The organism is Streptomyces sp. NPDC054863 (assembly GCF_053610825.1).
In genome coordinates this window covers 1-56,698 of the sequence record NZ_JBSGZD010000020.1, presented here as the reverse complement: position 1 = coordinate 56,698, position 56,698 = coordinate 1, and the positions used below count along the sequence as shown (strand labels likewise).

Sequence of the window (56,698 nt, the reverse complement as noted above, 5' to 3'; positions counted from 1 at the left end):
GCTCCGCCTCGTAACACGTGGGAGAAGCCCCCGGCCACCACTGCGCCTGCGTTCCGGTGGTGGCCGGGGGCTTCGCGCGCTCCGGTCAGGAGTAGCGGGTCACCAGGCCCTTGCGGCGGAAGGTGCGGATCATCCGGCGCAGGGCCAGCAGGCTCAGCAGCATCAGCACGGCGGTGCCTCCGGCCGCGAGGGCGAGCTCGCCCCACGGCATGGGCTCGCCCGATGCCAGGGTGCGGCCGACCGCGAAGACGTGGGTGGTGGGCAGCACCTGGGCCACGGGCTGGAGCACGGTGGGCAGCGTGGTGATCGGGTAGAAGACGCCGGAGAGCGGCATCACCACCGAGAGCGCGCCCCACACCAGGGCCTCGGCCCCGCTGCCGTAGCGCAGCACCAGGCCGACGACCAGGAGCGCCACCGCCCATCCCGAGGCGAGCAGCAGGGCGGCCACCGGGATCAGGCCGAGGCCGAGGCGGGTGACGTCGAAGGCGTACGCGGCGAAGGCGAGCGCGGCGACCGCGACGGTGCTGGCCGCCGTACGCACCAGGGCGAAGAGACCGACGCCCGCGAGGTACTCCCAGTCGCGCATCGGAGTGGCCAGCAGGCTCAGGACGTTGCGCGACCAGGTCTCCTCCAGGAAGCCGGTGGCCAGCGAGATCTGGGTCTGGTGGACGAGGTGCCACAGGACGGTGCCGCTGAGCAGGTAGACGGCCACCGCGGTGGTGGCGGTGGGGCTCTCGCCTGCGGCCTCGGCGGCGAACAGGCCGATGGAGCCGTAGAGGAGGGTGTCCACGAGCGGCCAGACCAGCACGTCGAAGAAGCGGTGCGGGCTGCGTTTGAGGACCAGCCAGTGGCGGCGGGCCACGGCCCGGACGCGGTGGGCGGAGGCGGCGGCCGGGGTACGGAGGGCGGGACCCTCGATGTCGGGGAGCGCGGGCACGGTCGGGGTGGGGCTGCTCATGCGGTGGCCGCCCTTTCGCGGTCGCGGTCCTTGTCGTGCTCATGGCCCTTGCCGCGCTCACGTTCCTTGGCACGCTCGCGGTCCTTGTCGCGCTCGGCCGCGAGGTGGAGGAAGACGCCTTCCAGGTCGCTGCGGCCGAAGGTGCGGGCCACGTCGGCGGGTGTGCCGTCGGCGGCGATGCGCCCGGCGTGCAGGAAGACGACGCGTTCGCAGAGGCGTTCCACCTCGGTCATGTCGTGGCTGGTGACCAGGAGGGCGGTGCCGCGTTCGGCGGACAGGGCGAGCAGGGCGGTACGCACCCGCAGCGCGATGTCCGGGTCCAGGGATGCGGTGGGTTCGTCCAGGATCATCAGGCGGGGGCGGTGCAGGGCGGCCTTGGCGATGCCGACCAGGGTGCGCTGGCCGCTGGAGAGCTGGGTGCCGATGGCGGCGGCGAGGTGGCCGATGCCGAACCGTCCCAGGGCTTCGTCGACCGCCGCGCGCGGGTCGCGCAGCCCGTACAGATCGGCGTACAGGTGCAGGTACTCCACCACTCTGACCCGGTCCGGCAGCGGCAGGTAGCCCGCGACGAATCCGACGCCCTGCATGGCGCGGGCCCGGTCGGCCGGCAGCCGGTGGCCGAGGATCTCGACGCTTCCCGCATCGGGTTCGACGGCGCCGAGGGCCATCAGGAGGGTGGTGGTCTTGCCCGCGCCGTTGGGGCCGAGCAGCCCGAGGCGCTCGCCCGGGCGGACGGTGAGGGTGACGCCGTCGACGGCCCGGCCGCGTGCGTACTCCTTGACCAGGTCGCGGGCCACGAGAACCGGGGGGCGGGGGTCGTCGGCGACCGGGGGCGGACCGTACTCCGGGGTCAGCACGTGGGTTCCGGGGACGTACGGGGCTCCAGGGACCAGACCAGTTCGGCGCGCAAGGGGCCGGTGCGGGCGAGGAAGTTGCCGTGGTCGGCGGCGAGGGGCGCGAGCTGGGAGCCGTAGCACTGGACGGCCTCGCGCTTGGCCGCCCACCGGTCGTCGCTCAGGACGAGGTGGTGCAGAGCCGTGGTGCGGTGGGTGCGCAGCAGTTCCTGGTAGGCGAGACCGCACATCGAGCTCTGTGCGAGGGCCTTGCTCGCCACGTCGGTGCCCCACTCCGGAAGGTGCCCGGTGTACGGCAGGTCGGCGTAGACCCGGGGCAGGGGCGCGCCGAGTGCGGCGAGGACGCGGGTGGCGCGCAGCCGGACGGTCTCGTGGTCGGGCTGGTTGGAACCGAGCGGGACCCAGATGTCGGTCCCCGCGGGAAGCCGCTCCAAGAAGGCGTCCAGGCCGGTGAGTTCGGCACCGTCGGCGTACGGTCCGTCCGGGTGGTCGAGCACGACCTGCTCGACGCCGAGCCGGGCACAGGCCGCGGCGTCCTCGGCGACGCGGGCACGGTGTGCCTCGTGCGCGGTGGAGAAGCCGCAGACGCCGTCCCACCAGGAGACGGGTGCATCGGCGGCGGGTGCGCCGCCGTGCACGGTGACGACGGCGGTCGGTCCCGGCAGGGTGGCGAGGAGTCCGGCGAGGGAGAAGACGGCGTCGTCGAAGTGCGGGGAGATGACGACGGTGTGCCAGGGGCGGGTCGGGGAGTCGGGGCCGTGCGGGGCGTACGGGGCGTCAGGGCCGGGCGGGGCGTGCGGGAAGTCAGGGCCGTGCGGGGCGTCGGGCATGGGGTGTCCCTCCGGGGGCGGTGGAGTGGGGAGTGCGTGAGGCGGGGTGCCTGGGTCAGGGCGTGGTGGTGGGCCAGAGCGTGTGCGGGTCCAGTGCGGCGAAGGCGCGGTCCCAGGCCTCGTCCGACCCCTCCCAGCGCCCCGGTACCTCGGGGACGGTGTCCCAGGCGACGCCGGGCGGCAGGGCCGTCACGCTCTCGGGCGGGGTGCGGCGCAGCCAGAGGACCGCGAACCGGTGGTCCGGGTGGCGGTGGGCCAGCTGCTTGCGCAGCCGCCCGAGATCGGAGTCCGTGAGCTCGTCGAAGGCGTCGTGGTGGACGTACAGGACTCGCGCCGACGACCGGTTCAGGGTGCGCCAGCGCTCGGCGAGGTGCAGGAACTTGGCACGTACGGACGGGAGTTGGGCATCGATGTCGGCCCGGGTCAGCGGTTCCCCCTCGGCCGGACGGAACTCGTGGAAGAAGCGGATGCCGGTGCCACGGTCGTGTGCGCACTGCCCGTCGCTGAAGGGTTCGGAGAGGCCGGGCAGGAGTACGTTCCGGAAGTCGGTGTCCAGGAGGCCCAGCACCGACTCGAAGTCGAGATCGAGCCAGTCGAAGAAGTGGGCGCGTGCGTCGCCGGTGATGCGGCGGATCTGGTGGGTGGATTCGCAGTGGTATCCGAGGCCGACGCAGACGTCGTAGAGGGTCGGGGGGTGGGGCGCGGGGTTCTCCGGGGTCACACGGCTCTCCTGGCTCCGGCGGGGCGGGGGGGTTGGGGCGGGGTTGTCCGTACGTACGTACGGCCGCGCTCAGGTGCGCAGCGGCCCGCTCCAGCGGCTGCCGGTGAGCAGTTCCGCCGCCGCCATGGCGTTGGCGAGTCCGGCGCCCCGGGTCAGGAGGGTCGGGGCGTCCGGCGGCGGGACGGGCGTCAGGCCCATCTCGACCGCGACCAGTCCCGGCCGCAGCGTGCGCAGGGCGGCCAGCGTCTCCTGCTGCCAGGGGTCGCGGGCGGCGTCCCGGACGACCACGACGAGCGGGGCGCCCCCGGTCGCCCCGGCTTCGGGCAGCGGTACGCGGCCGGGGTCGGTGCCCGGCTCGACCTCGGCGGCCGAGGCGAGCCGGCCCAGCCGGTCCAGGCACTGCGAGATCCCCCAAGGGGCCTCCCCCACCGCCATGTTGGTACCGGCGGCCAGGCGCAGGGTGTGCACGGGGCCGGACAGCGGAAGTGCGGGCAGCGCCACACCGGCCAGGGCCCGCCGGGCGGCGGCGAGACCGATGCCGGTGGCAGTGGCGGGCCGGGCGGGCGGGCCCGCAGCCGGAACAGGGGCCGCCCAGGCACGCAGTGCCGCGATCCGGGCGGCGGCCTCCTCCAGCCGCTCGACCGACAACTCCCCTTCCCGCAGCGCACGTTCGACGGCTTCGTACACCTCGGGGAGGATCTTCTCCCCGTCGGTCGCGCCGAGCAGGACCAGGTCGACGCCCGCCGACCAGGCGAGTACGGCGGCCCCGCCGAAACCCCAGCGGTCGAGGATCGGCGCCATCTCCAGTGCGTCGCTGATGACGACGCCTTCGTAACCGAGCTCCTCGCGCAGCAGTCCGGTGACCACGCGGCGGCTCAGGGTGGCGGGCAGGTCGTCGACCTGCGGCAGCCGGATGTGGCCGGTCATCACGGCCTTGGCGCCCGCCGCGAACCCCTCGGCGAACGGCGGCAGTTCGAGTGCGCGCAGCGCGTCGAGGGAGCGGGGGATGTCCGGCAGCCAGGAGTGCGAGTCGGTGCCGGTGTCGCCGTGGCCGGGGAAGTGCTTGAGGGTGGCGGCCACGCCTCGCCCCTGGAGACCGGCCACGAAGGCGCTGGTGTGCCGGGCGACCAGGTCGGGGGTCGCGCCGAAGGAACGTACGCCGATGATCGGGTTGGCGGGCCGGGAGTTGACGTCCGCGCACGGGCCGAGGCAGAGGTTGATGCCGGTGTCCAGCAGGTCGTCGGCGACGGCCTCGGCCACGCGCCGGGTCAGGGCGGTGTCGTCGACGGCGCCGAGGGCGTGGTTGCCCGGGTAGACGCTGCCCCGGTGGTAGTCGAGCCGGGTGACGTCACCGCCCTCCTCGTCCAGGGCGATCAACGCGTCGGGCCGCACCGCGCGCAGCGGATCGACGATGTCCTCCCGGAGCGGGCCACCGGGCGGCAGCAGATTGGTACCGAAGAGCCCGACCCCGGCGAGGCCCTCGTCGAGAGCGCGTTTGACCCAGTCGGGCGGCGTCCGCCCGTCGTAAGCGGGCATCAGGCAGGCGTTCACCAAGGACACGAGAGAACTCATCGCAGGTCACCTTCGGGAGTGGGGTGGTCTGACGGCACGGGCGCGGGCCGTACGGGGTACGGGGCGGGCGGGGCACGGGACCCGTGCACGCACGGATTCGGCTCCAGTTGCGGGTACGCGTACGGGCAGGCAGGACGCGAAGCGCGCGCGGAACACGGCACGGCCGGGTGTCAGGAGCACGGCGGCGGGGGCGGTAGTGACGGACGGGCGGGGTGCAGCCCCTCGGCCGGAGGCCGGGGCCGGCGACCGAGGGGCTGACTGCTGAGGGCTGGGAGGCCGGGGTCGGCTGCTGGGGGCCGGCGACCGGGGGGTGCTAGTTGGGGTCGCCGGCCGGAGGCTGGGGCCGACGGCCGAGGGCCGGGGTCGGCGGCCGGGGGTCGGCGGCCGGGGGTCGGCGGCCGGGGGCCAGGGGTCGGCAGCCGGGGGCCAGGGGTCGGTTCGACCCGCTCGGCAGGCTCCGCCCCGCTCGTCCCGCCGACAGGCACCCGCCAGGTTCCGGCCCGGACTCTGGTTCCAGCAGCGCCGCCGCCCCTCCCCCGTCAGGCGGCGACTACCGGCCGAACCGCCGGGCCCTGCGAGTCGGGCGGCCCCGGCTCGGTCGGCGGGGTGCGCCGGACCAGGGCGGACCCCCTTCACCGCTCAGCCCCCCCACACCCTCACGCAGTGGATCTGCGCAGGGCGATCCCCGTGCTGCCGCGTTTGCTCAGGTAGGCGCGGCCTCCGCACACCGGTTCCAGGGCGGGGGCGACCAGCACGGTCTCGTCCACCTGCGTCCAGCAGGACGTCCCCGCCAGCCACGGGCGGACCCGTTCGGCCAGTGCGGCGGGTTCCAGGGCGAGGAGTACGAGATCGGTGGGGAGGTCGTCGAGGAGGTCCAGGTCCTGGCCGTAGTAGAGCATTTCGACGAGGAGGTACGCCGAGCCCGGCAGTCGGCGCGACTGCGCGAGCGCTTCGAGGGCGTCCGCGTGGACGCGTACCCCTTCGAAGCCCGTCCCGACGGTCCCGGCGAGCCGGTCCCGGAAGAGCGTGTTGGGTTCCGTGGCGTCGACCTCGTACCCCTTGGCGGCGAGCCGCACGGTGAGCGCGCCCTCGCAGGCGCCCGCCTCGACGAGCGGCCCCTCTTCGGGCGCCCGGTGCCGGGCCACCCAGGTGGTGGTGGCGTCCAGTCTGGCCCCCTCGTAGGCGGACGTCTCGAACTCCCACGGGTCGGCGACCGTGGCCGCCTCCTCGCCGAGGCTCGCCAACAGGGCGTACAGGCCCTCGCGTTCGCGCGGTCCGTCCGTGGTGAAGAAGCGTTCGGCGGCCGGGACGCGTGCGGTGTAGATCATGGATTCGGGCACTTCGGTGCTCAGGAGCGGCCCGCAGTACCGGTTGACGAAGTCGAGTTTGGCGGCGACCCCGGCCCGGTCCAGCGGGTGGTCCTCGTCGCTGACGAACTGGAGGAACGGGGAGTAGCCGACGGCGTGGCGCACGGGCAGCCCGTGGTCGCCCGCCGCGACGTCGCGGCCGACCCGCCCCCGGCCGCGGCGGTTGTCCGCGGGCGAATGGGTCCAGACCCGGGCGGGGCGTCCGGCGGCGGCCTCCCTGAGGAGACCGGACAGCCGGTCGGCCCCGGGCGGGGCACCCAGGTCCTCCGGCGCCCGTATGTGCGGGGCGAGGGCGGCGAGCCGGTCCGGCAGGGAGCCGTCGGGCGGCAGGTCCACCCACTGCCCGGTGTCGCAGCACAGCACGCGGATCTCCCGCGGAACGGAGCCGCCGGACGGCGAAGCGGAACCACTGAGTACGGAGAGGAAGTCGAGGGCCGCATCCTCAGCCCGCAGCACCACCACTAGGTCGAGCACGTCATGCACGGTCTTTCCCATCGGCAGGCAGAGCACAGCAGAAAAGGGCAGGCGGGGGTAGAAAAGGGCAGGTGAGAGCCGTTTCGCCCGTCGGAGACGCACGATCTTGAGGCGAGCCTAAGGGCTACCGAGCGGTATGGTCCAGACCAATTTTCCAGCCGGAAAAGGGAACCGAAGGGCTCCAAATTCCGTACGGGGCAGGCGAGTCGGAATCCGCTCAGGGCCACGTCACGATCCGCTCAGGGCCACGTCACGGCCGACCGCCGCAGCCCGCCGCCGGGTACGCACCGGCGACTTTCCGCCACCCGGGACGCCCTCGGGGCCACCCGCGCCGAATGTGACCTTCACCGCTCCGGCCGTGAGGGGTGGGCAGCTTGGTTACTCGTAAGTAGCATGGGTCTGTGCGGTGCGCCCACCTCGGCGTACCCGTACGGCAGCAGCGCCACCCCGCACCCTGGAGGAGAGCCAATCGTGCCTCGTACCGTCAGGGACGTCGTCTTCGTCGACGGCGTCCGCACCCCGTTCGGCAAGGCGGGCCCGAAGGGCATCTACCACGAGACCCGGGCCGACGATCTCGTCGTGAAGGCGATCCGGGAGCTGCTGCGCCGCAACCCGGACCTCGACCCCGCACTCGTGGACGAGGTCGCGATCGCCGCGACCACCCAGATCGGCGACCAGGGCCTGACCCTGGGCCGTACCGCCGGAATCCTCGCGGGTCTGCCGACCTCCGTGCCCGGCTTCTCGATCGACCGCATGTGCGCCGGCGCGATGACCGCCGTGACGTCCGTCGCGGGCGGCGTGGCCTTCGGTGCGTACGACATCGCCCTCGCGGGCGGCGTCGAGCACATGGGCCGCCACCCCATGGGCGAGGGCGTGGACCCCAACCCGCGCTTCGTCTCCGACAAGCTGGTCGACGAGTCCGCCCTCTTCATGGGCATGACCGCCGAGAACCTGCACGACCGCTTCCCCGGCATCTCCAAGGAGCGCGCGGACGCCTACGCCGTGCGCTCGCAGGAGAAGGCCGCGAAGGCGTACGCGAACGGCAAGATCCAGGCCGACCTGGTGCCGGTTTCGGTGCGCCGCACCAACGCCGAAGCGGGCGAGACCGGTTGGGGCCTGGCCACCACCGACGAGCCGATGCGCCCGAGCACGACGATGGAGTCCCTCGCGGGCCTCAAGACGCCGTTCCGCCCGCACGGCCGGGTGACCGCCGGTAACGCGGCCGGTCTGAACGACGGCGCCACCGCCTCCCTGATCGCCGCCGAGGACGTCGCGCGCGAGCTCGGCCTCCCCGTCAAGATGCGCCTGGTCTCGTACGCCTACATCGGCGTCGAGCCCGAGGTCATGGGCATCGGACCGGTCCCGGCGACCGAGAAGGCCCTCGCCAAGGCGGGCCTGACCATCGACGACATCGGCCTGTTCGAGATCAACGAGGCCTTCGCCGTCCAGGTGCTGGCCATGCTCGACCACTTCGGCATCGCCGAGGACGACCCGCGCGTGAACCAGTACGGCGGCGCCATCGCCTTCGGTCACCCCCTCGCCTCCTCCGGCGTACGCCTGATGACGCAGCTGGCCCGCCAGTTCGAGGAGCAGCCGCACGTCCGCTACGGCCTGACGAGCATGTGCGTCGGCTTCGGCATGGGCGGCACGGTCATCTGGGAGAACCCGCACTTCAACGGAGGCGACGACAAGTGAGCACCACCACCACCGATCTCCTGAAGGGCGCGGCCGAGCTGTTCCCGGACGAGGTCGTCACGCAGGCGCACGTACGCCACCTGCAACTCCCGGGCGGCGCAGGCAACTTCGCACTCATCACGCTCGACAACGGCCTGGACCACACCAAGCCGACCACCTTCGGCCCCCAGTCGCTGGCGAATCTGAACGCCGCCGTCGACCAGGTCGAGAAGGAGGCCTCCGAGGGCTCCATCGTCGGCATCGGCATCACCGGCAAGCCGTTCATCTTCGCGGTCGGCGCCGACCTCAAGGGCGTCGAGCTGCTGGGCCGCCACGAGGACGCGCTCGCCATCGGCAAGGGCGGCCACGACGTCTTCCGCCGTCTTTCGGGCCTCGCGGTCCCGACCTTCGCGTACTACAACGGTGCGGCGATGGGCGGCGGCGTCGAGGTCGGTCTGCACTGCTCGTACCGCACGGTCTCGACCTCCATCGCGGCCTTCTCGCTCCCCGAGGTCTTCCTCGGCCTGGTCCCGGGCTGGGGCGGCTGTGCGCTGCTCCCGAACCTGATCGGCGCCGACAAGGCCGTCTCGGTCATCATCGAGAACTCGCTCAACCAGAACCGACAGCTCAAGGGCAAGCAGGTCTTCGAGCTCGGCATCGCCGACGCGATCTTCGAGGGTGCGGACTTCCTGGAGCAGTCGCTGATCTGGACCTCCTCGGTCCTGCGCGGCGAGCTGGAGGTCGTACGTCCGGAGATCGACCGGGGCGAGGGCTGGGACGCCGCCGTCGCACGCGGCCGTTTCGTCGCCGACTCGAAGGTGCACGGCGCGGCCCCGGCCGCCTACCGCGCGCTGGACATCATCGAGGCCGCCAAGTCCGGCGACCTGTCGGCCGGTTTCGACGCCGAGGACCAGGCGCTCGCCGACCTGATCATGGGCGGCGAACTGCGCAGCGGCATCTACGCGTTCAACCTGGTCCAGAAGCGTGCCAAGCGCCCGGCCGGTGCCCCGGACAAGAACCTGGCCCGCCCGGTCACCAAGGTCGGTGTGGTGGGCGCGGGTCTGATGGCCTCGCAGCTCGCCCTGCTCTTCCTGCGCCGTCTGGAGGTGCCGGTCGTCCTGACCGACATCGACCAGGAGCGGATCGACAAGGGCGTGGGCTACGTCCACACCGAGATCGAGAAGCTGCGCGGCAAGGGCCGCATCAACCAGGACAAGGCCAACCGCCTCAAGGCCCTGGTCTCCGGCGTCCTGAACAAGGCCGACGGCTTCGCCGACGCCGACTTCATCATCGAAGCGGTCTTCGAGGAGATGTCGGTCAAGCAGCAGGTGTTCGCGGAGGTCGAGGCGGTCGCCCCCGCCCACGCGATCCTCGCCACCAACACCTCGTCGCTCTCCATCACAGAGATGGCGTCGAAGCTGAAGAACCCCGAGCGGGTCGTGGGCTTCCACTTCTTCAACCCGGTCGCGATCCTCCCGCTCCTGGAGATCGTCCGCGGCGAGAAGACGGACGACGCGTCGCTGGCCACGGCCTTCGGTGTCGCCCGCAAGCTGAAGAAGACGGCCGTGCTGGTGAAGGACGCCCCGGCGTTCGTCGTCAACCGCATCCTGACCCGCTTCATGGGCGAGATCCAGAACGTCATCGACGAGGGCACCCCGGTCGCCGTCGCCGAGAAGGGCGTCGAGCCGCTCGGTCTGCCGATGTCTCCGCTCGTCCTCCTTGAGCTGGTCGGCCCGGCCATCGGCCTGCACGTCTCGGAGACCCTGAACCGGGCCTTCCCGGACCGCTTCACGGTCTCGCCGAACCTGGCCGCCGTGGTCAAGGCCGGCAAGCGCGGCTTCTACGTCTACGACTCCGGCAAGCCGGAGCTGGACCCCGAGGTCGCGGCGCTCCTCAAGCAGGGCGACACCGTCCTGACCGAGGAGCAGGTCCGCACCCGCGTCATGGACGCGGTCGCGCAGGAGATCGGTCTGATGCTCGACGAGGGTGTCGTGGCCGAGGCGCAGGACATCGACCTGTGCCTGATCACGGGCGCGGGCTGGCCCTTCCACCTGGGCGGCATCACGCCGTACCTGGACCGTGAGGGCTTCTCCGAGCGGGCGACGGGCAAGAAGTTCCTGGCGCAGGGCGTGGCGAGCGTTCCGGCGTAACGCTGCTGCCGCTTCTGACGCTTCTGCCGTCCGAATGAGCGAGGGCCGCACCGGGACTTCCCGGTGCGGCCCTCGCGCTTTGTACGGCTTGCGCGGCTCGTACGGCTCTCTCACGCGGCTCGTACGGCCCGCACGGCTACTCATGGCTCGTACGGTCCGCACGGCTCTCATGCGGCTACGTAGGCCCGTACGGCTCTCATGCGGCCCGTACGGCCCGCACGGCTCATGCGGCGGCTCGTACGGGCAGGTCGGGTCAGATGCCCTGCCAGGCCGCCAGCGCCAGGCCCTTCTCGTCCGTCCGCTGCCGGGCCACGTGCAGTGCGCCGTCCGTGCCGATCACTGCCATGACCACCCGGTCCGCCGCGTCCAGCGCGAGCGCCGGTGCGCCCACGCACTCCGGTCCTGTCTCCGCCCACCACACGCCCTCGTGCTCGGCCAGCGTCCGGCAGGCGGCCAGGGCGGGGCGGCCGGTGGCGGCGCGGTGGGCCAGGATCGTGCAGTCGTGGCCGTCCATCGTCGCGCGCAGGGCCGCCGTGCGGGCGGGGGGTGCGGCGGCGGGCGTACCGCCGAGGGGGGTGGACACCAGGGACGTGACCACGGCGGGGTCGGATTCCGCGCCGTCCGGCCGCTCCTCGACGGGAGCCGGGCGGAATGCGGTGATCTGCCCGCCGACCGGGGCGGCGTCCGGGTCCGCGCCGGCGTCCGCTTCGCCGGCCGTGCCTTCGCTCCGTACGTCCCCGTAGTACGTGAGGCCGTCCTCCGAGGTCTCCAGCGCGGTCACCGTGCCCGCGGTGACCGTGAACGGGATGACGGTCACCCGCCCGAAGGCCGCTCCCTGCTTGTCCTGCGTCCAGCGCAGCACCGTGCCGTCCTTCTTCACCGCCAGCAGCTCGATCAGGCCCGATGCCTTGGCCGTCGGAACCAGGGCCTCCTCGGCGCGCGAACCGATCAGGTCCTGCCAGCCGCCCCACTTCCCGCTCGCGGCCTGGCAGCGCATGAGCACGCCGCCGTGGGCGTTCCGCAGGAAGACGTGGACCGCGCCCGCCGCGCCGACCGCGACCGCGGGGAGGCCGAGCTTGGCGTTCTTCTCCGGCTCCGGGTAGCGGTAGCTGCCCAGGGAGTGCCAGGAGCCGAACGGGCGGCCGGACTGGTACTGCGTCGCGTGCACGTAGTCCGGCCCGCCGTCCTTGGCCGTGCCGCGTCCCACGACGTGCACGAAGCCGTCCGGGCCCTGCGCCACAGCCAGCCCCTCGACCGAGGCCGCCCCGAAGAACTCGGGGCCCTCCCAGTCGGGCCCGCCGGGGCGCGTCTCGGTCCAGCGCAGCAGACCGCCGTCGGCGGTCGCGTACGCACTGAGCCTGCCGTCCTTGCCGCGCAGCAGCCAGCTTTCGCCCGACAGCGGGGCAATGGCCCTTTTCCTGGTCACACCCGCGGTACCGAGCCCCATGACGCGACAGCCGCCTTTCCGTTGTACTCGCTTGTACTCGCTCACTGGTTCGACTCAAGAATAGGCGGCTGGTCGGACATCCGGGACGTGGGACGCTGGCCCCATGACATCCACCACGCCCCTGCCGGCCCTCGTGGTCGTCGATGCCGCCAACGTCGTCGGATCCGTGCCCGACGGCTGGTGGAAGGACCGGCGCGGGGCCGCCGAGCGGCTGCGCGACCGGCTTCCCGCGTACGCCGCCGAGGGCGTCGCCGGGCGGCCGGGACCCGTCGAACTCGTGCTCGTCGTGGAGGGGGCGGCCCGGGGCGTGGAGTCCGTGCCGGGGGTGCGGGTGGTGGCCGCTTCCGGGAGCGGCGACGACCGCATCGTGGCGGTCGTCGCCGAGCGGGACGCGGACAGGGCTTGTCTGGTCGTCACCGCCGACCGCGAGCTGCGGCGGCGGGTGGAGGCGCTCGGGGCGGAGTGCGCGGGCCCGCGTTCCGTACGGGACTAGGTCCCTGCGGCCTACGGCTCGTCCGGCGCGCGTACGTAGAGGACGGCGCCGTCGATCGTCGCCGCCCGTACGTAGTGCTCCGCCAGCACCTTCCGGAGCGTCGGCATCCGGTCCGGGGCGTACGGCTTGCCGCGTGAGTCGTCGACGATCACGACAGGGCGGTGCCGGGCGAGCTCGGCGCGGAAGAGCGGCCCGCTGCCCTCCACCCCGTGCTCCTCGCCCACCTGGGAGCCGGTCCGCCCGCCGCTGAAGTTCGTCAGCAGGCCCGCGGTGAGGTAGCGGCTCGCCGGGGTGCGGTCGGCCAGCCAGTACGTCTCGGGGTGCATGCCCCAGATCAGCACGCGGTCGGTGGGTGCGGTGCGGGTACGGATCGCTTCCGCGAGGCGCTGTGCGTGCGCGAGTTCGGGGCGGGGGGCGAGGAAGCCCCAGGTCAGGAAGGCCGCACAGGTGCAGGCGGTGAGGGCGAGAGCGGCCGGTGTCCAGCGCCTGGGCAGTGCCTGGAGGGCCGCCGTGCCGAGCAGGGCGAGCGGCGGCATGAGCTGCAGGTAGTAGTGGCCGAAGAAGTGGAATCCGGTGATGACGGCGACGGCGGATGCCGCCAGCCAGAGCCACAGGTCCGCGCCGGGCACCTTCAGCCGTCGTACGAGGGGAATCAGCAGGCCGAGGCAGGCGCCCGCGAGGATCAGCGCGTTTCCGAAGCCGCGGCCGAGCGCGTGCAGGCCCGAGCCGGTGAGGTCCGCGTACGAACCGGAACCCGTGACCACCCAGAAGAGGAAGCCGCCGGGACCGGTGATCACTGCGGTGGCCGCCACGGGTACGGCGAATCCCGCCCCGGTACGGAGCAGGGCCCGGCCCCGTCCCCCGGAAGCGGTGGTCCAGGCGAGCCACAGCACCGGAACGAGCACCGCGCCACCGGTCTGCTTCGTCAGGAACGCCCCCGCGACCGCGGCCCCCGCCCAGGTCCAGGCCCTGCGGTCGGCGCACCACACCGCGAGCGCAGTGAACGGCAGCATGAAGAGCCCGAAGCCGGCCGCCTGGGTGTCCTCCGGGTGCAGCCCCACGGAAATCAGCAGAAAGGCAACGCCCGCCACCGCTCCCGAGCGGTCGCCCCACCTGCGCCGGGCGAGCGAGGCGAGGAGGGCCGCCGTCGCGAAGAGTGCGAGGACCGCGAGGATCTTGACGGGGACGAGGGAGTCGTCCCCGAAGACGGCGAAGACACCCTCGTACAGCCAGGGGACGAACGGCGGCTTCCGGTCCACGACCGTGTCGTAGAGCACTCCCCCGGCGGCGAGCTGACGCGCCTGCACGGCGAGGAAGCCCTCGTCGGGGTTCCAGAGGGGGTGGGCGAAGGAGGGCAGCCGGGTGGCAGCCGCCAGCAGCAGGAGGCCGGGGAGGAGACGCCGCCAGTAGCGCCCGCGGGCGGAAGAGGGCACGGGGCGCACGGCGGCGGGCTGCTCGGCGGACATGCGGCCAAAGTTATCGGGCCCCCCACAGACCCAAGGCGCCGGGCCACGCCCACGTACCGGGCCGGGACGCGGGGACCAGCCACAACACCAAGGACCGGACCGGGCCGGGCCCGGGGCGGGGCACCCGGGCGAAGGGCCGGGTTCGTGGGTGGCCGGGGTGGCCCGTGTTCTATCCCTCCAGCTTGCCCAGCTTGCTGTTCTTCTTGCCGTACACGAAGTACACGACCACGCCGACGAGCATCCACACCCCGAACCGCAGCCACGTCTCCGCCGGCAGGTTCAGCATCAGCCACAGGGACGCCAGTACGGACAGCGCCGGGACCAGCGGGACCAGCGGGGTCCTGAAGGAGCGCGGCAGGTCCGGGCGCTTGCGGCGCAGGATGACGACGCCGACGGCGACCACGACGAAGGCGAAGAGGGTGCCGATGTTGACCAGTTCGGCGAGCTCGTCGATCGAGGTGAAGCCCGCGACGACGGCGACGATCACGCCGAGCAGGATCGTCGAGCGGTAGGGGGTCCCGAAGCGCGGGTGGACGTGCGAGAACGTCCTCGGGAGCAGGCCGTCGCGGCTCATCGCGAAGAAGACCCGGGACTGGCCGAGGAGGAGGATCATGCAGACCGAGGTGAGGCCCACGGCTGCGCCGAAGCTGATCAGGCCCGCCCAGAAGGGGTGGCCGACCGATTTGAAGGCGTCGGCGAGCGGCGCGTTCGTCGACAGGTCGCTGTACTTCTGCATGCCGGTGACGACGACCGACACGGCCACGTAGAGGAGCGTGCAGATGATGAGCGAGCCGAGGATTCCGCGCGGCACGTCGCGCTGCGGGTTGCGGGTCTCCTCGGCTGCGGTGGCGACGATGTCGAAGCCGATGAACGCGAAGAAGACGACCGCCGCGGCCGTGAAGATGCCCATCACGCCGAAGCTGGTCGGGGTGAAGCCGAAGATCAGCTGGACCAGGGGCGCGGTGAGGCCCGCGCCGCCCTCCGTGTCCTGGGACGGCGGGATGAAGGGCTTGTAGTTCGAGCCGGTGATGAAGAAGGCGCCGACGAAGATGACCAGCAGGACCACCGTCACCTTGATGGCGACGATGATGCTCGTCACCCGGGAGGAGAGCTTCATCCCGGCGACCAGGATCACGGTGATGACCAGCACCAGGATGCAGGCCAGCAGGTCGAAGCCGAACTTCCCGTCGTGGGTGCCGGAGAGGAAGTCCGGGAGGTGGACGCCCGCCGTGTCGAGCAGCGAGCGCATGTACCCGGACCAGCCGACGGCCACCACCGCACAGCCGAGCGCCAGCTCCAGGACGAGGTCCCAGCCGATGATCCAGGCGGGCAGCTCGCCCAGCGAGGCGTACGAGAAGGTGTAGGCGGACCCGGCGACCGGGACCGTCGACGCGAACTCGGCGTAGCAGAGGGCCGCGAGGCCGCAGACGACGCCCGCGGCGACGAAGGCCAGGGCCACCGAGGGCCCGGCCGTCTCCTTGGCGATCTTGCCGGTCAGGACGAAGATGCCGGTGCCGATGATGACGCCGACGCCGAAGACCGTCAGGTCGAGCGCGGAGAGGGACTTCTTGAGCGCGTGCTCCGGCTCCTCGGTGTCCCTGATCGACTGCTCGACCGTCTTGGTACGGAGAACTCCCGCACGGGTCCTGCTCGCGCCGCTGTCCGGGTCTCCGGCCGGACCACCGCCCGTGGATCCCTGGTGTTCTGTACTCACCGAAGCACCTCCGCCTGTCGGCCGTCGCCCACGTTCCGGGTGTGTGTGAGGGGACGGTTTTCCGCAATCATCGTGATCATTCGTCCCGGTTCGCGAGTGTGGGGAGGGGGTTTCACTCGATGGGACGAATGTACGAAAAGGTCCGGGCCGAAGGTTTCCCTCCGACCCGGACACTTAATGCGGCGGCGCCGCCACAGGGGCTGCGGTGCGTCAGTCGCGGGCGACCTCTGCCGCCGTCCGGTCCAGCCGTCCGTCGATCTTCGCGACGAGGCCGGTGACCTGGCGGGCGATGTCCGGGGCGGTCAGCCCGATCTCGGCCATGACCTCCTTGCGGGAGGCATGGTCCAGGAACCGCGGCGGGATGCCGAAGTCGCGCAGCGGTACGTCGACGTCCGCGTCGCGCAGCGCCTGGGCGACGGCGGAACCGACGCCGCCGGCACGGGAGTTGTCCTCGACGGTGACGACGACCCGGTGCTGCTCGGCGAGCGGGGCCATCGCCTCGTCGACCGGCTTGACCCAGCGGGGGTCGACGACCGTGGAGGAGATGCCCTGCGCGTCGAGGAGTTCCGCGATCTCCAGGCACATGGGGGCGAGGGCGCCGACGGAGACCAGGAGGACGTCCGGGCGGGCCACGTCGGTGGCGGGCCTGCGCAGGATGTCCATGCCGCCCGCCCGGCCGACGGCCTTGACCGCCGGGCCGACCGCTCCCTTGGAGAAGCGGACGACGGTCGGTGCGTCCTCGACCTGGACGGCCTCGCGCAGCTGGGCGCGGACCTGGTCGGCGTCGCGCGGGGCGGCGATCCGCAGGGTCGGCACGCACTGGAGGATCGACATGTCCCACATGCCGTTGTGCGAGGCGCCGTCGGTGCCGGTGACGCCCGCCCGGTCCAGTACGAACGTCACACCGCACTTGTGGAGGGCGACGTCCATCAGGACCTGGTCGAAGGCACGATTGAGGAATGTCGCATACACGGCGAAGACGGGGTGCAGGCCGCCCGTGGCGAGACCCGCCGCGGAAACGGCGGCGTGCTGCTCGGCGATGCCCACGTCGTAGACCCGGTCCGGGAACGCCTTGGCGAACTTGTCCAGGCCGACCGGCTGGAGCATGGCCGCGGTGATCGCGACGATGTCCCCCCGCTCCTTGCCGAGCTTGACCATCTCCTCGCCGAAGACCGAGGTCCAGTCGACGCCGGAGGAGGCGATCGGGAGGCCGGTGTCCGGGTGGATCTTGCCGACGGCGTGGAAGCGGTCGGCCTCGTCGGCGAGGGCGGGCTGGTAGCCGCGGCCCTTCTCGGTGAGGCAGTGCACGATGACCGGGCCGCCGAAGCGCTTGGCGCGCTGGAGGGCGGATTCGAGGGCTTCGATGTCGTGACCGTCGATCGGGCCGACGTACTTGATGCCGAGGTCCTCGAACATGCCCTGCGGGGCGATGAAGTCCTTGAGGCCCTTCTTCGCGCCGTGCAGCGTCTCGTACAGCGGCCGGCCGACGACCGGGGTGCGCTCCAGCAGGTCCTTGCCCTTGGCGAGGAAGCGCTCGTAGCCGTCCGTGGTGCGCAGGGTGGCCAGGTGGTTGGCGAGGCCGCCGATGGTGGGTGCGTAGGAGCGCTCGTTGTCGTTGACGACGATGACCAGCGGGCGGTCCTTGGCGACGGCGATGTTGTTCAGCGCCTCCCAGGCCATGCCGCCGGTCAGGGCGCCGTCACCGATGACGGCGACGACCGCGTCGTCCTTGCCGAGCACCTCGTTGGCCTTCGCGAGGCCGTCGGCCCAGCCGAGGACGGTGGAGGCGTGGCTGTTCTCGATGACGTCGTGCTCGGACTCGGCACGCGCCGGGTAGCCGGAGAGGCCGCCCTTCATCTTCAGCCGGGTGAAGTCCTGCCGGCCGGTGAGCAGCTTGTGCACGTAGCTCTGGTGGCCTGTGTCCCAGAGGACCCTGTCCTTCGGCGACTCGAAGACCCGGTGCAGGGCGATGGTCAGCTCGACCACGCCCAGGTTGGGGCCCAGGTGGCCGCCGGTCTTGGACACCTCGTCGACGAGGAAGGTCCGGATCTCCGCCGCGAGCCGGTCGAGCTGCTCCGGGGACAGCCGGTCCAGGTCGCGCGGTCCCTTGATACGGGTCAGCAGAGCCACCCGTGCCTCCTTGCGGTTGAACTGGCTTACTTGCACATCAAGTGCTTGGACGTTCGTGCCGATCTGCCGAGTCTAATGTTCCGCGCGCGGCGGCGATCGGCGGGTTGTGCGACCTGTATCACTCGAATGGGTCACCCGTGCACAGATGTGCCCGGCACCGGGTGTGTCGGTGCCGGGCACGTGAAGGTTGGGCTGTTAGTGACTTTCCGGGCAGACCCTAGGCGCGGCCTGCGCTCTTCTGGGTGCGGCGGGACAGCGAGTCGATGACCACGGCGGCGAGGAGGACCGCGCCGGTGATCATGTACTGGATCTCGCTCGCCATGCCGAGCATGTTCAGGCCCTGCTGGATGGCCTGGATCACGATCATGCCGAGCAGTGCGGACCAGACCTTGCCCCGGCCGCCGAAGAGGCTGGTGCCTCCGATGACGGCGGCTGCGATGACGAGCATCAGGGTGTTGTTCGCGCCGAGGCTCTTGGTGGCGCCGCCCGAGAGGCTGGCCAGGAAGAGTCCGCCGAAGGCGGCGAGCAGACCGGAGATGCCGAAGACGGTGATCCGGATCCGGTCGACGCTGATGCCCGCACGGCGGGCGGCCTCGGCGTTGCCGCCGACCGCGAAGACCTGACGGCCGAAGGTGGTGCGGCGGGCCACGAAGTCCGCGACCAGCAGCACCGCCAGGAAGAGGACCAGGGCGAGCGGCAGACCGCGGGCGCCGACCGGCTCGTTCAGGAAGTACGCGACGAGCAGGCACAGCACCGCGACGACGACCGTGCGGAGCGCGATCTCGCTGGTCGGACGGGCGGGCAGGGCGGCGGCCCGGCGGCGCTTGCTGTCCAGGAACATCGAGAGGGCGTAGAGCACGATCGCGACGGCGGCCAGGCCGTAGGCCGCGAACTTGTCCTCGAAGTAGTAGTTGGTCAGGTTCTCGACCACGCTGCCGGTCGGGGTGTTGATCGAGCCTTCCTTGCCCATCAGCCAGATCTGGAGGCCGCTCCAGCCGAGGAACCCGGCCAGGGTGACGACGAAGGCCGGGACGCCGATCTTGGCGAAGAAGAAGCCGTGCAGGAGACCCAGGGCGAGGCCGGAGAGCAGGGCCACGCCGATGGCGAGCCAGCCGTTCATGCCGTTGGAGACCTGGAGCACCGCCCATATCGCCGCGCCGACGCCCGCGACCGAGCCGACCGAGAGGTCGATCTCGCCGAGCAGCAGGACGAAGACGATGCCGACCGCCATGATGCCCATGCCGGAGCTGTAGACGGCGATGTTGGCGAGGGAGCTGGCGGAGAGGAAGTTGCTGTTCTGCAGCTGGAAGACGACCGCGATGACGATCAGGCCGACGACGACGGGCAGCGAGCCGAGTTCACCGCCGCGCACCTTGCGGCCGAATTCGCTCAGGTAGCCCTTGAAGCCCTCTTCGCGGACGAGGAGGCGGGGGTCGACGGCGGGGGCCGCCGGGCCTGCCGCGGCGTCCGCTGCGGGAACCGCCGGCTTCCCGGCGGACTGCTTCCCGGCGGACTGCTTCTCCGAGGGCTGCTTTCCGGCGGGCTTCTTCCCGGGGGTCTTGTTCTCGGGGGTCTTGGCGAGGTCGCTCACTTCGCGTCCTCCTTCGTGGCCGCGGCCGTACGCGCCTTGCGGCGGGTCACGGCGTTGTCCGTGGCGCCGGTGATGGCGGAGATGATCACTTCGTGGGAGGTCGTCTTCACGTCGAAGACGCCGTTGTTGCGGCCCAGGCGCAGTACCGCCACCTTGTCCGCGACGGCGCGCACGTCCTCCATGTTGTGGCTGATGAGGATGACGCCGTGACCACGCTCGCGCAGCCGCTCGACCAGGTCGAGGACCTGCGCGGTCTGCTCGACGCCGAGGGCGGCGGTCGGCTCGTCGAGGATGACCACCTTCGGGTCGCCGACCAGGGCGCGCGCGATGGCGACGACCTGGCGCTGACCGCCGGAGAGCGAGGCGACCGGGATGCGGACGCTCGGGATCCGGATGGACAGGGTGTCCAGGAGCTCCTTGGCGCGCTTCTCCATCGCGATCTCGTTGAGCACCGAGCCGCGGCGGATCTCGCTGCCGAGGAAGAGGTTGGCGACGACATCGAGGTTGTCGCAGAGCGCCAGGTCCTGGTAGACGGTGGCGACTCCGAGGTTCTGGGCGTCCTGCGGCCGGTTGACGTGCACCGGCTTGCCGTCCCACTCGATGGTGCCCTCGTCGATCGGGTGGACTCCCGAGATCGTCTTGACGAGGGTGGACTTTCCGGCGCCGTTGTCGCCGACGAGGGCGACCACCTCGCCGGGCTGAATCTCCAGGTCTACGTCGGTGAGCGCCTGGACGGCGCCGAACCGCTTGGAGACTCCGCGCAACGCCAGCACGGGCGTAGCGGACACGTGAATCATCTCCTTCGCCGCCTGACCGGCGGGGATGGTGGTGCGTGGTGCACAAGGACTTGCGGGGGGCGGGGACCTGCGGAGGGCGGGGCCGGCGCCCGGCCCGTGCGGGGGCGGGGCGCCGGCCCGACTGCGTACGGGTCGGTCCGGGCCGGGGGCCCGTCAACTTCCGTACCAGGAAAGCGAGTTACTTGATACCCGCCGCGTCGCAGGCCTTCTTGAAGTCGGCCGTGCAGATCTCGGAGGCCTTGTAGACCTTGTCCTTGATGACCGTGCTCGCGATGTTGTCCTTGGTCACGACCTGCGCGTCGTACAGCTTGGACGGGGTGCCCTTGAACTCCCCGGAGATGCTGTCGACCTTGGTCGGAGCCAGGTCGTCGAACTTCTCGCCCTTGAGGATCCGCACCGCGATCTCGGCGGTGGTCTCGGCCTCCGGCTTGATCTGCTTGTAGATCGAGAAGGCCTGGTCACCCGTGAGGATGCGCTGGAGACCGGCGAGCTCGGAGTCCTGGCCGCCGACCGGGACCTTGACGTTCTGCTTCTTCAGGGCGGTGATGATGCCGCCCGCCATGCCGTCGTTGGCCGAGTAGACGCCCTGGAAGCCGTCCTTGCCGAGCGAGTCGATGGCGGCACCCATCTTCTTGTTCGCCTCGTCCGGGGACCAGTCCGGGATGTCCTGGGAGTAGACGATCTTCTTCGTCTCCTTCTTCAGGACGGTCTCCGCGCCCTTCTTGAAGAAGCCGGCGTTCGGATCGGTCGGAGACCCGTTGATCATGACGACGTTGGAGTCCTTGGCCTTGTCGCCCAGGGCCTTGACCAGGGCCTCGCCCTGGAGGGTGCCGATCTTCTCGTTGTCGTACGAGACGTACGCCGAGATCGGGCCCTCGGTGAGGCGGTCGTACGCGACGACCTTGACGCCCTGCTTCGCGGCCTGGGTGATCCAGGCCTTGGGGGCCTTGAAGTCGACCGCGTCAAAGATGATCACCTTGACGCCCTGCGTGACGAGCGCGTCGAACTGCTTCTTCTGCTGCTCGATGTCCTGCGCGGCGTTGTTGTACTTGACTTCGCAGTCCGAGCACAGCGCCTTGATCTTCGCTTCCATGATCGGGCGGTCGAAGGTCTCGTAGCGCGTGGTCTTGTTCTCCGGCAGCAGCAGACCGATGGTCTTGCCGAGGTCGCCGCTGCCCTTCGAGGAACCGCCGCCGGCCTTGTCGCCCTCGCCCGCCTTGCCGCAGGCGGAGAGCGAGACGGCCATGGAGACCGCGGCCGTGGCTATGACGACGCGGCGCGTCATTGCGTTCATGTGGAATGCCTCCCTGACGAGGCCGCGTCGTTGCGGCCGAGGTGTCTGGAAGTCAACTCGCGCGTCGCCATAGCGTCAAGGAGTAAACCCTTAACGAGATGACAACGGTGCCATTCGTTATCTAAGTGAAGGCGGGGGTGGAACTCTGGTCCACACCAAGGGAATTGGCTGTCCGAGCGGTGTCCAACAGGGTCGAATCGCCCATTTCGTTCAGTACGAGCGCCAGGGCGCCCAGCACTTCCGCCCGGCCTCCCAGCGCACCCGGCAGCACGCTCAGGTGCCGCGCCGCGCTGGGGATCGCGTACCGCGACACGGAGTCGCGGATCGGGCCGAGCACCAGCTCGCCCGACTCCGCGAGATCGCCGCCGAGGACGACCCTGCTGGGGTTGAGGAGGTTGCACAGGTTCGCGACGCCGCTGCCGATGTGGCGGCCCACGTCCGCGATCACCCTGCGGCAGCCGGGGTCGCCCTCCCGGGCGAGCTGGACGACGCGCTCCATGGTCAGGTCGGGGCCGTGCCCCGGCATCAGCAGCGGCAGTACGTACCGCGCGGCGGTGAAGGTCTCCAGGCAGCCGCGGTTGCCGCAGCGGCAGACCGGGCCCGACTCGTCGAGCGTGATGTGGCCGATCTCGCCGGCCGTGCCGCCGGGGCCCCGGTAGACGCGGCCGTCTATCACCAGACCTGCGCCGACACCGCTGGCGACCTTGATGTAGGCGAGGTCGCGCACGCCGCGTCCGGCGCCCCAGACCAGTTCGCCGAGCGCCCCGAGGTTGGCGTCGTTGTCGACGTACACCGGGACTCCGAGCCTCCCCGACAGCTCCTCGCTCGGGTTGATGCCCTGCCACCCCGGCAGGATCGCGGTGGAGCCGAGCAGGCCCGATTCGACGTCGATCGGTCCCGGGACGCCCAGGCCGACGCCGATGACCTTGTCCTGGCCGATGCCGGTGACCGCGATCAGGCGTTTGACCAGCTGCTCGGCGCGGTCGAAGCCCTGGGCGGCCGAGGCGTCGACGTCGAGGGGCTCGGACTCCTCGGCGAGGACCTGGTGGGCCAGGTTGCCGACCGCGACGCGCAGGTGCGTATGGCCGAAGTCGACGCCGATGACGACGCCCGCGTCACCGCTGAGCGAGACGCTGCGCGCCCTGCGTCCGCCCGCCGACGTGGGGGTGACCTCGACGGTCCCGCCGTCCTTCAGCTCGCGGACGATGTTGGAGACCGTGGCGGCGGAGAGCCCGGTGCTTCTCGCGATCTCGGCCTGGGTCAGCGAGCCCGCCATGCGCACCGCGCGCACGACCCGCTCAAGGTTGGCCCGGTGCAGAGACGTCTGCGACCCCGGAGTCTCCATCGACTCATCCACTCCCGTTACCGGCGGGCGGCGCGACGGCCGCCCGCTCCGGGGCCACGCCTGTGGGGCCCCGCCGTTCTTCCAACATGTGAACCCTAAGCAGAGTCTTTGCGCCCTACTCCCGTCAAGACCTTGAGCGAAGCGGGGCCGGAACGCAACGTAGCGCCTGCCGACCGGGGTCGACAGGCGCTGCGTACCGCTCGGAAGCGGACTGTTTCCAGGGCTGTTGCGAGGTCTACTTCACCGACCCCGCCGTCAGTCCCGACACCACATGGCGCTCGATGAACGCGAACAGGACGATCACCGGCACGATCGCCACCACGGACGCGGCGAAGAGGTAGTTCCACTGCACCGTGTAGGCGCCGATGAAGTTGTTGATGCCGACCGTCAGCGGCTGACTTGCCGGGTCGGTGGTCAGGGTCAGACCCATGGCGAACTCGTTCCACGTCGTGATGAACGTGAAGATGAGCGCCGTCACCACACCGGGCAGCGCCAGCGGCAGCGTCACCCTGATCATCGCGCCGAAGCGACTCGTGCCGTCCACCATCGCCGCCTCCTCCAGCTCCGCCGGGATGGAGCCGATGTAGGCGGTCAGGATCCACACCGCGAAGGCCAGGTTGAAGGCCGCGTTGGTGATGATCAGCGTCCAGACCGAGTTGAGCATGCCCAGCTGGTAGAACTCGCGGTACAGGCCGATCAACAGCGCGGTCGGCTGGAACATCTGGGTGACCAGCACCAGCAGCAGGAAGAACTTCCGCCCCCGGAACTTCATCCGCGCCGTGTAGTACGCGGCGGGCAGCGCCACCAGCAGCACCAGCACCGTCGCCCCGCCCGCGACCAGCAGCGTCACCTGGAGGTTCTGCCCGAGCTCGGACTCCTTCCAGACGTTGATGAAGTTCGACCACTCGAAGCTGCTCGGCAGATAGGTGCGGTCGCGCAGCTCCGACTTGGGGCGCAGCGCGGTAATGATCATTTCCAGGTACGGAGCCAGGAAGAGCGCGGCGAGTCCCCAGGCCACCACGGCGATCACCAGGGTGCGGGGCCGGAAGGGGCGCCGCGGAGCCTTGGGAGAGGGGCCCGTCGTCTTCGGCCGGGCGGCCGTCGCGGTGGCCATCAGTCCTCCTCGTTCCAGCGGCTGACCTTCAGGAAGATCAGTACGAGCACCACGACCAGCAGGAAGTTGACGACCGACATGGCGGCCGACTCCCCGATGTCGGTCTCCTTGAGCTTGTACATGAACACCATCGACGTGGAGGTGTCGTAGCCCGGCCCGCCCTGGGTCATGGCCCAGATGATCGGGAAGGAGTTGAAGACGTTGATCAGGTTGATGACGACGCCGATCAGGAACGCCGGGCGCAGCATCGGCAGGGTGATGTGCCGGTACGTCTGCCAGGTCCCGGCGCCGTCGATGCGCGAGGCCTCGTACACCTCGCCGGGAATGGTCTGGAGCCCGGCGAGCAGCGTGTACGTGGTGAAGGGCAGCGACACGAACACGGCGACGGCCATCATCCAGGGCCAGGCGCTGGACGCGGTGCCCAGCCAGTCCTCGGGCCCGTCGATGAGTCCGAGGTCCATCATCACCGTGTTGAGCACGCCCGCGGTCTGGTTGAGCATCCACTTGAAGCCGATGGCGGTCATCAGCACGGAGGCGGCCCAGGGGGCGATGAGCGCCCAGCGGGTGATCGTGCGGCCCGGGAACTTCTGGTTGAAGAGCTGGGCGAGGGCCAGCGAGATCAGCATCGTGCAGGCCACGACGACGACCGTCCAGATCACCGTCCAGGTCAGGACGGCGCCGAGGTCGGTCTCCTCGAAGAGCTTCTTGTACTTGTCGGTCCCGGCACTGCCGCGCACCTTGCCGGAGATGGAGATGTTGAGGAACGAGGTGCGGACCAGCTCGACGACCGGCCAGACGACCACGAAGAGGATCAGCAGGATGACGGGCGCAATCCAGGGCAGCGGGCCGAGCCTGGCCAGTCCGCTGCGGCGGCTCACCGGCCTGGGGGCGCGCCCGCCCCGTCCCCCGCCGGTCTCGGCGGGGGACGGAGGGGCCTTGAGTGACACGGTTTCTCCTGGGAGAGGGTGCGGGGTACGGAGTGAACGAGCCGGAGGAACGGCGCGTTACTTGGCTGCTGCCGCCGCGCTCTCGGCCTTCTTCTGGAGGTCGTCCAGGACCGTCTTCGGGTCGTCGCTCGCAGCCTTGCCGCCGGTCTTCTTGATCTCGGCGGAGACGACGTCCCAGGAGGTGTCGTTGACCGGGTAGAACTTCGCGGTCGGCAGCGCGTCGAAGAAGGGCTTCAGCTTGGCGTTCTTGGGGTCGCCCTGCATCTCCGCGGCGGCGTCCGTGGTGACCGGAATGAAGTTGTACAGCGACGCGAACTTCACCAGGTTCTGCTTGGTGTACGTGAAGTCGAGGAACTTCTTGATGGCTTCCTTCTCGCCCTTGCCGTCCTTGAAGGCCATCGTCCAGTCGCCGACGCCGAGGGTGCTCTCCAGCGGTCCGGTCTTGCCCGGGATCTTCGCCATCCCGTAGTCGACCTTGCCGTCCTCGGCCATCTTGATGACGCTCGGGTGGCCGTTCATCATGCCGACCTTGCCCGCCGCGAAGTCGGCGAAGGCCGTCTTGCGGTCCGTGGAGGCGGGGTTGGGGTAGGTGAGGCCGGGCTTGACCAGGTTGTCCTGGAGCCACCGAAACGTCTCGACGTTCTGGGCGCTGTTGATCGTGTACTTGCCGGAGGCGTCGGTGTAGCCGCCGCCGTTGCCCATCTCCCACATCAGGGTCTCGCCCTGGGTCTCCTCGGGACCGAGCGGGAGGGCGAACGGGATCTCCGCGGCCTTCTTCTCCTTGAGCTTCTTCGCGGCGTCGGCGACCTCGGCCCAGGTGGTCGGGGGCTTGGCGACGCCCGCAGCGGCCAGTGCCTTCTTGTTGTAGAAGAGCGTGCGGGTGGAGGCGACCCACGGGATGCCGTACGCGGCGCCCTTGGCCTCGCCCGCCTTGGCGAACCCGGGCGAGAGGTTGGCCCTGGTCTGGGGCGACAGGACGTCGTCGACCTTGTAGAGCAGGTCGTCGGCGACCTTGTCGGCGTAGCCGCCGGTCTGGAGGATGTCGGGCTCGTTGCCGGCCGCGATCATGTTCTTCACGGTCTTGTCGATGTCGGTCCAGTTGATGACCTGGACCTCGACCTTGTACCCGGCGTTGGCGGCCTCGAAGTCCTTGGCGACCTTGTCCCAGAACGGCTTGGAGGCGTCGGCCGCGGTGGTGCCGTAGTCGGCGGCGACCACCTTGATCGTCTTGCCCTTGCCCTCGCCGCCGCCTTCGCCGTCGCCGCCGCAGGCGCTCAGCCCCAGTGCCATCACGAGCGTTGCCGCACCGGTGGCGATAACCCGATTCCTCATGCTGTCCAACCCTTCGACCCACAGTCGACTTGCTGCATTTTCCGGGACAGGCCCCCGAACCCACCGGCCGGGCGAAGATCTCCCGCAGCTCCGTGGCGCAGACACTACTCACGCCGCGGGAGAGCGCAACAGGCCTAGACCACTTTCGTGTCCAAGCCGAAATCAGCCTTCAACAGGGTCCCTGCACAAGTCACTTGAGTGCCTCGCGGACCTCACCCGACCGGCCCAGCGGGACCTCACTTGAGCGCCCCGGCGGTGAGCCCCGCCTGCACCTGCCGCTGGAAGACCGCGTACACGACGAGCACCGGGACCATCGCGATGGTCAGTCCCGCGAACAGCGCGCCCCAGTCGCCGCGGTAGCCCTGCGCGATGGCCAGCGAGGCGAGGCCCTGCGGGAGTACGTAGCTGGACTCGTTCTCGTTGTTGAGCAGCAGCGGCAGCAGGTACTGGTTCCACTGGCCGAGGAAGTTGAAGATGCCGATGCTCACCAGTCCCGGCTTGGCCATCGGCAGCATGATCTGGAAGAACGTACGTGTGTGGGACGCGCCGTCCATCATGGCCGCCTCCTGCACGCCGGTGGGCAGCGTGCGGAAGAAGGAGGTCAGGAAGAAGGTGGTGAAGGGCAGCGAGAAGGCGATGTACGAGACGATCAGGCCGATCCTGGTGTCCAGGAGCCCGAAGTTCTCCATGACCGCGAACAGCGGGACGAGCGCCAGGATGACGGGGAACATCATGCCGCCGGCGAACAGCAGGAAGACGAACTTGTTGCCGGGGAAGGTGAATCGGGCGATCACGTACGCCGCCATCGAACCGAGCAGCATGGTGCCGGTGAGGGAACCCGCCAGGATGATCAGCGAGTTGATGGCGTACTGACCGATGTGGGCCTCGGTCCAGGCGGTCGCGAAGTTCGCCCAGTGCAGCGAGGAGGGCAGCCCCATCGGGTCGCTCAGGATGTCGCCCGAGGTGCGGAAGGCGGTGATCGCCACCCAGATCAGGGGGCCTGCCGCCATCACGGTCCACAGGACGAGGAAGGCGTGCGAGAAGACGTTGAGGGTGGCGCCGCCCTCCTTGGCCTTGACGCCCTTGACCTGACCGGCGGCCTCGGCCCCCGCGGCCTTGCTGAGTGTGCTCATCGTGCGTCTCTCCACGCTCTCAGTATTCGATCCGGTCGCGGTTCCCGACCCGCATGATGATCAGGGAGAACACCACGCTGAGCAGGAGGAGCACGACGCCGATGGCGGTGGCGTAGCCGAACTGGCCTTCTCTGAACCGCTCGTAGAGGAAGACCGGAGTCACCTTCATGGCGTGCGTGGGCATCATCACCAGGACGATCGCGAAGGAGTCCAGGGCCTGGATGCCCATGTAGACCCAGCCGGTCCGCACCGTGTCCCAGATCAGCGGGAGGGTGACCTTGCAGAAGGTCGTGCCGCGGCCCGCGCCGTCCAGCAGCGCCGCCTCGTAGATGTCCTTGGGGATCCCGCCCATCGCCGCCGAGAACAGCACCACGTAGAAGCCGACGAAGCTCCAGCAGATGACGGTGAGCGTCGCGATGAGGGCGAGGCTGTACTCGCCGCCCAGCCAGGCGGGGCCCTTGATGCCCACGCTGTTCAGTCCGCCGTTGATCAGGCCGGCGTTGGTGTTGAAGACCCTCCCCCAGACCACCGCGATGATGGCGACGGAGAGGACCTGCGGGAAGAAGTAGACGACCTTGTAGAGCGACGAGCCCGCGACGCCCGCGATGGCCCGGCCCTTACGGTGCCTGCCGCCCGCGGTGATCATGTACGCGAAGAACATGCCCAGGACGAGGGTGACGACCGGAGCGACGACCAACAGGGTCAGGCTGGTGGTCGTGGAGTCCCAGAACCGCTCGTCGTTCCACATTTTGACGAAGTTGTCGAAGCCGATGAAGTTGGCGATCGGCCCGCCCGACCAGTCGGTGAACGAGTAGTAAATCGCCTGGAGGAAGGGCGAGATGACGAATATCGCGTAGAAGGCCAGCGGAATCGCCAGGAATCCCGCGATGAAACGGTATTTGTCGAGCGTCCGGTATCTACGGTCGTAACGGATGCTCTCGGGGGTGAATCGGGGCGGCAGGAGTACCGCCGCGAAGAACAACAGCCGGTTGGGGGGCTTGGCCGCCCGCTTCTCAATACTCACGCCGCTCCGATTCCACCTGTTCCTACGCACGCCCGGGCGGGCGTCCCACGCATGCCTGAGCGTGCGTCACGTACTCGAACCCGCTGCTGTTCAGGCCTTCTTGATCTTCGTGATGTCGGGGTCCTTGACCACTCGGTCGGAGGCCTTCTGCATCTCGTCGAGGGCTTCCTTGGTCGACATGTCGCCCATCATGAAGCGGCCCATCACCTTGTTGAAGTCCTCGTCGAAGAGCTCGCTGTACCACTCCTTGAAGAAGGGGATCACGATGTTGTCGCCGGCCGCCGTGATGGCCTTCTGCGCGCTGTCGGTGCCGGGCGGCAGCTGCATGCCGTCGATGGCGCCCTTGAGGGCGGGAATGCCTCCGGTCTCCTTGAAGAGGTTCACGGATGCTTCCTTGCTGTACATCATCCGCATCCACTCCAGACCGCCCTGTACGTTCGCGGCCTTCGCCGGGACGATGAAGGGCTCGCCGGGCGGCGAGTACAGCGTGCCGAAGGGCAGCGCGTCGCTCTTGGAGAGCGAGGGGGTGGCGCCGACCGTCATCCCGAAGCCCTTCGGGGTGGTGTCCTTGGCCTCGTTCTCCACCCAGGAGCCGTTGGGGACGAAGACGCACTTGCCCTTGGTCCAGGCGGTCTGCATCTCGGTGTGCCCCTGGGGGCCGTCGAAGCCTGTCAGTACGTACTTCTTGGCGACGAGCTCCTCGAAGGCCTCGAAGACGGATTTCACCGCGTCGTGCTTCCAGGCGTTCGGCTCCAGGTAGTCCATCGCCTCGACGACCTTGCGTCCGCCGACCTGCGCGAACATCGCGTACATGGAGAAGAGCATGTAGCGCGGGTGACCGCCCGGGTAGCTCCAGCCGTGGATGTCCTTGGCCTTGGCCTTCTTGCAGACCGCCAGCATCTCGTCCCAGGTCTTGGGGTACTGCGACTCCAGGGTCTCCTCCAGCATCCGCTTGGAGTACCAGTTGCCGTACACCGTCATGGCGATGTTCAGCTGGTAGCAGCCCTTGGTGCCGAAGGCGCCCATCGGCTGCATCGCCGGGTAGAGGCTGTCGCGGACGGTGACCTTGGGGTCGTCCCAGGAGGGCGAGTCGAGCATCTCGGTGAAGTCGGCGACCTGCTGGTTGGCCACCAGCTTGCCGATGTTCATGTCGTCGGCGCCGGAGTTGTTGATGACGTCCGCCGCGGGCTTGCCACGGACGATCTTCGGCTGCAGCTGGGTGGCGATCTTCTCCGTCTTCTTCTGCACGGCCTGGGACTTCGGGTACGTCTTCTTGTACATGTCGGTGACGAACTGGGCGTACTTGTCCTTGTAGCCGCCGTTGAAGATGTAGACCGACAGCGCGGCGTCCTCCTTCACCCCCAGCGGGTTCTTGGCGGACTTCGTGCCCTTCTCTGCCTTCTCCCCGCCGCTGCCGCCACCACTGGCGCAGGAGCTGAGGGCACCGACTCCGGGCACTGCGAGAAGGCCTGCCACGGCCGTCCTCTTCAGCACATCACGACGGTTGACGTTGGTGGGTCCCATGCTCAAGTCCCCGCCCTCTCCAGGACTCAGGCGGTGTACCGGTGCGCCCGCACAAGAATTCACCTCGGACGAAGGGCCCCGCCACCGCGGTCAGACGACTCGATTGATTCTGGATTCAGCTGATCAGTGGGATTTCCGGGGGCTCGAAGGGGGCGTCCGATGCCACCCCCGTGATCCCCTTCCGCCCTGGTCCGCGCCGGTTTCCCGAGCAGTACGGACGCCGATAGGTATAGTCCACTTCCCGTCAACTGGGCAAGATCGAAAGCAAGGTTGGGCGTCGTTCTTTCCCGAGTTGAGACCTCTTGGATATCTGGGCGCACATTTGTCCAACTGGCACCTCCATGAACACCCTTGACACCACTGGCCACTTGACTCCCTACTGGTGTTACGTACGCTCTTGACAACGTTGTCTGAGTAAAGGAAGCACTCGGGATGCAGCCCAGACCCAGACCTGTCGGATCCAGCCCGGCCGGACGCAGACGTCCCGGACGAGGACTTCTCGGATCCGGCCGGAGCGGGGGCGCCGCGGCGACCCTCGCGAGTATGGCCACGGCCGCACTGGCGATGGCCGTCATGGCCCCTTCGGCAGCGGTGGCCCTGCCGAAGCAGCCCGTTCAACCCGCGCCCGGAGCAAGCGGGTTCAGCTCCTCCTTCGAGGCGGACGAGCCCGCCCCCACCTGGCGCAACACCGTCGAAACCGACGCGAAGGGCCGCAAGAAGTCCTCCGGCGTCGACGGCGGTGACACCGCCGGAATCCCCGGCAGCGTCACCGACCGGGTCACCGAGCTCCGCGCCAGCGCGGAGAACGCGGCGGGCGGCGAGGTGAAGGAGAACCTGATCGACGTCACGCCGGGCAGCAAGTGGCTGTCCTTCCTCCCCGCCGGCTGGGTCGAGTTCGACCTGGACGAGCCCACCAAGGTCGTGACGTACGCCCTGACCTCGGCCAACGACGCCGCCGAGCGCGACCCGAAGGACTGGACGCTCCAGGGCTCCACCGACGGCAGGACGTGGAAGACGCTGGACACCCGGAAGGGCGAGACCTTCACCTCGCGCTTCCGGACCAAGACCTACGACTTCACGAACGACACCGCCTACAAGCACTACCGGCTCGACATCACCGCCAACGGCGGCGCCCCGATCCTCCAGCTCGCGGACGTCCAGTTCTCGGACGGGGACACCTCGGCGCCGACCCCCGAGGACATGCGCAGCCAGGTCGACCGCGGCCCGTCGGGGTCCCCCACCGCGAAGTCGGGTGCGGGCTTCACGGGAAAGCGGGCGCTGCGCTACGCGGGCACGCACAAGGCGGACGGCCGGGCGTACTCGTACAACAAGGTCTTCGACGTGAACACGCGGATCGGCCGCAACACCGAGCTGTCCTACCGCGTCTTCCCCTCCCTGCCCGCCGACGAGAAGGGCGCGGACCTCAACTACCCCGCCACGAACGTGTCGGTGGACCTGGCCTTCACCGACGGCACCTATCTGAGTGACCTGCGCGCCCTCGACCAGCACGGCGCGGTCCTCTCCCCGCAGGGCCAGGGCGCCTCCAAGACGCTGTACGCGAACCAGTGGAACCACAAGGCGTCCCGGATCGGCGCGGTCGCGGCCGGAAAGACGGTCGACCGGGTCCTGGTCGCGTACGACAACCCGAAGGGCCCGGCGAAGTTCCGCGGCTGGATCGACGACGTGAAGATCGCCGAGAAGGCTCCGGAGAAGCCCCTGGCCCGGCTGTCGGACTACGCGAACACCACGCGGGGCACGAACTCCAGCGGTTCGTACTCGCGCGGCAACAACATTCCGGCGACCGCCGTCCCGCACGGCTTCAACTTCTGGACGCCGGTCACCAACGCGGGCTCCACCAGCTGGCTGTACGACTACGCGCGCGGCAACAACACCGACAACCTCCCCACCCTCCAGGCCTTCAGCGCGAGCCACGAGCCGAGCCCCTGGATGGGCGACCGGCAGACCTTCCAGGTGATGCCGTCTGCGGTCCCCGGCACCCCGGACGCCTCCCGCACGGCCCGCGCGCTGCCCTTCCGGCACGAGAAGGAGACGGCCAAGCCGCACTACTACGGCGTGACCTTCGAGAACGGTCTGCGGACCGAGATGACGCCGACCGACCACGCGGCGATGATGCGGTTCACCTATCCGGGTGAGGACGCCAGCATCATCTTCGACAACGTGTCGAACGACGGCGGGCTCACCCTCGACCCGAGGACCAGCTCCTTCACCGGCTTCTCCGACGTGAAGAGCGGCCTGTCGACGGGCGCGACGAGGCTCTTCGTGTACGGCGTCTTCGACGCTCCCGTGACCGCGAGCGGAAAGCTGAGCGGCGGCGGGGGCGACGACGTGACGGGCTACCTGCGCTTCAAGCCCTCCGCCCAGAAGCAGGTGACGCTCCGCCTCGCGACGTCCCTCATCAGCGTGGACCAGGCCAAGCAGAACCTGGCCTCGGAGATCCCGGCCGGTTCCCGCTTCGAGCGGATCCGGGACCGGGCGCAGGACGCCTGGGACGACATCCTCGGCCGCGTCGAGGTCGAGGGCGCGAGCCACGACCAGCTGACCACCCTCTACTCCAGTCTCTACCGGCTCTACCTCTACCCCAACTCCGGTCACGAGAAGGTGGGTTCGCGCACGAAGTACGCCAGCCCCTTCTCGCCCCAGACCGGCCCGGACACCCCCACCCACACCGGTGCGAAGGTCGTCGACGGTGAGGTGTACGTCAACAACGGCTTCTGGGACACCTACCGCACCACCTGGCCCGCGTACTCCTTCCTCACGCCGAAGAAGGCGGGGAAGCTGGTCGACGGCTTCGTCCAGCAGTACAAGGACGGCGGCTGGATCTCCCGCTGGTCCTCGCCGGGTTACGCGGACCTGATGACCGGCACCTCCTCGGACGTCGCGTTCGCCGACGCGTACGTCAAGGGCGTCGACTTCGACGCTTCGGCCGCGTACGAGGCGGCGCTGAAGAACGCCACCGTCCTGCCGCCCTTCTCCGGCGTCGGCCGCAAGGGCATGGACACCTCGCCCTTCCTCGGTTACGCCTCCACCCGGACCCACGAGGGCCTGTCCTGGTCCCTGGAGGGCTACCTCAACGACTACGGCCTCGCGAAGATGGGCGAGGCGCTCCACAAGAAGACGAAGAAGGCCCGCTACAAGGAGGAGTCGGCGTACTTCCTCAACAGGGCCCAGAACTACGTGAAGTTGTTCGACCAGAAGGCCGGCTTCTTCCAGGGCCGCGACCTCAAGGGCGACTGGCGGGTGCCCTCGGAGAAGTACGACCCGCGCATCTGGGGCTACGACTACACCGAGACGAACGGCTGGGGCTACGCCTTCACCGCCCCGCAGGACAGCCGCGGCCTGGCCAACCTGTACGGCGGCAGAGGGGGCCTCGGCAAGAAGCTGGACACCTATTTCTCCACGCCGGAGACCGCGTCGCCGGAGTTCACCGGTTCGTACGGCAGCGTCATCCACGAGATGACCGAGGCGCGTGACGTACGGATGGGCATGTACGGCCACTCCAACCAGGTCGCGCACCACGCCACGTACATGTACAACGCGGCCTCGCAGCCCTGGAAGACACAGGCCAAGGTCCGCGAGGTGCTCTCCCGCCTCTACACCGGCAGTGAGATCGGGCAGGGCTACCACGGCGACGAGGACAACGGCGAGCAGTCCGCCTGGTTCCTCTTCTCCTCACTGGGCTTCTACCCGCTGGTCATGGGCAGCGGCGAGTACACGATCGGCTCGCCGCTCTTCACCAAGGCCACGGTCCGCATGGAGAACGGCCGCAAGCTGGTGGTGAAGGCCCCGAAGAACAGCGCGCAGAACATCTACGTGCAGGGTGTGAAGGTCAACGGCAAGCGGTGGACGTCGACCGCGCTGCCGCACGCCACGCTCGCCAGGGGCGGCACCGTCGAGTTCGAGATGGGTCCGAGGCCGTCGGCCTGGGGCGCCGGGAAGAACGCGGCTCCCGTCTCGATCACGCAGGACGACGCGGTGGCGGCGCCGCGCACCGACGCGGTCGAGGGCGCGGGTCCGCTCTTCGACAACTCCTCCGCCACGGAAGGGCGGTTCACCTCGCTCGACCTGCCGGTGAAGTCGCCGGTGAAGGCCGTGCAGTACACGCTGACCTCGGCCGAGGCGGCCGGGGCTCCGACGGGCTGGGTGCTCCAGGGCTCGGCGGACGGCGTGGCGTGGCGGGACCTGGACAAGCGGTCGGGCGAGTCGTTCGCGTGGTCGCGGCAGACGCGGGCGTTCACCGTCGCGGCTCCCGGGGCGTACGCCAAGTACCGCCTGGTGGCGGCCGGTTCGGGCGGCGGGACGCTCGCGGAGGTGGAGCTGCTGAGGTAACTCGACTGCCGGGGGCGGGTGTTGCACCCGTCCCCGGCTCCCGGGGCTTCCCCCGCTTTCGTACGGAACCTCAGTGCACGCTCCCGCGCGTACCGGCCCAGGCCTCCCACAGCGACGCGTACCGGCCGCCGGCCGCCCGGAGTTCGTCGTGCGTGCCGGTCTCGACGATCCGCCCGGCGTCCAGGACCACGATGCGGTCCGCGGTCGCCGCCTGGGTGAGCCGGTGCGCCACGATCAGCGCGGTCCTGCCGTCCACCGCGTGGGCGGCGGCCTTCTCCAGGGCACGGGCACCGGTGCTGCCCGCCTCGGCGGTGGCCTCGTCGAGGATCGCGACCGGCGGGTCGGCGAGGACGAGCCGGGCCAGGGCGAGCGACTGGGTCTGTTCGCCCGTGAGGCGGTGACCGCCGTCGCCGACGACCGTGTCCAGCCCGTCCGGGAGCGCTTCCGCCCAGGTCAGGGCGGATACCCGGGCGAGCGCGGCACGCAGTTCGGCGATGCTCGCGCCCGGTCTGGCCAGGCGCAGGTCCTCGGCGAGGGGGCCCGCGAAGACGTGGGTCTCCTGGGTGACGAGGGCGACGGAGCGGCGCACTGCCGCCGGGCCGAGGTCGGTCAGGTCGGCGCCCCCGATCCGTATCGTCCCGCTGCTGGGCCGGTGGATGCCCGCGACCAGCTTGGCGAGGGTGGTCTTGCCCGCGCCGCTCGCCCCGACCAGGGCGACCCGCTCCCCCGCCCGGAGTGTCAGGTCGATGTCCCGCAGGACGGGGTGGCCCTCCTGGTAGGAGTGGCCGAGGCCGGTCACGGTGACGGCGGCGTCGCGCGGTACGGCGGGCCGCGCCGGTTCCTCGGGCAGCGGCAGGTCGGCGACGCCGACGAGGCGGGCGAGTCCCGCGGTGGCCTTCTGGGCGTCGTCGAGGAGTACGAGCGCGGCGTTGACCGGCCCGAAGAGGCTGTGGAAGTAGAGGGCGGCGGCGGTCGCCGTGCCGAGCGAGGCGGAGCCGTCGCGGACCAGCCAGTACCCGGCGCCGATGACGGCGGCGAGGCCGATGAACTCCGCGACGTGCAGGCGGCAGTAGAAGCTCAGGACGAGCCGTACGCCCCGCATCGTCACGTCCACGGCGGCCCCCGAGCGCGCGGTGACGCGCTCGGTGTGTGCCCGCTCCAGGCGCAGCGCCCGTACGGTCGTGGCCCCGCCGATGGTGGCGAGGAGCTGCTGCTGGAGCGAGCCGGTGACGACGCGCTGCTCCGCGTAGAGGGGGACGGCCCCGCGCAGGTACCAGCGTGCGGTGTACGCCTGCACGGGTACGGCGAGCAGCGCGGCCAGCAGGAACCGCCAGTCGAGGAGGGCGAGCGCGCCCAGGGTGAGGGCGATGGCGACCACCGAGCGGGCCAGTTCGGGCAGCGCGCTGCGCACGGCGTCGGCGACGAGGGAGACGTCACCGGTGACGCGCACGGTGAGGTCGCCCGAGCCCGCCCGTTCGACGCGCTCCAGCGGGAGCCCGAGCACCCGCTCGACGAACCGCTCGCGGAGCCCGGCCAGTACGGTCTCGCCGAGCCGGGCGATCCGGGACAGGCCCACGCCGGTCAGTACGCCCTGGACGACGGCGACGGCGACGAGCAGCGCCACGACGACCGTGATCGCTTCGGCGCCGCCGCGGCCGGTGGCCAGGTCGACGATGCGGCCGAGCAGCGGCTGCAGGAGCAGTCCGACGGCGGTCGCCACGATGAGCGTCCCGAAGCCGCCGAGCGCCAGCAGCCGGTGCGGGCGGGCGAGTTCGCGGACGGCGGCGCGGGTCCTGGCGGGCGTGGCGATGGGCAGCAGCCCGGCGTCCCGGCCCTTGGTGACGGCCCCCTCGGTGGTGGGGGTTTCCTTCGTGACAGTCGTCATGAGAGCACCGCCGTGCGGTAGGTGTCGTAGCGGTCGAGGAGTGCGGCGTGCACGGCCGTGTCGGTGACGCGCCCGCCTTCGAGGAAGAGCACCCGGTCGGTGACGGCGAGGAGGGCCGGGCTGGTGGTGACGACGAGGGTGGTGCGGCCCCGGCGGACGTCCCGCAGGCCGTCCGCGATCCTGGCCTCGGTGACCGCGTCGACGGCGGTGGTCGGATCGTGGAGTACGAGCACGGGCGGGTCGGCGGCGAGTGCGCGGGCCAGGGCGACGCGCTGGCGCTGGCCGCCGGAGAGGGAGCGGCCCCGCTCGGTGACCGGGGTCGCGGTGCCGTACGGCAGACAGTGGGCGACCTCGTCGGCGCCGGAGGCGGCGAGGGCGGGGCCGAGGTCGTGTCCCTCGGGTGCGGCGGCGGCGACGTTCTCGGCGAGGGTGCCTTCGAAGAGGTCGGCATCGTGGTCGGCGACGAGGACCGCGGTACGTATTCGGGCCGGGTCGAGGGCGGTGAACGCGACGCCGTCCAGGGCGACGGAGCCGCTCTCGGGGTCGCTGCGGCGCCCGAGGCAGCCGAGCAGGGCGACGGCGTCGGCGGGGTCGGGCGCGACGACACCGAGCAGCTCGCCGGGCTCGACGACGAGGTCGACGCCGTCGAGGGAGCGGTGGGTGACGCGGCACATCCGTATCCGACCGCCAACGACGGCGCCCGCCGCCTCGCCCTCGGTGTCCCCGCCGTGCACGGCGGGTGCGGCGCCCAGTACCTCAGCGATCCTTGCCGCCGAGGCACGTCCCTGGGCGAACGCCGCCGCGAGCCGGGACAGTCCGGAGAGCGGGCCGAGGAGGAAGAGGGCGAGGCCGACCGCCGAGACGAGTTCGCCGATGCTGATGTCGCCGCGTGCGGCGAGCCGTCCGCCGACGAGGGCGACGAGGGCGATGAACACGCCGGTCAGCATGAGGACGACCCCGCCCTGCCACGCCTGCGCGCGGGCCGCCCGCAGTGTCGCGGCGAGTGCGTCGCGGCTGGTGCCCCGGTAGCGGGCGAGGGCCGCCGACTCGGCGCCGATGCCCTTGAGTACCCGCAGCCCGGCGACCAGGTCGGCGGCGATGCCCGATGCGTGCGCGGCGCGCTCCTGCTCGCCGTGGCTGCGCCGTTCCAGCGGCTTGCTGAGGAGCTGGCCGAGCCAGAGCAGCAGGGGCGTGCCGAGCAGGACCACCAGACCGAGCAGGAGGGAGATCCGGACCAGCACCACGGCGCTGACGAGGATCGCGCTCAGTGCGGCGACGGCCAGGACGAAGGCCATGCTGACGGCGCCGACGCGCCGGGCGTCCTCGGTGGCGATGCTGGTCAGGGCGCCGGGCAGGCGCCCTTCGTCCGCACCGCCCGCCGGTTCGACGATCCGCCCCACGAGTGCGGTGCGCAGCCGGTGGGCGGCGGTCTCGGAGGCGCGTTCTCCGGCGCGGGCGCCGAAGCGGAAGCTGAAGGAGAGGGCGACGTACAGCACCGCGAGTCCGGCGAGCCACCACAGCAGCTGACTGCCGTCGCTGCGGCCCACCGCCCGGTCGATGACGAGACCGATGACGACGGGAACCAGTGCCTCGGCCGCCTGGTGGCCTGCTCCGAGCACGGCACCGACCGCGAGGTCACGCCGCTGTCTGCCGAGGGAACGCCTCAGTACGTCCCGCCCCGAATGGGCTGCTGCCCCCACCTCGTACCTCCGATGACCACCCCGACCCAATGAAACTTAGGTAAGGCTAGCCTAAAAACCCCACGGGAATCACTGACGGTCACCCCCTCTTCCCGGCCGCCTCAAATACCCCTGGTGTCACACCAGTTGACATGTGAAGATGTCGTGCACCAATCAAGACGAACGCGTGACGTGGCTCTTCACACCTGCCGCTCCGCGGCTCCTTCAGCACTGGAGACATGCATGGCCGTACTCCCTTCCCGCAAGCGCGGACGCTTCCTGTCCCGCCTCACCGTCGCCGCGCTCGCCACCGCACTCGTGGGCACCACCGCGGGCGTGGCGCAGGCCGGGGACGCCCCGAAGCCCTCGCACGGGTCCCTCGCCGGTGTGCACGACGGTGCCCGGGACAAGTCCCGGGCACCGCAGGACACTTCGCGCGCCGCCGCGCCGCGTGCCGGCGCCGTCGCCGGTGTGCTCCAGCCCCTGCTCGCCGTCGAGGGCGAGAACCTCTACTACTACGACCCGGACTGGCAGGGCGGCTACCAGGGCGCCCAGTTCGCGAACGACACGTGGGGGTTCATGAAGGGTGCCACCCAGACCGACCAGGACGCCGACGGCATCTCCGACGGTCTCTGGGGCTTCACCGACGACGGCAACCTGTACTACCAGGACAGCGTCACCGAGGAACTCCACGTCGGCGGCGGCTGGAACATCTACAACCGCGTCTTCTCGCCCGGCGACCTGGGCGGCGCCCAGGGCTCCGACCTCGTGGCCCGTGACGGCGCGGGCGTGCTGTGGATCTACCTCGGGTACGAGAACGGCACCGTCACCGCCCGCACCAAGGTCGGCGGAGGCTGGGGCCAGTACACCCAGATCGCCGGTACCGGTGACATCAGCGGCGACGGCAGGGCCGACATCGTCGCCCGGGACTCCGCCGGCACGCTCTGGCTCTACCAGGGCACCGGCGACCGCTCCGCGCCTTTCAAGGCCCGTACCGAGATCGGCGCCGGCTGGAACACGTACAACGCCCTGGTGGGCGCGGGAGACCTCGACTCCGACGGCATCGTCGACCTGGTCGCCCGCGGCAACGACGGCACGCTGTGGCGCTACTCGGGCACCGGCAACCCGGCGGCTCCGTACAAGGCTCGCGTGAAGATCGGCACCGGCGGCTGGAACAAGTACCGTCTCCTCTTCTGATTCCGACCCCACGGGCTTCCGGTCCCACGGCTACCGTCCCCCGGCGAAGGGCCGCACCCCCTGGAGGGGGTGCGGCCCTTCGCCGTCAGATACCCGGTACTAGCTGCGGATCAGGCTGCGCAGCACGTACTGCAGGATGCCGCCGTTGCGGTAGTAGTCCGCCTCGCCGGGGGTGTCGATGCGCAGCTTCGCGTCGAACTCCACGTCGCCCGCCTTGACCTTCAGCGTCTCCGGGATGCCACCGTCGTTCAGGCCGGTGACGCCCGTGACCGAGAAGGTCTCCTCGCCGGTCAGACCCAGGGACGCGGCCGAAGCGCCCTCCGGGTACTGGAGCGGGAGGACGCCCATGCCGATCAGGTTCGAGCGGTGGATGCGCTCGTACGACTCGGCGATGACGGCCTTGACGCCGAGCAGCGCCGTGCCCTTGGCCGCCCAGTCGCGGGACGAGCCCGAGCCGTACTCCTTGCCCGCCAGGATGACCAGCGGAACGCCGGCGGCCTGGTAGTTCTGCGAGGCGTCGTAGATGTACGAGACCGGGGCGTCGGCCTGCGTGAAGTCACGCGTGAAGCCGCCCTCGGTGCCCGGCGCGATCTGGTTGCGCAGGCGGATGTTGGCGAACGTGCCGCGGATCATGACCTCGTGGTTGCCACGGCGCGAGCCGTACGAGTTGAACTCGCGACGCTCGACGCCGTGCTCGGTGAGGTACTGACCGGCCGGGGTGTCGGCCTTGATCGCACCGGCCGGGGAGATGTGGTCGGTGGTGACCGAGTCGCCCAGCTTGGCGAGCACGCGCGCACCGGCGATGTCCTCGACCGGGGTCGTCTCCATCGTCATGCCCTCGAAGTACGGGGGCTTGCGCACGTAGGTGGACTCGTTGTCCCACTCGAAGGTGTTGCCGGTGGGGATCGAGAGGGCCTGCCACTGGGCGTCGCCCGCGAAGACGTCCTGGTAGGACTTGTTGAACATGTCCTCGCCGATGGAGTTGGCGACGACGTCGTTGACCTCGGCCTCGGTCGGCCAGATGTCGGCGAGGAAGACCGGCTTGCCGTCCTGGTCGGTGCCGAGCGCGTCCTTGGTGATGTCCACCTTCATGGAGCCCGCGATGGCGTACGCGACGACCAGCGGCGGGGAGGCCAGGTAGTTCATCTTGACGTCGGGGTTGATGCGGCCCTCGAAGTTGCGGTTGCCCGAGAGCACCGAGGTGACGGCCAGGTCGTTGTCGTTGACCGCCTTCGAGACCTCCTCGGGCAGCGGGCCCGAGTTGCCGATGCAGGTGGTGCAGCCGTAACCGACCAGGTTGAAGCCGACCTTGTCGAGGTAGGGGGTGAGCCCGGCCTTGTCGAAGTAGTCGGTGACGACCTTGGAGCCCGGGGCGAGGGTGGTCTTGACCCACGGCTTGCGGGTCAGGCCCTTCTCGACGGCCTTCTTCGCGACGAGCGCGGCGGCGACCATCACGTACGGGTTCGAGGTGTTGGTGCAGGAGGTGATGGCCGCGACCGTCACCGCGCCGTGGTCCAGCTCGTACGTCGAACCGTCGGCCGCGGTCACGGTGACCGGGTTGGACGGGACGCCGTTGGAGGTCGCCGGGGAGTCGGACGCCGGGAAGGACTCCTTGCCGGCCTCCTCGTCGTCGGAGACGTAGTTGCGGACGTCCACCGCGAACTGCTGCGAGGCGTTGGCCAGGACGATGCGGTCCTGCGGGCGCTTCGGACCCGCGATCGACGGGACGACCGTCGACATGTCGAGTTCCAGCTTCTCGGAGAAGTCGGGCTCGGCGGCCGGGTCCAGCCACAGACCCTGCTCCTTGGCGTACGCCTCGACGAGCGCGACCTGCTGCTTGTCGCGGCCGGTCAGACGCAGGTACTTCAGCGTCTCTTCGTCGATCGGGAAGATCGCGGCGGTGGAGCCGAACTCCGGCGACATGTTGCCGATGGTGGCGCGGTTGGCCAGCGAGGTGGCGGCGACGCCCTCGCCGTAGAACTCGACGAACTTGCCGACGACGCCGTGCTTGCGCAGCATCTCGGTGATCGTGAGCACCAGGTCGGTGGCGGTGGTGCCGGCCGGCAGCTCGCCGGTCAGCTTGAAGCCGACGACGCGCGGGATCAGCATGGAGACCGGCTGGCCGAGCATCGCGGCCTCGGCCTCGATGCCGCCGACGCCCCAGCCCAGCACGCCCAGGCCGTTGACCATGGTGGTGTGCGAGTCGGTGCCGACGAGGGTGTCGGGGTACGCCTGGCCGTTACGGACCATGACCGTGCGCGCCAGGTGCTCGATGTTGACCTGGTGGACGATGCCGGTGCCCGGGGGGACGACCTTGAACTCGTCGAAGGCGGTCTGGCCCCAGCGCAGGAACTGGTAGCGCTCCTTGTTGCGGCCGTACTCCAGCTCCACGTTCTGCTGGAAGGCGCCCGCCGTGCCGAACTTGTCGGCGATGACGGAGTGGTCGATGACCAGCTCGGCCGGGGCGAGCGGGTTGATCTTCGCCGGGTCGCCGCCCAGCTCCTTCACGGCCTCGCGCATCGTGGCGAGGTCCACGACGCAGGGGACGCCGGTGAAGTCCTGCATGATCACGCGGGCCGGCGTGAACTGGATCTCCTGGCTGGGCTGTGCCTGGGAGTCCCAGCCGCCGATCGCCCGGATGTGGTCGGCGGTGATGTTCGCGCCGTCCTCCGTACGCAGCAGGTTCTCCAGCAGCACCTTCAGGCTGTAAGGGAGGCGCGCGGAGCCCTCGACCTTGTCCAGCTTGAAGATCTCGTACGACTCGTCACCCACGCGCAGCGTGCTGCGGGCGTCGAAGCTGTTCGCCGACACGACAGTCTCCTTCTTCAAAAAAGTGCGCGTTCTACCGCAATACAGCAATCCTGCCGCCACGACTCCGGGCAGACCCGCTAAGGTAAGGCTTAGTTAGGTAACCCTTACCGAGAAGTGGCGACTGCGGCGCGCTGGGCAGATATCTCGATGTCGAGATAACTCTAGTACATGACCGCAGTACGGTCGTGCCCGGTCGCCCCCTACACCGGTCGCGGCGCGGATCGGGCGCTTCCGCATGCCCTCGTACCCGGTCGGGGGAAGCTCCCGTGCCAGGCCCTCACACCTCCATTACCGGCGTTCCCGTCGCCGAAGGCAAGGCGGGGCCGTACGGGATCACGGCCACGTGGAGGTCACCGAAGCTGACGCGGGCGCTCCTCGATACATGACGGCAGGTGTCATGTATCAGGGACAGGATGCTCCTCACAGGCCCAACGCCGCTTCTGCGGCGCAGACTTGAGGAGCAGCACAGTGGCGAGCAAGGACTTCCCCGCCGTCGAGGGTTCCGTGTTCCACCCCGGTGACGAGGGGTACGACACGGAACTCGCCGGATTCCAGACCGCCTACGGGCACCGGCCGGCCGTGGTCGTGGCGGCACGGGGCGCACAGGACGTACGGGCCGCCGTGACGTACGCGCGGGAGCGCGGTCTCTCGGTCGCCGTGCAGGCCACCGGGCACGGGCTGTCCGTGGCCAACGAGGGCGGTGTCGTGATCAGCACCCGGGCCATGACCGGGGTGCGCGTCGACGCGGCGGCACGCACCGCGCGGATCGAGGCGGGCGTGCGGTGGAAGCAGGTGATCGAGGAGGCGGCCAGGTTCGGGCTGGCGCCGTTGAGCGGCTCCTCTCCGGAGGTGGGCGCGGTGTCGTACACCCTCGGCGGCGGCATCGGACTCCTCGCCAGGGAGTACGGCTTCGCCTCCGACCTGCTGCGGGCCGCCGAGCTGGTCACAGCCGACGGGGAGTTGAGGCGGGTGGACGCTTCGAGCGACCCCGACCTGTTCTGGGCGCTGCGCGGCGCCGGGCACAACTTCGGGGTGGTGACGGCGATGGAGGTGGGCCTCGTACCGGTGGCGCGCGTCTACGGCGGCGGGCTGCTCTTCGACGGGGAGCACGCGCAGGCGGTGATGCGGACGTGGGCCGCGTGGACGAAGTCCGTTCCCCGGACGCTGAGTTCGTCGATCTTCTTCATCGCATACCCGGATCTTCCGATGCTCCCCGAGGAGCTGCGCGGACGGTACGTCGCCAAGGTCGCGGTCGTCTTCAACGGCCCGGCCGAGGAGGGCGAGCGGCTCGTCGCACCGCTGCGTGCGGTCGCGACCCCGCTGAAGGACGGCCTGCGCGACCTGCCGTACACCGACAGCGGCGAGATCTACGACGACCCGCCCTTCCCGCACGCGTACAGCGGGACCAACGTCCTGGTCGACGCCCTCGACGAGGACGTACTGGCCGCCACGGTCAAGGCGAGCGGGCCCGGCGCCGACATCATGTGCGTGCTCGGCGTGCGGCATCTCGGAGGCGCGCTGGTGCGGACACCGGCGGACGGCGCGGGCGCGGTGGGACGCCGGGACGCCCAGTACCTTGTGCACCTCATCACACCGATCGACGGGAACGAGGCGCTGGAGACCGCCCGTTCCGTACAGGAGGAGCTGCGGACGGCGTTCGCCGGGCAGGCGGTGGGCAGGGCGCTCCCCTTCGAGTTCGGGGACGGCGAGCGGGCCTCCGAGGCCCGGACCAGGAGCGGTTACGAGGCCGCTGACTACCGGCGACTGGCGCGGCTCAAGCGGCGCCTGGACCCCGGCAACCTCTTCCGGCACAACCGCAACATCGTTCCGGCGGAGGACGGATCGTAGGGCCGAGCGGCCCGCCGCTCCCGCCCGGCCCGAACTGACGCTCCGACAGGTCCGTCACCCCTCTGGACCAGTCGAGTGAGTTGTCATCTCATATCTGAGATAGCCTTCCGCTCATGGCAGACGACTACCTCGTACGCATCGGCAAGCTCATCCGTGACGCCCGTCAGCACCGGGGCTGGACCCAGACGCAACTCGCGGACGCACTCGGCACCAGCCAGAGTGCGGTGAACCGGATCGAGCGCGGCAATCAAAACATCAGCCTTGAGATGATCGCCCGAATCGGTGAAGCCCTCGACAGTGAAATCGTGTCGCTGGGGTACTCGGGCCCGATGCATCTCAGGGTGGTGGGGGGTCGTCGCCTCTCCGGCGCGATCGACGTCAAGACCAGCAAGAACGCGTGCGTGGCGCTGCTCTGCGCCACCCTCCTCAACAAGGGCCGCACGGTCCTGCGGAAGGTGGCGCGGATCGAGGAGGTGTACCGCCTTCTGGAGGTACTGAGCTCGATCGGCGTCCGTACCCGCTGGATCAACAACGGCAAGGACCTGGAGATCGTCCCGCCGGCCGAGCTGAACATGGCGGCGATGGACGCGGACGCGGCCCGCAGGACCCGGTCGATCATCATGTTCCTGGGTCCGCTGCTGCACCGCATGGACCACTTCAAGCTGCCGTACGCGGGCGGCTGCGACCTCGGTACGCGCACGATCGAGCCGCACATGATCGCGCTGCGCCGGTTCGGCCTGGACATCACGGCCACCGAGGGCATCTACCACGCCGAGGTCGAGAAGTCGGCGGGTCCCGACCGTCCGATCGTGCTGACCGAGCGCGGCGACACGGTGACCGAGAACGCACTGCTGGCCGCCGCCCGCCACGACGGCAGGACCGTCATCCGCAACGCGTCGTCCAACTACATGGTCCAGGACCTGTGTTTCTTCCTGGAGGCGCTGGGCGTCCGGGTCGACGGCGTCGGCACGACCACGCTGACCGTGCACGGCGTGCCGCAGATCGACGTGGACGTCGACTACTCCCCCTCCGAGGACCCGGTCGAGGCGATGAGCCTGCTGGCCGCGGCCGTCGTCACGGAGTCCGAGCTGACGATCCGTCGCGTCCCCATCGAGTTCCTGGAGATCGAGCTCGCCGTCCTGGAGGAGATGGGCCTCGACCACGACCGCTCCGCCGAGTACAGCGCGGACAACGGCCGCACCCGCCTCGTCGACCTCACGGTCCGCCCCTCGAAGCTGGAAGCGCCGATCGACAAGATCCACCCGATGCCCTTCCCGGGCCTCAACATCGACAACGTGCCGTTCTTCGCGGCGATCGCGGCGACCGCGCAGGGCCAGACCCTGATCCACGACTGGGTCTACGACAACCGCGCGATCTACCTCACGGACCTCAACCGGCTCGGCGGGCGCCTCCAACTCCTCGACCCGCACCGCGTGTTGGTCGAAGGCCCGACCCGCTGGCGCGCCGCCGAGATGATGTGCCCGCCGGCGCTGCGGCCGGCCGTGGTCGTACTGCTGGCGATGATGGCCGCCGAAGGCACGTCCGTACTGCGGAACGTGTATGTCATCAACCGGGGTTACGAGGACCTGGCGGAGCGGCTCAACTCCGTGGGCGCGCAGATCGAGATCTTCCGGGACATCTGAGACGGGTCGGACGCGGAGGGTGCGGAGCCGTGGCCGGACCCGGGACTATCTCCCGGATCCGGCCAGGGCTTGTTCCATGCGGTCCAGGCGGGTGCGGACCTTGCGGGCTTCCCAGAGCGTGTGGCCGATCAGGGCCGCGGCGCCGGCACCGCCCAGTATCGAGAGCGGCGGGGCGAGCGCCACGCACAGCAGGACGCCGATGCCCGCCACCAGAAGAAGGACGACCGCCTGGGCCGGGCGCCGGTAGCGGGCCTGCTGTCGGCGGCGGGCGACCAGGGCACCCATGGCGCGTCGCCCCTCCTCACCTTCCGGGGCCTCGCCGCGTTTCAACATCTCTTCCAGTGCGGCGAGTTGATACTTCGGGATATCCAGTACGCCGGCGTCGCGGCCCCTCAGATACAGCTGCACCCCGGCCGAGGCACATACGATCGCGGCCGTACGCAGCACATCCCCGAGCCATGAATCGCCCACGCCCGGGAAGCCCGTCGCCAAGGTGAGGGCGAGGAAGAGCGGGACGGCGTACATCCAGGGGTTGCTCTTCAGCCAGGCCACGGCTCTGCGCATCGGGGCGATTACCCACTTCCCGTCGGGGCGACGGAGGCGATCGTACCCAACACCCCTACGTACGGGCCGGGTTGGCCACTGCCGGGGCCCTGGTCGTCACGTGCGCATCACCGGGTCGTCCGATGCACTCGGCGCCGGGCGTCCGGCCGGGGAGGTGGCGGAAGGGAGCGCGGGATCGTCGGTGGCCAGGGCGGACCGGCTGGTCTCGGGCATCCGCCACAAGGTGACGGCGGTGATGAGCGCACCCGCGCAGAGCAGCAGGGCGAGCGGGGTGCTGCTGCCCTCGTACGCGGCGAGGAGGCTGCTCGCGATCAGCGGGGAGAAGCCCGCGCCGACGAGGGTGGCGCCCTGGTAGCCGAGCGAGGCGCCGGTGTAGCGGACGCGGGTGCCGAACAGCTCGGACAGGAGCGCGCCGAGCGGCCCGTACATCGTGGACTGGGCGACGCCGTGACCCAGGCAGATCGCGAGGATCAGCAGGCCGGGCGAGCCGGAGTCGACCAGGGCGACGACCGGGAAGGCCAGTACGGCGGAGGCGATCGCTCCGGCGAGCACGACGGGGCGGCGACCGAGGCGGTCGGAGAGCGCGGACGCGGCGGGCAGGACGAAGAGCGCGACGACGGAGGCGAGGGTGACCGCGGTGAGGACCTGCGAGCGGGTGTAGCCGTGGGTGACGGCGTACGAAATCATGAAGCCGGTCAGCAACGACTGGGCGGTGAACGCGCCGATGCCGACGCAGCAGGCCTGGAGCACCGGCTTCGGGCTGCGCAGGAGTTCGAGGATCGGGAGCTTCGCGGGGGCCTCGGTCGCCCCCTGCTCCTGCCGCGCTTCCCACTTCTGCCGGGCCCCTTGCTCCTGCCGGGCCCCTTGCTCCTGCTGGGCCCCTTGCTTCTGCTGGGCCTCCTTGAAGAGTGGGCTCTCCGTCACCTTCAGCCGTACGAAGAGACCGACGCCGAGCAGCACCACGCTCAGCAGGAACGGCACGCGCCAGCCCCAGCTGCGGAAGTCGTCGTCGGGCAGCGTGGAGACGAGAGTGACCACCCCGGCGGAGAGCACCGAGCCGAGCGGGGCGCCGAGTTGGGTGGCGCTCGACCACAGGCCGCGGCGTTTGCCGCCCGCGTGCTCGACGTGTTCGACCACCATGAGGGTGGCGCCGCCCCATTCGCCGCCGATCGCCAGGCCCTGCACGACGCGCAGGGTGACCAGCAGGATCGGCGCCCAGACGCCGATGGCGTCGTAGGTCGGGAGCAGACCGATGAGGAAGCTGCCCGCACCCATCATGATCATGGTCAGCAGCATGATCGACTTGCGGCCGACACGGTCGCCGAAGTGACCGAAGACGATGCCGCCGAGGGGTCGTGCGAGGTAGCCCGCGGCGAAGGTGCCGAAGGCGGCGACCGTGCCTACCGCCGGGTCCGCCTCGGGGAAGAACAACTCGCCGAAGACGAGAGCGGCGACGGTGCCGTACACGAGGAAGTCATAGAGCTCCACTGCGGTGCCGAGCAGGCCGGAGAGCGCCACGCGGCGCAACTGCCTTTTCTCAGACGTGGGTTGGCGGACGCTGGGGCGGGGTGAGTGCACGACGGGCTCCCTGGGACCGGGCCGATGTCCCCGTGAAGCTAGGCATGTTGATGACTGCCGTCAATGTTCTGCACAACATCGATCAGGTGAGACCTGCCTCGGCGACACGGCGCAGCAGTGCGTGCAGGGTGTCGCGCTCGGTGCGGTCGAGAGGCGCGAGCAGTTCGTCGGTCACGCGCTCACCTGCGGCTTCGCCGCCCCGGAGGAACTCGCGGCCCGTTTCGGTCAGGACGACGACACGGCTGCGGCGGTCACCGGGGGCGGGGCGGCGCTCGGCGAACCCGAGGCGTTCGAGGTCGTCGACGAGGCCGACGATCGCACTCGGGTCGTAGCCGAGCCGGGCGCTCAACTCGCGTTGCAGCGCGCCGTCGGAGCCGACCAGGAAGCGCAGCAGCGCGTAGTGGCGCAGGCGCAGGCCCGACTCCTGGAGGGAGGCGTTGAAGAGCTGGCCGGAGCGCAGGCCGAGCCGGTAGAGGAGATAGCCGGTGTCGGCGTGCAGGCCGCGCATCCAGGGCTCGCGGGCATCGATCGGCTCTTCGGCCTCGGAGGGCGGGGCGGCTGGCTTGCTGATGGCGAACTCCCTGGTCGGTGCGGTCCGGCGGACGGAACGTGCACGTCCCAGCATGACGCAGATCGAATGTGCCAACAACCATTGACGTCAACAATGATTGTCCTTAGCTTCGATCTGGACGGCGCAGTCCGGTTCCGGTCCGCCGTCCGCTCCCCCAACCGCCTGCTAGGTAAGGACACTTCTGTGCCCACTCTCGATCTGACCGGCAAGGTCGCCCTCGTCACCGGCAGCGGACGCGGCCTCGGGCTCGCCTATGCCCGGGCCCTCGCCGCGGCCGGTGCGTCCGTCGTCGTCAACGACCTCGACGAGGCGGTGGCCGAGCAGGCCGCGAAGAGCATCCGCGAGGCGGGCGGCAGCGCGGTCGCAGAGGCAGTCGCCGTGGGGACGACGGAGGCCGCGGACCGTCTGGTCGCGCGGGCGGTCGCCGAGTTCGGGCGCCTCGACATCCTGGTCACCAACGCGGGCGTGCTGCGCGACAAGGTGCTGTGGAAGATGTCCGACGAGGACTTCGACACCGTCATCGGCGTGCATCTGCGCGGTACGTTCACCTGCGCCCGGGCCGCTGCGGTGCGGATGCGGGAGCAGGGCGAGGGCGGCAGCCTGATCCTGGTCGGCTCCCCCGCCGGGCAGCGCGGCAACTTCGGGCAGACCAACTACGCGGCGGCCAAGGCCGGCATCGCGGCGATGGCCCGCACCTGGTCGATGGAGCTGGGCCGCGCGAACATCACCGTCAACGCGATCGTGCCGGTGGCGGCGACCGCGATGACGGAGACCGTCCCGGCGTTCGCCCCGTACGTGGCGGCACTGCGCGGCGGCGAGCCGCTGCCCGGCTTCCTGCGCAAGGGCGAGGGATTCGGCACCGCCGAGGACTGCGCGGCGCTCGTCCCCTTCCTCGCGTCGGAAGCCGCGCGCGGGGTCACCGGACAGTGCATCGGCATCGGCGGCGACAAGCTGGCGCTGTGGTCGCACCCGCAGGAGGTGGCGGTGGCGTACGCGGACGGCGGCTGGAGCCCGGAGACGATCGCCGAGTCCTGGCACACGTCGGTGGGCAGTGAGCCGCAGTCGGTGGGCATCCCCGCCCCCAAGGTCCCGTCGACCCCGGAGGCGTGAACCGCATGACCGGCGCACCCGCAGCGCACGCCATGAACGTCGACGACCTCGTCGCCATCGACGTCCACACCCACGCCGAGGTCTCCGCCCGGGGCAACGCCTCCCTCGGCGACGACCTGGCCGACGCGTCCAGCGCGTACTTCAAGGTCGAGGGCCGCAACCGGAAGCCGACGCTGCCCGAGATCGCCGCGTACTACCGGGAGCGGCGGATGGCCGCGGTGGTCTTCACCGTGGACGCCGAGCACGCCACCGGCACCGAGCCCGTCCCCAACGAGGAGGTGGCCGAAGCCGCCGCCGCCCATCCGGACGTGCTCATTCCGTTCGCCTCGATCGACCCCTTCCGGGGCCGGGCGGGTGTGCGGCAGGCACGTCGGCTCGTGGAGGAGTACGGCGTGAAGGGCTTCAAGTTCCACCCGAACATCCAGGGCTTCTTCCCCAACGACCGCATCGCCTACGAGCTGTACCAGGTGATCGAGGAGGCCGGTGCCGTCGCGCTCTTCCACACCGGGCAGACCGGCATCGGCGCCGGGGTGCCGGGCGGCGGAGGCATTCGGCTGAAGTACTCCAACCCGATGTACGTCGACGACGTGGCCGCCGACTTCCCGCATCTGAAGATCATCCTCGCCCACCCCTCCTTCCCCTGGCAGGACGAGGCCCTCGCGGTCGCCACCCACAAACCGGGCGTCCACATCGACCTGTCCGGCTGGTCGCCGAAGTACTTCCCGCCGCAGCTCGTCCAGTACGCCAACACCCTCCTCAAGGACAAGGTCCTCTTCGGCTCCGACTATCCGGTCCTCACCCCGGACCGCTGGCTCGCCGACTTCGACAAGCTGGCCGTCAAGGACGAGGTCCGGCCGAAGATCCTGAAGGAGAACGCCGCCCGGCTGCTCGGCCTCGGCCGGTGAAGGCAGTGCCGCAGCCCCGCGCCGCAGCCCCAGTGCTCCAGCCAGTGAACCCAAGGAAGGGGACGCACCGATGCGCAACGAGGGAATCGGGTCCTGGCCCGCACGCCGTGCCCGCAAGACCCCGCACCGCACCGCACTGATCCACCCACGGCCCGGGCAACTCCCCGGACAGCACACCGCGTTCAGCTACGCCGACCTCCACGACCGCACCACCCGCCTGGCGCACGTCCTGCACGCGCGCGGCGTACGGCGCGGCGACCGGGTCGCCTATCTCGGCCCCAATCACCCCTCCTTCCTGGAGACCCTCTTCGCCACCGGTCTCCTCGGTGCGGTCTTCGTACCGCTCAACATCCGGCTGGCCGCGCCGGAGATCGCCTACCAGCTCGCGGACTCGGGCGCCAGGATCCTCGTCCACGCACCCAGCCTGTACGACGCCACCGACAAGGCGCCCGGAAGCGGCCCCGACCTGCTCGAAGTGGGTCCGCAGTACGAGGAGTCGATGTCCGCCGCGTCCACCGCGCCGTTGGACGAGCCCGTCTCCCCTGACGACGTCTGCGTCATCATGTACACCTCGGGCACCACCGGCCGCCCCAAGGGCGCCATGCTCACCCACGCCAACCTCGTCTGGAACGCGGTCAACGTCCTCGTCGACCAGGACCTCTGCTCGGACGAGCGCGCCCTGGTCTCCGCTCCCCTGTTCCACACGGCCGCCCTGAACATGCTGACCCTGCCCGTGCTCCTCAAGGGCGGCACCTGCGTCCTCGTCGAGTCCTTCGACCCCGACGCCACCTTCGACCTGATCGAGGAACACCGCATCACCTTCATGTTCGGCGTGCCCACCATGTACGACCGGATGGCCCGCCACCCCCGCTGGCCCGACGCCGACCTCTCCTCGATGCGGCACCTGAACTGCGGCGGCGCCCCGGTGCCGACCGGACTGATCGGGACGTACCAGGAGCGGGGTCTCAACTTCCAGCAGGGTTACGGCATGACGGAGGCCTCGCCCGGCACCCTCTTCCTCGACGCGGAGCACTCCGTCGAGAAGGCGGGCTCGGCGGGCGTGCCGCACTTCTTCAGCGACGTCGCGGTCGTCGGCCCCGACCTCGCGCCCGCCGGAGTCGGCGAGACCGGTGAGATCCAGGTCTGCGGGCCGCATGTCATGCCCGGCTACTGGGGGCTTCCGGCGGAGAGCGCGGAGTCGTTCCACGACGGGTGGTTCCGCACCGGGGACATGGCCAGGGTCGACGAGGACGGCTTCGTCACCATCGTCGACCGCCTCAAGGACATGATCGTCTCCGGCGGCGAGAACGTGTCTCCCGCCGAGGTCGAGGACGCGCTGCTGGCCCATCCCGATGTCGTCGAGTGTGCGGTCATCGGCGTCCCGGACCCGCAGTGGGGCGAGGTGCCGCGCGCGGTCGTCGTCGTACGGGAGGGTGCGACGGCAGGCCCCGAGGAGATCCTCCGCTCGCTCGGCGGGCGGCTCGCCAAGTACAAGATCCCGAAATCCGTGGTGGTGGCGGAAGAGCTGCCCCGCACCGGCTCCGGAAAGCTCGCCAAGCCCCGGGTCCGCGCCCTCTACGGCGCGTGATCCGCCCAACTCCCCTCACTTGAAAGGCTTTTCATCCATGACCACAGTCAACAGCCTGGACGCGCTCAAGCAGCTCGCGGGCAGCGCCCTCGGCGCCAGCGACTGGATCACCGTCTCGCAGGAGCGGATCAACGGCTTCGCGGACGCGACGGGGGACCACCAGTGGATCCACACCGACCCGGAGCGCGCGAAGGAAGGACCGTTCGGCGCGCCCATCGCGCACGGCTATCTGACGCTCTCCCTCTTCATCCCGCTCTTCACCGAGCTGCTGGAGGTCGAGGGCGTCTCGTCCAAGGTCAACTACGGCCTGAACAAGGTGCGTTTCCCCGCGCCCGTCCCGGCAGGCTCCCGGCTGCGGCTGGTCGCGAAGCTCCTTGAGGTGACGGACATCGCGGGCGGGGTGCAGTTCACCGTGGGCGGCACGATCGAGATCGAGGGCGGGGCCAAGCCCGCCTGCGTACTGGAGAGCGTGTCCAGGTTCTACGCCTGACCCGGTTCTGCGCGTGAACCGGTTTCTACGACTGAGCCGGTTTCTACGACTGAGCCGGAGCATCGCCCCGTACCGGCACCAGATCGAGGAGACGTTCCGCCGACCGCCGGGCCCGTGCGTCGAGCCGGGTGTGCACGGTACGGAACGTCTTCTCGGCCTGCTCGGCCGGCCAGTCGTCCGGCAGGTGCTTCACCGGCAGCCGCGGATCGCCTCGTACGATCTGCAGCCATTCGGTCGCCATCCGCAGCCGCAGCACCAGCGCGTCGTCGTCGGCCACCGCGTCTGCATGCTCAAGCGGCAGCCAGCGGCGCAGGAACTCCTCGTAGCGGCGGGCGAGTTCGGGCAGCTGCCAGGCCTCCTCGATCATCGCGCCGACGTCGGTGCCCGCGTCGGCGTGCGCCCGGAAGACCTTCACGCGCGAGGACAGGTCCAGTTCCGCGACGAGGGCCGCGACGTCGGCCTCCCCCGGCGCGATCCACAGTCCGCCGAACAGCGGGCCGAATCCGCTCCACGCGAGACGTGAGCGCAGGTCGTGCCGCTGCCGCTGCCAGGACTCGGGGAGCGAGAAGCCGAGCAGGGTCCAGGTGCCGTCCCAGTCGCGGTTGACCGCGCCGGTGTGCCAGATCCGGCGGTCGCCGTCGCGGAGGATCTCCTGCGACCTGTCGGTCAGCCCGAAGTACATGCGACGGCCCTCGCGCTGCTTGCGCAGCAGCCCGCGGCCCGCCATCCGGGTCAGCGTGGAGCGGGTGGCCTGCTCCCCCACCCCCGCCCGCCCGAACAGCTCGATGACGCTGCCCGAGTACACGCACACGTCCCGGCCCAGCACCTGGTCACCCAGGAAGGTCAGCATCAGCGACTGGGGTCGGAGTGCTTCTTCGGCGGTCACCCGTCCACCGTAACCGTCGGCCGGAATGCTCCCCCGCGGAGCAAAATACGCCAAACATGGCGAAGCCGGTCATCGAGCTTGCGTTCGAGGGTGGTGCACATGGTGGGATGACGCGATGCGACCCCCCACACGCATGAACCCCCACCCCGAATCCCCCCACATACGGAATGAATTGAGCAATTCCAGCAGTTCCAGCAGACCCAGCAATCCGTACGACGAACTCGCCCGGCTCGCTCCGCCCGAACCCGACTACGCGGCGTACGAGCCGGACGAGGGGCTCCTCGGTCTCGGCCTGAAGTCGGACGACGACGAGGACGACGAGTGGCAGCCGCCGAACCACCGGGGCAGGAGCCGCTTCGGCGCCGTTCCCGTGGTGTTCAAGGTGGCCGTCACCGGGGTCGTCGTGGTGGCGTTCCTGCTGCTCGCGGACCGGTTCGCGCTGATGTACGCGCAGGACAAGGCCGAGGACCAGCTGAAGAAGTCGCTGAAGCTGGCGACGGCGCCCGAGGTCAAGATCCACGGCTTCCCGTTCCTCACCCAGGTCTTCGACAAGCGCCTGGACCGGGTCGACGTCGCCGTGCCCGACGTCGCGGCCGACCGGGTGTCCATCGCGGAGGTGCGGGCGACCGCCCGCGACATCAGCATCGTGGGCAGTCTGCCGTCGTCGGTCCAGGGTGCCGTCATCGGCAGCGTGGAGGGCGACGTACTGCTCTCCTTCGACGACCTGAACCGTGAACTCGGCTCGTCGCAGGCCAAGTTCAAGAAGGACGGCCACGACCGCATCAAGGTCAGCGGCGAGCTCCCGATCGCCGGTACGAAGGTGCTGATCGGCGCGGAGGCGCACATCAAGCGCGACGGCGACCAGGCCGTGTCCACCACCATCGACCACATGCGCCTCGACCTCCCCGGCATCGTGACGTACCGGCCGGGCAAGGACCGCGCCACCTCCGGGCTGCGACTGCACCCCGAGGCGGCGGCGGCACTGGCCAGGCAGGGTGAGCGGATCAAGGCGCTGCTGGCGGTCCCCTCGGCGGTGGAGCGGCTCGGCGTGCCGAAGGAGTGGGTGCAGAAGGCGCTGAGCAGCGAGGCGGAGCTGAACAGGCTGACCGGGTCGCCGCAGTTCGTCAAGCAGCTGATGGGCCTCAACCTGGTGGATGTGGTGATCGACCATCCGTGGCTGCTCCAGAAGGTCGGCATCGACCCGAAGATGATCGCCTCGCTGCTCGCGATGCGTCCGCCGGAGCTGTCGGAGAAGCTGTCGATGTCGTTCCGGCTGCCGAAGACGCCCGGAGAGCTGCGGCTGCGGGAGATCAAGGTGGAGCCGGAGGGCATCCGGGCCGACCTCAACGGGACCGGGCTGACGTTCGGGGACGTGGCGGGGAAGTAGGACGTTCGGGTACGGGGCCGGGTGCGGGCGCACTCGGCCCCTTCGCTTGCCTCCGCCGGGAGCCGGACCCGGACCCGCCCCGCCCCGGCTCGTCCGCCCCCACCCACCCACCCAGCACAGTGCAATTTCACATACCACACCTTGACCTCCGCACCCGGTCCGGAGACGATCTCCTCATGCCTCTGGAACCCCTCAGCGACCCCTTCCTCGACCTCTCCGCCCGCACCGGACGGTTCTCCTACGGCGCCCCGCGCGCCACGGCGTTCGCCGACGGCGGCCGGCAGCTGTTCTTCCTGCGCTCGGCCGGCCCCGCCGACCCGTACGACGACCTCTGGGTCCTGGACACCTCCACCGGCGAGGAACGGCAGCTCACCGACTGCCGCGCACTGGCCCCGGAAGGCGGTGAACCCCCGCTGGTGGAACGGCAGTTGCGGGAGCGGATCCGGCTCGTCGCCGCCGGGATCGGCACGTACGCGCTCTCCGGCGACGGCCGCCGCGCCGTCTTCGCGCTGTACGGCCGGCTGTTCCTCGTCGGTACGGACCCGGAAGGCAAGCCGCAGCCGCAGGAGGTCCCCGCACCAGGACCGGTCTTCGACCCCCGGCCGAACGCGGACGGCTCGCGCATCGCGTACGTCTGCGAGGACCGGCTGTACGTCGCGGAGTGCGACCGGGGCACATCGGCGCCGGTCTCCCCCGGGGACGGCGCCCGCTGGGGCATCGCCGAGTTCGCGGCGGCGGAGGAACTGGGCCGTTCGCGCGGCCACTGGTGGGCGCCGGGCGGCCGTGCGCTCCTGGCCGCCCGGGTCGACGAGTCGGCGCTGCCCCGCCTGGACCACGGCGGCGAGTTCGCCTACCCGCAGGCGGGCGGCCCCAATGCGGACGTACGGCTGTGGGTGCTGGAGGAGGACGCGCGCGTACGCCTGGAGTGGGACACCGCGGCGTACCCGTACGTCACCGACGCCGGCTGGGAGTCGGACACGGAGATCCGGCTGACCGTGCAGGACCGGCTCCAGCGCGAGATGCTGCTGCTGTCCGCCGACCCGGTGACCGGCATCACGCGGGTGCTGTCGCGGACCGCGCACCCGCTGTGGGTGGAGCAAGTGGCGGGCACACCGGTGCAGTTGTCGGACGGTCGCTTCCTCACTCCGGGAGAGACCGCGGACGGCACGGCGCAGGCGCTGCTCGCGGACGGGCGGCTGCTCACCGGACCGGACCTCCAGGTCCGCTCCTTCGCAGGCGAGTTCGAGGGTTCCCTGGTGGTCGAGGCAAGCTTCGACGAGCCCGCCGACCAGCATGTCGTCCTGGTGGACCCGGAGAACGGAGCGGTGCGACCGCTCACCGAGGGCCCGGGGGTGCACGGCGTCGTCGTGTCGTCCGGGGCGCTGCTGATCGTCTCCGCCGTCCCGGGCGAGCAGGTCCTGCGCACCGTACGCACCACGGACGGGAGGGAGTTGACGCTGCGGAGCCTCTCCGAGCCGTTGCCCTACTCCGTGGCACCGCGTTTCGCCCGGGTCACCGGGCACCGGCTGCCGACCTCGGTGGTGCTGCCGCGCGGGCACGTCGCCGGGGAGCGCCTCCCCGTACTCCTCGATGTGTACGGCGGTCCCGGCGCGCAGGCCGTGACCAGCGACCCCAGGGCGCAGCAGCACCGGCAGTGGTGGGCCGACCAGGGGTTCGCCGTGGTGACGGTCGACAACCGGGGCACCTCGAACGTCTCGCCCGCGTTCGCCCACGCCATGTACCGGGACTTCTCCCGCACCACCCTCGACGACCAGGTCGCCGCCCTGACCGAACTGGGCGACATCTACCCGGAGTTGGACCTCTCGCGGGTCGCGGTGCGCGGCTGGTCGTACGGCGGGTATCTGGCGGCGCTCGCGGTGCTGCGGCGACCCGACGTGTTCCACACCGCGGTGGCGGGTGCGCCGCCCACCGACTTCCGGGAGTACGACACCGCGTACACGGAACGCTATCTGGGGCTCCCCGCCGAGAACCCCGAGGTGTACGAGGCGGACTGCCTGCGGGGCGACGCCGCCGGGCTGAGCCGTCCGCTGCTGCTGGTGCACGGACTGGCCGACGACAACGTGCACCCCACGCACAGCATCCGCCTGTCCCAGGCGCTGACCGGGGCGGGCCGGGAGCACGAGCTGCTCACGCTGCCCGGGGTGTCGCACATGACGCCCGGCGGTGTGCGGGAGCAGCTGATGGCGCACGATCTCGCTTTCCTGAAGCGGTCGTTGTAGGCAGGTGTGTGTGAAGGC

At 70.3% G+C, this 56,698-nt stretch carries 40 protein-coding genes; 13 read left to right on the top strand and 27 right to left on the bottom strand.

Annotated elements, in window-relative coordinates; translation table 11 throughout:
• Positions 1-85: 85 nt before the first annotated feature.
• From ACWGIG_RS06805 to ACWGIG_RS06780, 6 genes are all read right to left on the bottom strand, one after another.
• Positions 86-958 carry an ABC transporter permease gene (locus ACWGIG_RS06805; RefSeq protein ID WP_453320452.1) on the bottom strand — a complete coding sequence of 291 codons (873 nt, stop codon included), beginning with the start codon at positions 956-958 and terminating at the stop codon, positions 86-88.
• Complete coding sequence (locus ACWGIG_RS06800; RefSeq protein ID WP_453320451.1) at positions 955-1,815, bottom strand: ABC transporter ATP-binding protein; 861 nt, start codon at positions 1,813-1,815, stop codon at positions 955-957. The genes ACWGIG_RS06805 and ACWGIG_RS06800 overlap by 4 nt, the downstream gene beginning before the upstream one ends.
• Positions 1,809-2,642, bottom strand: a complete 834-nt coding sequence (locus tag ACWGIG_RS06795; protein ID WP_453320450.1) for a PIG-L deacetylase family protein — start codon at positions 2,640-2,642, stop codon at positions 1,809-1,811. Before ACWGIG_RS06795 ends, ACWGIG_RS06800 begins: the two co-directional genes overlap by 7 nt.
• Before the next feature lie 55 nt (positions 2,643-2,697).
• Positions 2,698-3,363, bottom strand: a complete 666-nt coding sequence (locus ACWGIG_RS06790; RefSeq protein ID WP_453320449.1) for a papain-like cysteine peptidase — start codon at positions 3,361-3,363, stop codon at positions 2,698-2,700.
• Positions 3,364-3,432: 69 nt separating this feature from the next.
• Positions 3,433-4,935 (bottom strand): glycoside hydrolase family 3 protein, encoded by a 1,503-nt coding sequence (locus ACWGIG_RS06785; RefSeq protein ID WP_453320448.1) that lies wholly within the window; start codon positions 4,933-4,935, stop codon positions 3,433-3,435.
• A 656-nt stretch (positions 4,936-5,591) separates the two neighbouring features.
• Positions 5,592-6,776, bottom strand: a complete 1,185-nt coding sequence (locus ACWGIG_RS06780; RefSeq protein WP_453320447.1) for a hypothetical protein — start codon at positions 6,774-6,776, stop codon at positions 5,592-5,594.
• A 471-nt stretch (positions 6,777-7,247) separates the two neighbouring features.
• Here ACWGIG_RS06780 and ACWGIG_RS06775 point away from each other — a divergent pair, with 471 nt between their 5' ends.
• Positions 7,248-8,471: a thiolase family protein gene (locus tag ACWGIG_RS06775; protein WP_453320446.1), complete on the top strand. Its 1,224-nt coding sequence runs from the start codon at positions 7,248-7,250 to the stop codon at positions 8,469-8,471.
• Positions 8,468-10,600, top strand: a complete 2,133-nt coding sequence (locus ACWGIG_RS06770; RefSeq protein ID WP_453320445.1) for a 3-hydroxyacyl-CoA dehydrogenase NAD-binding domain-containing protein — start codon at positions 8,468-8,470, stop codon at positions 10,598-10,600. The genes ACWGIG_RS06775 and ACWGIG_RS06770 overlap by 4 nt, the downstream gene beginning before the upstream one ends.
• A gap of 253 nt (positions 10,601-10,853) precedes the next feature.
• Here the strand turns inward: ACWGIG_RS06770 and ACWGIG_RS06765 are convergent, their stop codons facing one another.
• The gene (locus tag ACWGIG_RS06765) at positions 10,854-12,047 is read right to left on the bottom strand and encodes a hypothetical protein (protein ID WP_453320444.1); all 1,194 of its coding nucleotides are present in this window, start codon (positions 12,045-12,047) and stop codon (positions 10,854-10,856) included.
• 103 nt (positions 12,048-12,150) lie between these two features.
• Between ACWGIG_RS06765 and ACWGIG_RS06760 the strand changes: the two genes are divergently transcribed.
• Positions 12,151-12,540 (top strand): NTP pyrophosphohydrolase, encoded by a 390-nt coding sequence (locus ACWGIG_RS06760; RefSeq protein ID WP_453320443.1) that lies wholly within the window; start codon positions 12,151-12,153, stop codon positions 12,538-12,540.
• Between the two features lie 11 nt (positions 12,541-12,551).
• Here ACWGIG_RS06760 and ACWGIG_RS06755 read toward each other — a convergent pair whose 3' ends face one another.
• The 13 genes from ACWGIG_RS06755 to ngcE all read right to left on the bottom strand — a co-directional run bounded on the left by ACWGIG_RS06755 (position 12,552) and on the right by ngcE (position 29,951).
• Positions 12,552-14,006 carry an ArnT family glycosyltransferase gene (locus ACWGIG_RS06755; RefSeq protein ID WP_453320442.1) on the bottom strand — a complete coding sequence of 485 codons (1,455 nt, stop codon included), beginning with the start codon at positions 14,004-14,006 and terminating at the stop codon, positions 12,552-12,554.
• A 169-nt stretch (positions 14,007-14,175) separates the two neighbouring features.
• On the bottom strand, positions 14,176-15,609 hold the full coding sequence (locus tag ACWGIG_RS06750; RefSeq protein ID WP_453320455.1) for an amino acid permease: 1,434 nt from the start codon (positions 15,607-15,609) through the stop codon (positions 14,176-14,178).
• A gap of 321 nt (positions 15,610-15,930) precedes the next feature.
• A complete protein-coding gene (gene dxs / locus ACWGIG_RS06745; protein WP_453320441.1) occupies positions 15,931-17,850 on the bottom strand; it encodes a 1-deoxy-D-xylulose-5-phosphate synthase in 1,920 nt (639 codons plus the stop codon).
• Positions 17,851-18,067: 217 nt separating this feature from the next.
• The gene (locus ACWGIG_RS06740) at positions 18,068-19,441 is read right to left on the bottom strand and encodes a sugar ABC transporter permease (protein WP_453320440.1); all 1,374 of its coding nucleotides are present in this window, start codon (positions 19,439-19,441) and stop codon (positions 18,068-18,070) included.
• Positions 19,438-20,238: an ATP-binding cassette domain-containing protein gene (locus tag ACWGIG_RS06735; RefSeq protein ID WP_453320439.1), complete on the bottom strand. Its 801-nt coding sequence runs from the start codon at positions 20,236-20,238 to the stop codon at positions 19,438-19,440. The genes ACWGIG_RS06740 and ACWGIG_RS06735 overlap by 4 nt, the downstream gene beginning before the upstream one ends.
• Before the next feature lie 178 nt (positions 20,239-20,416).
• Positions 20,417-21,532 (bottom strand): substrate-binding domain-containing protein, encoded by a 1,116-nt coding sequence (locus ACWGIG_RS06730; protein ID WP_453320438.1) that lies wholly within the window; start codon positions 21,530-21,532, stop codon positions 20,417-20,419.
• A 121-nt stretch (positions 21,533-21,653) separates the two neighbouring features.
• Complete coding sequence (locus tag ACWGIG_RS06725; protein WP_453320437.1) at positions 21,654-22,877, bottom strand: ROK family transcriptional regulator; 1,224 nt, start codon at positions 22,875-22,877, stop codon at positions 21,654-21,656.
• 235 nt (positions 22,878-23,112) lie between these two features.
• Positions 23,113-23,991 carry a carbohydrate ABC transporter permease gene (locus ACWGIG_RS06720; protein ID WP_453320436.1) on the bottom strand — a complete coding sequence of 293 codons (879 nt, stop codon included), beginning with the start codon at positions 23,989-23,991 and terminating at the stop codon, positions 23,113-23,115.
• Complete coding sequence (locus tag ACWGIG_RS06715; RefSeq protein ID WP_453320435.1) at positions 23,991-24,938, bottom strand: carbohydrate ABC transporter permease; 948 nt, start codon at positions 24,936-24,938, stop codon at positions 23,991-23,993. The genes ACWGIG_RS06720 and ACWGIG_RS06715 overlap by 1 nt, the downstream gene beginning before the upstream one ends.
• Before the next feature lie 57 nt (positions 24,939-24,995).
• Complete coding sequence (locus ACWGIG_RS06710) at positions 24,996-26,270, bottom strand: extracellular solute-binding protein (RefSeq protein WP_453320434.1); 1,275 nt, start codon at positions 26,268-26,270, stop codon at positions 24,996-24,998.
• A 236-nt stretch (positions 26,271-26,506) separates the two neighbouring features.
• A complete protein-coding gene (locus tag ACWGIG_RS06705) occupies positions 26,507-27,403 on the bottom strand; it encodes a carbohydrate ABC transporter permease (protein WP_453320433.1) in 897 nt (298 codons plus the stop codon).
• A gap of 19 nt (positions 27,404-27,422) precedes the next feature.
• The gene (locus ACWGIG_RS06700; protein WP_453320454.1) at positions 27,423-28,337 is read right to left on the bottom strand and encodes a carbohydrate ABC transporter permease; all 915 of its coding nucleotides are present in this window, start codon (positions 28,335-28,337) and stop codon (positions 27,423-27,425) included.
• 180 nt (positions 28,338-28,517) lie between these two features.
• Entirely contained in the window at positions 28,518-29,951 is a 1,434-nt protein-coding gene (gene ngcE / locus ACWGIG_RS06695; RefSeq protein WP_453320432.1) for an N-acetylglucosamine/diacetylchitobiose ABC transporter substrate-binding protein, read from the bottom strand.
• A 543-nt stretch (positions 29,952-30,494) separates the two neighbouring features.
• Between ngcE and ACWGIG_RS06690 the strand changes: the two genes are divergently transcribed.
• Complete coding sequence (locus ACWGIG_RS06690) at positions 30,495-34,298, top strand: GH92 family glycosyl hydrolase (RefSeq protein WP_453320431.1); 3,804 nt, start codon at positions 30,495-30,497, stop codon at positions 34,296-34,298.
• 70 nt (positions 34,299-34,368) lie between these two features.
• Here the strand turns inward: ACWGIG_RS06690 and ACWGIG_RS06685 are convergent, their stop codons facing one another.
• Both ACWGIG_RS06685 and ACWGIG_RS06680 read right to left on the bottom strand, forming a co-directional pair.
• On the bottom strand, positions 34,369-36,183 hold the full coding sequence (locus ACWGIG_RS06685; protein WP_453320430.1) for an ABC transporter ATP-binding protein: 1,815 nt from the start codon (positions 36,181-36,183) through the stop codon (positions 34,369-34,371).
• Positions 36,180-37,883, bottom strand: a complete 1,704-nt coding sequence (locus ACWGIG_RS06680) for an ABC transporter ATP-binding protein (RefSeq protein ID WP_453320429.1) — start codon at positions 37,881-37,883, stop codon at positions 36,180-36,182. The genes ACWGIG_RS06685 and ACWGIG_RS06680 overlap by 4 nt, the downstream gene beginning before the upstream one ends.
• 222 nt (positions 37,884-38,105) lie before the next feature.
• Between ACWGIG_RS06680 and ACWGIG_RS06675 the strand changes: the two genes are divergently transcribed.
• Positions 38,106-39,059, top strand: coding sequence for an FG-GAP repeat domain-containing protein (locus ACWGIG_RS06675; RefSeq protein ID WP_453320428.1), 954 nt, complete (start codon positions 38,106-38,108; stop codon positions 39,057-39,059).
• Positions 39,060-39,158: 99 nt separating this feature from the next.
• On the opposite strand, the gene acnA is transcribed toward ACWGIG_RS06675, so the two are convergent.
• Complete coding sequence (acnA, locus tag ACWGIG_RS06670; RefSeq protein WP_453320427.1) at positions 39,159-41,870, bottom strand: aconitate hydratase AcnA; 2,712 nt, start codon at positions 41,868-41,870, stop codon at positions 39,159-39,161.
• 468 nt (positions 41,871-42,338) lie between these two features.
• On the opposite strand from acnA, the gene ACWGIG_RS06665 reads away from it, so the two are divergent.
• Both ACWGIG_RS06665 and ACWGIG_RS06660 read left to right on the top strand, forming a co-directional pair.
• On the top strand, positions 42,339-43,718 hold the full coding sequence (locus ACWGIG_RS06665) for an FAD-binding oxidoreductase (RefSeq protein WP_453320426.1): 1,380 nt from the start codon (positions 42,339-42,341) through the stop codon (positions 43,716-43,718).
• Between the two features lie 113 nt (positions 43,719-43,831).
• Positions 43,832-45,361 carry a helix-turn-helix domain-containing protein gene (locus ACWGIG_RS06660; protein WP_453320425.1) on the top strand — a complete coding sequence of 510 codons (1,530 nt, stop codon included), beginning with the start codon at positions 43,832-43,834 and terminating at the stop codon, positions 45,359-45,361.
• Positions 45,362-45,406: 45 nt separating this feature from the next.
• Here ACWGIG_RS06660 and ACWGIG_RS06655 read toward each other — a convergent pair whose 3' ends face one another.
• The 3 genes from ACWGIG_RS06655 to ACWGIG_RS06645 all read right to left on the bottom strand — a co-directional run bounded on the left by ACWGIG_RS06655 (position 45,407) and on the right by ACWGIG_RS06645 (position 48,128).
• Positions 45,407-45,925, bottom strand: coding sequence for a hypothetical protein (locus tag ACWGIG_RS06655; protein ID WP_453320424.1), 519 nt, complete (start codon positions 45,923-45,925; stop codon positions 45,407-45,409).
• 96 nt (positions 45,926-46,021) lie between these two features.
• On the bottom strand, positions 46,022-47,443 hold the full coding sequence (locus ACWGIG_RS06650) for an MFS transporter (protein WP_453320423.1): 1,422 nt from the start codon (positions 47,441-47,443) through the stop codon (positions 46,022-46,024).
• A gap of 142 nt (positions 47,444-47,585) precedes the next feature.
• A complete protein-coding gene (locus tag ACWGIG_RS06645; RefSeq protein WP_453320422.1) occupies positions 47,586-48,128 on the bottom strand; it encodes a MarR family winged helix-turn-helix transcriptional regulator in 543 nt (180 codons plus the stop codon).
• 129 nt (positions 48,129-48,257) lie between these two features.
• Between ACWGIG_RS06645 and ACWGIG_RS06640 the strand changes: the two genes are divergently transcribed.
• The 4 genes from ACWGIG_RS06640 (at position 48,258) to ACWGIG_RS06625 (ending at position 52,167) form a co-directional block, all read left to right on the top strand.
• Positions 48,258-49,184 (top strand): SDR family NAD(P)-dependent oxidoreductase, encoded by a 927-nt coding sequence (locus tag ACWGIG_RS06640; RefSeq protein ID WP_453320421.1) that lies wholly within the window; start codon positions 48,258-48,260, stop codon positions 49,182-49,184.
• A 32-nt stretch (positions 49,185-49,216) separates the two neighbouring features.
• The gene (locus ACWGIG_RS06635) at positions 49,217-50,089 is read left to right on the top strand and encodes an amidohydrolase family protein (RefSeq protein ID WP_453320453.1); all 873 of its coding nucleotides are present in this window, start codon (positions 49,217-49,219) and stop codon (positions 50,087-50,089) included.
• A gap of 70 nt (positions 50,090-50,159) precedes the next feature.
• Positions 50,160-51,677, top strand: a complete 1,518-nt coding sequence (locus ACWGIG_RS06630) for an acyl-CoA synthetase (RefSeq protein ID WP_453320420.1) — start codon at positions 50,160-50,162, stop codon at positions 51,675-51,677.
• A gap of 37 nt (positions 51,678-51,714) precedes the next feature.
• A complete protein-coding gene (locus ACWGIG_RS06625) occupies positions 51,715-52,167 on the top strand; it encodes a MaoC family dehydratase (protein ID WP_453320419.1) in 453 nt (150 codons plus the stop codon).
• A 43-nt stretch (positions 52,168-52,210) separates the two neighbouring features.
• Here the strand turns inward: ACWGIG_RS06625 and ACWGIG_RS06620 are convergent, their stop codons facing one another.
• Positions 52,211-53,053, bottom strand: coding sequence for a PaaX family transcriptional regulator (locus ACWGIG_RS06620; RefSeq protein ID WP_453320418.1), 843 nt, complete (start codon positions 53,051-53,053; stop codon positions 52,211-52,213).
• 172 nt (positions 53,054-53,225) lie between these two features.
• Here ACWGIG_RS06620 and ACWGIG_RS06615 point away from each other — a divergent pair, with 172 nt between their 5' ends.
• Together ACWGIG_RS06615 and ACWGIG_RS06610 are read left to right on the top strand one after the other, a co-directional pair.
• Positions 53,226-54,440, top strand: a complete 1,215-nt coding sequence (locus ACWGIG_RS06615; protein ID WP_453320417.1) for an LmeA family phospholipid-binding protein — start codon at positions 53,226-53,228, stop codon at positions 54,438-54,440.
• Positions 54,441-54,616: 176 nt separating this feature from the next.
• Complete coding sequence (locus ACWGIG_RS06610; RefSeq protein WP_453320416.1) at positions 54,617-56,680, top strand: prolyl oligopeptidase family serine peptidase; 2,064 nt, start codon at positions 54,617-54,619, stop codon at positions 56,678-56,680.
• The last annotated feature ends 18 nt before the right edge of the window (positions 56,681-56,698 follow it).

Coding starts and splice junctions, on each gene's coding strand:
- ACWGIG_RS06805 (WP_453320452.1), bottom strand. CDS start 958: ATGAGCAGCCCCACCCCGACCGTGCCCGCGCTCCCCGACATCGAGGGT.
- ACWGIG_RS06795 (WP_453320450.1), bottom strand. CDS start 2,642: ATGCCCGACGCCCCGCACGGCCCTGACTTCCCGCACGCCCCGCCCGGC.
- ACWGIG_RS06785 (WP_453320448.1), bottom strand. CDS start 4,935: ATGAGTTCTCTCGTGTCCTTGGTGAACGCCTGCCTGATGCCCGCTTAC.
- ACWGIG_RS06765 (WP_453320444.1), bottom strand. CDS start 12,047: ATGGGGCTCGGTACCGCGGGTGTGACCAGGAAAAGGGCCATTGCCCCG.
- ACWGIG_RS06760 (WP_453320443.1), top strand. CDS start 12,151: ATGACATCCACCACGCCCCTGCCGGCCCTCGTGGTCGTCGATGCCGCC.
- ACWGIG_RS06755 (WP_453320442.1), bottom strand. CDS start 14,006: ATGTCCGCCGAGCAGCCCGCCGCCGTGCGCCCCGTGCCCTCTTCCGCC.
- ACWGIG_RS06735 (WP_453320439.1), bottom strand. CDS start 20,238: ATGATTCACGTGTCCGCTACGCCCGTGCTGGCGTTGCGCGGAGTCTCC.
- ACWGIG_RS06730 (WP_453320438.1), bottom strand. CDS start 21,532: ATGAACGCAATGACGCGCCGCGTCGTCATAGCCACGGCCGCGGTCTCC.
- ACWGIG_RS06725 (WP_453320437.1), bottom strand. CDS start 22,877: ATGGAGACTCCGGGGTCGCAGACGTCTCTGCACCGGGCCAACCTTGAG.
- ACWGIG_RS06720 (WP_453320436.1), bottom strand. CDS start 23,991: ATGGCCACCGCGACGGCCGCCCGGCCGAAGACGACGGGCCCCTCTCCC.
- ACWGIG_RS06710 (WP_453320434.1), bottom strand. CDS start 26,270: ATGAGGAATCGGGTTATCGCCACCGGTGCGGCAACGCTCGTGATGGCA.
- ACWGIG_RS06705 (WP_453320433.1), bottom strand. CDS start 27,403: ATGAGCACACTCAGCAAGGCCGCGGGGGCCGAGGCCGCCGGTCAGGTC.
- ngcE (WP_453320432.1), bottom strand. CDS start 29,951: ATGGGACCCACCAACGTCAACCGTCGTGATGTGCTGAAGAGGACGGCC.
- ACWGIG_RS06690 (WP_453320431.1), top strand. CDS start 30,495: ATGGCCACGGCCGCACTGGCGATGGCCGTCATGGCCCCTTCGGCAGCG.
- ACWGIG_RS06685 (WP_453320430.1), bottom strand. CDS start 36,183: ATGACGACTGTCACGAAGGAAACCCCCACCACCGAGGGGGCCGTCACC.
- ACWGIG_RS06675 (WP_453320428.1), top strand. CDS start 38,106: ATGGCCGTACTCCCTTCCCGCAAGCGCGGACGCTTCCTGTCCCGCCTC.
- ACWGIG_RS06660 (WP_453320425.1), top strand. CDS start 43,832: ATGGCAGACGACTACCTCGTACGCATCGGCAAGCTCATCCGTGACGCC.
- ACWGIG_RS06655 (WP_453320424.1), bottom strand. CDS start 45,925: ATGCGCAGAGCCGTGGCCTGGCTGAAGAGCAACCCCTGGATGTACGCC.
- ACWGIG_RS06645 (WP_453320422.1), bottom strand. CDS start 48,128: ATGCTGGGACGTGCACGTTCCGTCCGCCGGACCGCACCGACCAGGGAG.
- ACWGIG_RS06635 (WP_453320453.1), top strand. CDS start 49,217: ATGAACGTCGACGACCTCGTCGCCATCGACGTCCACACCCACGCCGAG.
- ACWGIG_RS06630 (WP_453320420.1), top strand. CDS start 50,160: ATGCGCAACGAGGGAATCGGGTCCTGGCCCGCACGCCGTGCCCGCAAG.
- ACWGIG_RS06625 (WP_453320419.1), top strand. CDS start 51,715: ATGACCACAGTCAACAGCCTGGACGCGCTCAAGCAGCTCGCGGGCAGC.
- ACWGIG_RS06610 (WP_453320416.1), top strand. CDS start 54,617: ATGCCTCTGGAACCCCTCAGCGACCCCTTCCTCGACCTCTCCGCCCGC.